At 70.2% G+C, this 57,129-nt stretch carries 52 protein-coding genes and 5 pseudogenes (2 of these 57 only partly in view); 26 read left to right on the top strand and 31 right to left on the bottom strand.

Going from position 1 to position 57,129, the window contains the following annotated elements; genetic code table 11:
- From AB0383_RS18305 to AB0383_RS18275, 7 genes are all read right to left on the bottom strand, one after another.
- Positions 1–1,980, bottom strand: the 5' portion of a protein-coding gene (locus AB0383_RS18305; RefSeq protein ID WP_366187954.1) for an alpha-galactosidase. The gene continues 180 nt to the left of window position 1, outside the view; 1,980 of the gene's 2,160 nt are visible here — the first part of the coding sequence; its start codon is at positions 1,978–1,980; the stop codon falls past the left edge of the window.
- Positions 1,981–2,007: 27 nt separating this feature from the next.
- Positions 2,008–3,369 carry a sugar ABC transporter substrate-binding protein gene (locus tag AB0383_RS18300; protein ID WP_366187953.1) on the bottom strand — a complete coding sequence of 454 codons (1,362 nt, stop codon included), beginning with the start codon at positions 3,367–3,369 and terminating at the stop codon, positions 2,008–2,010.
- A gap of 110 nt (positions 3,370–3,479) precedes the next feature.
- Entirely contained in the window at positions 3,480–4,451 is a 972-nt protein-coding gene (locus tag AB0383_RS18295) for an alpha/beta fold hydrolase (RefSeq protein WP_364180672.1), read from the bottom strand.
- The gene (locus AB0383_RS18290) at positions 4,451–6,820 is read right to left on the bottom strand and encodes a glycoside hydrolase family 95 protein (protein WP_366187952.1); all 2,370 of its coding nucleotides are present in this window, start codon (positions 6,818–6,820) and stop codon (positions 4,451–4,453) included. The genes AB0383_RS18295 and AB0383_RS18290 overlap by 1 nt, the downstream gene beginning before the upstream one ends.
- A gap of 10 nt (positions 6,821–6,830) precedes the next feature.
- Complete coding sequence (locus tag AB0383_RS18285; protein ID WP_366187951.1) at positions 6,831–7,745, bottom strand: carbohydrate ABC transporter permease; 915 nt, start codon at positions 7,743–7,745, stop codon at positions 6,831–6,833.
- Positions 7,746–7,754: 9 nt separating this feature from the next.
- The gene (locus AB0383_RS18280) at positions 7,755–8,723 is read right to left on the bottom strand and encodes a sugar ABC transporter permease (RefSeq protein WP_364180668.1); all 969 of its coding nucleotides are present in this window, start codon (positions 8,721–8,723) and stop codon (positions 7,755–7,757) included.
- A 56-nt stretch (positions 8,724–8,779) separates the two neighbouring features.
- Positions 8,780–10,783 (bottom strand): fibronectin type III domain-containing protein, encoded by a 2,004-nt coding sequence (locus AB0383_RS18275; RefSeq protein WP_366187950.1) that lies wholly within the window; start codon positions 10,781–10,783, stop codon positions 8,780–8,782.
- 573 nt (positions 10,784–11,356) lie between these two features.
- On the opposite strand from AB0383_RS18275, the gene AB0383_RS18270 reads away from it, so the two are divergent.
- From AB0383_RS18270 to AB0383_RS18250, 5 genes are all read left to right on the top strand, one after another.
- On the top strand, positions 11,357–12,487 hold the full coding sequence (locus AB0383_RS18270; RefSeq protein WP_364180664.1) for an AAA family ATPase: 1,131 nt from the start codon (positions 11,357–11,359) through the stop codon (positions 12,485–12,487).
- 275 nt (positions 12,488–12,762) lie between these two features.
- On the top strand, positions 12,763–13,368 hold the full coding sequence (locus AB0383_RS18265; protein WP_364180882.1) for a LysE family transporter: 606 nt from the start codon (positions 12,763–12,765) through the stop codon (positions 13,366–13,368).
- A 63-nt stretch (positions 13,369–13,431) separates the two neighbouring features.
- Positions 13,432–15,183 (top strand): sugar-binding domain-containing protein, encoded by a 1,752-nt coding sequence (locus tag AB0383_RS18260; RefSeq protein ID WP_366187949.1) that lies wholly within the window; start codon positions 13,432–13,434, stop codon positions 15,181–15,183.
- Between the two features lie 86 nt (positions 15,184–15,269).
- Positions 15,270–15,668: a carboxymuconolactone decarboxylase family protein gene (locus AB0383_RS18255; protein ID WP_364180661.1), complete on the top strand. Its 399-nt coding sequence runs from the start codon at positions 15,270–15,272 to the stop codon at positions 15,666–15,668.
- The gene (locus tag AB0383_RS18250) at positions 15,665–16,357 is read left to right on the top strand and encodes an epimerase (RefSeq protein WP_366187948.1); all 693 of its coding nucleotides are present in this window, start codon (positions 15,665–15,667) and stop codon (positions 16,355–16,357) included. Before AB0383_RS18255 ends, AB0383_RS18250 begins: the two co-directional genes overlap by 4 nt.
- Here AB0383_RS18250 and AB0383_RS18245 read toward each other — a convergent pair.
- The 4 genes and pseudogenes from AB0383_RS18245 to AB0383_RS18230 form a co-directional block, all read right to left on the bottom strand.
- A complete protein-coding gene (locus AB0383_RS18245) occupies positions 16,305–16,976 on the bottom strand; it encodes a TetR family transcriptional regulator (RefSeq protein WP_364180657.1) in 672 nt (223 codons plus the stop codon). The two genes, AB0383_RS18250 and AB0383_RS18245, sit on opposite strands and share 53 nt — an antisense overlap.
- A gap of 533 nt (positions 16,977–17,509) precedes the next feature.
- A pseudogene (locus AB0383_RS18240) lies at positions 17,510–17,902 on the bottom strand (PGPGW domain-containing protein); the annotation flags it as partial.
- 138 nt (positions 17,903–18,040) lie between these two features.
- A complete protein-coding gene (locus tag AB0383_RS18235) occupies positions 18,041–18,466 on the bottom strand; it encodes an SRPBCC domain-containing protein (RefSeq protein WP_364180655.1) in 426 nt (141 codons plus the stop codon).
- Entirely contained in the window at positions 18,463–18,801 is a 339-nt protein-coding gene (locus AB0383_RS18230) for a metalloregulator ArsR/SmtB family transcription factor (protein WP_364180653.1), read from the bottom strand. The genes AB0383_RS18235 and AB0383_RS18230 overlap by 4 nt, the downstream gene beginning before the upstream one ends.
- Positions 18,802–18,966: 165 nt before the next feature.
- Between AB0383_RS18230 and AB0383_RS18225 the strand changes: the two genes are divergently transcribed.
- Together AB0383_RS18225 and AB0383_RS18220 are read left to right on the top strand one after the other, a co-directional pair.
- Positions 18,967–19,323 (top strand): YciI family protein, encoded by a 357-nt coding sequence (locus AB0383_RS18225; RefSeq protein ID WP_364180651.1) that lies wholly within the window; start codon positions 18,967–18,969, stop codon positions 19,321–19,323.
- Entirely contained in the window at positions 19,320–20,552 is a 1,233-nt protein-coding gene (locus AB0383_RS18220) for an RNA polymerase sigma factor (protein ID WP_366188075.1), read from the top strand. The genes AB0383_RS18225 and AB0383_RS18220 overlap by 4 nt, the downstream gene beginning before the upstream one ends.
- A 47-nt stretch (positions 20,553–20,599) precedes the next feature.
- On the opposite strand, the gene AB0383_RS18215 is transcribed toward AB0383_RS18220, so the two are convergent.
- On the bottom strand, positions 20,600–21,208 hold the full coding sequence (locus AB0383_RS18215; RefSeq protein WP_364180649.1) for an FMN reductase: 609 nt from the start codon (positions 21,206–21,208) through the stop codon (positions 20,600–20,602).
- Between the two features lie 28 nt (positions 21,209–21,236).
- Complete coding sequence (locus AB0383_RS18210) at positions 21,237–22,352, bottom strand: LLM class flavin-dependent oxidoreductase (protein WP_364180647.1); 1,116 nt, start codon at positions 22,350–22,352, stop codon at positions 21,237–21,239.
- A 304-nt stretch (positions 22,353–22,656) separates the two neighbouring features.
- On the opposite strand from AB0383_RS18210, the gene AB0383_RS18205 reads away from it, so the two are divergent.
- The 9 genes and pseudogenes from AB0383_RS18205 to AB0383_RS18165 all read left to right on the top strand — a co-directional run bounded on the left by AB0383_RS18205 (position 22,657) and on the right by AB0383_RS18165 (position 31,140).
- A complete protein-coding gene (locus tag AB0383_RS18205) occupies positions 22,657–24,708 on the top strand; it encodes a DNA topoisomerase IV subunit B (protein WP_366187947.1) in 2,052 nt (683 codons plus the stop codon).
- Positions 24,709–24,737: 29 nt separating this feature from the next.
- Positions 24,738–25,145: pseudogene (locus tag AB0383_RS18200) on the top strand (DNA gyrase subunit A); the annotation flags it as partial.
- Between the two features lie 12 nt (positions 25,146–25,157).
- A pseudogene (locus AB0383_RS18195) lies at positions 25,158–25,796 on the top strand (LAGLIDADG family homing endonuclease); the annotation flags it as partial.
- 348 nt (positions 25,797–26,144) lie between these two features.
- A pseudogene (locus AB0383_RS18190) lies at positions 26,145–28,223 on the top strand (DNA gyrase subunit A); the annotation flags it as partial.
- Between the two features lie 102 nt (positions 28,224–28,325).
- Positions 28,326–28,670, top strand: coding sequence for a helix-turn-helix transcriptional regulator (locus AB0383_RS18185; RefSeq protein ID WP_364180645.1), 345 nt, complete (start codon positions 28,326–28,328; stop codon positions 28,668–28,670).
- 45 nt (positions 28,671–28,715) lie between these two features.
- On the top strand, positions 28,716–29,120 hold the full coding sequence (locus tag AB0383_RS18180; RefSeq protein ID WP_366187946.1) for a hypothetical protein: 405 nt from the start codon (positions 28,716–28,718) through the stop codon (positions 29,118–29,120).
- On the top strand, positions 29,078–29,581 hold the full coding sequence (locus AB0383_RS18175; RefSeq protein ID WP_366187945.1) for a hypothetical protein: 504 nt from the start codon (positions 29,078–29,080) through the stop codon (positions 29,579–29,581). The genes AB0383_RS18180 and AB0383_RS18175 overlap by 43 nt, the downstream gene beginning before the upstream one ends.
- Before the next feature lie 52 nt (positions 29,582–29,633).
- Positions 29,634–30,656: a PepSY-associated TM helix domain-containing protein gene (locus tag AB0383_RS18170; protein ID WP_366188074.1), complete on the top strand. Its 1,023-nt coding sequence runs from the start codon at positions 29,634–29,636 to the stop codon at positions 30,654–30,656.
- 124 nt (positions 30,657–30,780) lie between these two features.
- Positions 30,781–31,140 (top strand): hypothetical protein, encoded by a 360-nt coding sequence (locus AB0383_RS18165; RefSeq protein WP_366187944.1) that lies wholly within the window; start codon positions 30,781–30,783, stop codon positions 31,138–31,140.
- A gap of 88 nt (positions 31,141–31,228) precedes the next feature.
- Here the strand turns inward: AB0383_RS18165 and AB0383_RS18160 are convergent, their stop codons facing one another.
- On the bottom strand, positions 31,229–32,533 hold the full coding sequence (locus tag AB0383_RS18160) for an RICIN domain-containing protein (RefSeq protein WP_366187943.1): 1,305 nt from the start codon (positions 32,531–32,533) through the stop codon (positions 31,229–31,231).
- A gap of 64 nt (positions 32,534–32,597) precedes the next feature.
- Entirely contained in the window at positions 32,598–34,442 is a 1,845-nt protein-coding gene (locus tag AB0383_RS18155; RefSeq protein ID WP_366187942.1) for a glycoside hydrolase family 3 N-terminal domain-containing protein, read from the bottom strand.
- A 167-nt stretch (positions 34,443–34,609) separates the two neighbouring features.
- On the opposite strand from AB0383_RS18155, the gene AB0383_RS18150 reads away from it, so the two are divergent.
- Entirely contained in the window at positions 34,610–35,389 is a 780-nt protein-coding gene (locus tag AB0383_RS18150) for a hypothetical protein (protein WP_366187941.1), read from the top strand.
- On the opposite strand, the gene AB0383_RS18145 is transcribed toward AB0383_RS18150, so the two are convergent.
- The 7 genes and pseudogenes from AB0383_RS18145 to AB0383_RS18115 all read right to left on the bottom strand — a co-directional run bounded on the left by AB0383_RS18145 (position 35,386) and on the right by AB0383_RS18115 (position 38,909).
- On the bottom strand, positions 35,386–35,874 hold the full coding sequence (locus tag AB0383_RS18145) for a YbaB/EbfC family nucleoid-associated protein (RefSeq protein ID WP_364180637.1): 489 nt from the start codon (positions 35,872–35,874) through the stop codon (positions 35,386–35,388). The genes AB0383_RS18150 and AB0383_RS18145 overlap by 4 nt on opposite strands.
- The gene (locus AB0383_RS18140) at positions 35,858–36,055 is read right to left on the bottom strand and encodes a hypothetical protein (protein WP_366187940.1); all 198 of its coding nucleotides are present in this window, start codon (positions 36,053–36,055) and stop codon (positions 35,858–35,860) included. Before AB0383_RS18140 ends, AB0383_RS18145 begins: the two co-directional genes overlap by 17 nt.
- A pseudogene (locus tag AB0383_RS18135) lies at positions 35,961–36,347 on the bottom strand (NlpC/P60 family protein); the annotation flags it as partial. The gene AB0383_RS18140 and the pseudogene AB0383_RS18135, both read right to left, overlap by 95 nt.
- 18 nt (positions 36,348–36,365) lie before the next feature.
- Positions 36,366–37,163, bottom strand: coding sequence for an NlpC/P60 family protein (locus tag AB0383_RS18130; RefSeq protein WP_366187939.1), 798 nt, complete (start codon positions 37,161–37,163; stop codon positions 36,366–36,368).
- Positions 37,160–37,513: a hypothetical protein gene (locus tag AB0383_RS18125; RefSeq protein WP_366187938.1), complete on the bottom strand. Its 354-nt coding sequence runs from the start codon at positions 37,511–37,513 to the stop codon at positions 37,160–37,162. The genes AB0383_RS18130 and AB0383_RS18125 overlap by 4 nt, the downstream gene beginning before the upstream one ends.
- Positions 37,514–37,557: 44 nt before the next feature.
- The gene (locus AB0383_RS18120; protein WP_354866922.1) at positions 37,558–38,358 is read right to left on the bottom strand and encodes a thioredoxin domain-containing protein; all 801 of its coding nucleotides are present in this window, start codon (positions 38,356–38,358) and stop codon (positions 37,558–37,560) included.
- Positions 38,359–38,363: 5 nt separating this feature from the next.
- The gene (locus AB0383_RS18115) at positions 38,364–38,909 is read right to left on the bottom strand and encodes a MauE/DoxX family redox-associated membrane protein (protein ID WP_366188073.1); all 546 of its coding nucleotides are present in this window, start codon (positions 38,907–38,909) and stop codon (positions 38,364–38,366) included.
- 100 nt (positions 38,910–39,009) lie between these two features.
- On the opposite strand from AB0383_RS18115, the gene AB0383_RS18110 reads away from it, so the two are divergent.
- The 4 genes from AB0383_RS18110 (at position 39,010) to AB0383_RS18095 (ending at position 44,067) form a co-directional block, all read left to right on the top strand.
- On the top strand, positions 39,010–39,840 hold the full coding sequence (locus tag AB0383_RS18110; protein WP_366187937.1) for a glutamate ABC transporter substrate-binding protein: 831 nt from the start codon (positions 39,010–39,012) through the stop codon (positions 39,838–39,840).
- Positions 39,837–42,260: an ATP-dependent helicase HrpB gene (hrpB, locus tag AB0383_RS18105; protein ID WP_366187936.1), complete on the top strand. Its 2,424-nt coding sequence runs from the start codon at positions 39,837–39,839 to the stop codon at positions 42,258–42,260. The genes AB0383_RS18110 and hrpB overlap by 4 nt, the downstream gene beginning before the upstream one ends.
- A gap of 104 nt (positions 42,261–42,364) precedes the next feature.
- A complete protein-coding gene (locus AB0383_RS18100) occupies positions 42,365–43,279 on the top strand; it encodes an ATP-binding cassette domain-containing protein (protein ID WP_366187935.1) in 915 nt (304 codons plus the stop codon).
- Complete coding sequence (locus tag AB0383_RS18095) at positions 43,276–44,067, top strand: ABC transporter permease (RefSeq protein WP_366187934.1); 792 nt, start codon at positions 43,276–43,278, stop codon at positions 44,065–44,067. The genes AB0383_RS18100 and AB0383_RS18095 overlap by 4 nt, the downstream gene beginning before the upstream one ends.
- 38 nt (positions 44,068–44,105) lie before the next feature.
- Here the strand turns inward: AB0383_RS18095 and AB0383_RS18090 are convergent, their stop codons facing one another.
- The gene (locus AB0383_RS18090) at positions 44,106–44,603 is read right to left on the bottom strand and encodes a TetR/AcrR family transcriptional regulator (protein WP_364180871.1); all 498 of its coding nucleotides are present in this window, start codon (positions 44,601–44,603) and stop codon (positions 44,106–44,108) included.
- 108 nt (positions 44,604–44,711) lie between these two features.
- Here AB0383_RS18090 and AB0383_RS18085 point away from each other — a divergent pair, with 108 nt between their 5' ends.
- Positions 44,712–45,839 carry an FAD-dependent monooxygenase gene (locus AB0383_RS18085; RefSeq protein ID WP_364180624.1) on the top strand — a complete coding sequence of 376 codons (1,128 nt, stop codon included), beginning with the start codon at positions 44,712–44,714 and terminating at the stop codon, positions 45,837–45,839.
- A 6-nt stretch (positions 45,840–45,845) separates the two neighbouring features.
- Here the strand turns inward: AB0383_RS18085 and AB0383_RS18080 are convergent, their stop codons facing one another.
- Together AB0383_RS18080 and AB0383_RS18075 are read right to left on the bottom strand one after the other, a co-directional pair.
- Entirely contained in the window at positions 45,846–46,508 is a 663-nt protein-coding gene (locus AB0383_RS18080; protein WP_364180623.1) for a response regulator transcription factor, read from the bottom strand.
- Positions 46,505–48,067, bottom strand: a complete 1,563-nt coding sequence (locus AB0383_RS18075; protein WP_364180621.1) for a histidine kinase — start codon at positions 48,065–48,067, stop codon at positions 46,505–46,507. Before AB0383_RS18075 ends, AB0383_RS18080 begins: the two co-directional genes overlap by 4 nt.
- Before the next feature lie 75 nt (positions 48,068–48,142).
- Here AB0383_RS18075 and AB0383_RS18070 point away from each other — a divergent pair, with 75 nt between their 5' ends.
- Together AB0383_RS18070 and AB0383_RS18065 are read left to right on the top strand one after the other, a co-directional pair.
- Positions 48,143–48,352 carry a hypothetical protein gene (locus AB0383_RS18070; RefSeq protein ID WP_366187933.1) on the top strand — a complete coding sequence of 70 codons (210 nt, stop codon included), beginning with the start codon at positions 48,143–48,145 and terminating at the stop codon, positions 48,350–48,352.
- The gene (locus tag AB0383_RS18065; protein WP_366187932.1) at positions 48,349–49,077 is read left to right on the top strand and encodes a hypothetical protein; all 729 of its coding nucleotides are present in this window, start codon (positions 48,349–48,351) and stop codon (positions 49,075–49,077) included. Before AB0383_RS18070 ends, AB0383_RS18065 begins: the two co-directional genes overlap by 4 nt.
- Here AB0383_RS18065 and AB0383_RS18060 read toward each other — a convergent pair.
- Positions 49,059–49,280, bottom strand: coding sequence for a hypothetical protein (locus AB0383_RS18060; protein ID WP_366187931.1), 222 nt, complete (start codon positions 49,278–49,280; stop codon positions 49,059–49,061). The genes AB0383_RS18065 and AB0383_RS18060 overlap by 19 nt on opposite strands.
- A gap of 10 nt (positions 49,281–49,290) precedes the next feature.
- Positions 49,291–50,421 carry an inorganic phosphate transporter gene (locus AB0383_RS18055; protein WP_366187930.1) on the bottom strand — a complete coding sequence of 377 codons (1,131 nt, stop codon included), beginning with the start codon at positions 50,419–50,421 and terminating at the stop codon, positions 49,291–49,293.
- A 322-nt stretch (positions 50,422–50,743) separates the two neighbouring features.
- Between AB0383_RS18055 and AB0383_RS18050 the strand changes: the two genes are divergently transcribed.
- Together AB0383_RS18050 and AB0383_RS18045 are read left to right on the top strand one after the other, a co-directional pair.
- A complete protein-coding gene (locus tag AB0383_RS18050; protein ID WP_364180613.1) occupies positions 50,744–52,192 on the top strand; it encodes a nitrilase-related carbon-nitrogen hydrolase in 1,449 nt (482 codons plus the stop codon).
- A 168-nt stretch (positions 52,193–52,360) separates the two neighbouring features.
- Positions 52,361–53,230, top strand: a complete 870-nt coding sequence (locus AB0383_RS18045) for an alpha/beta hydrolase (RefSeq protein WP_366187929.1) — start codon at positions 52,361–52,363, stop codon at positions 53,228–53,230.
- Positions 53,231–53,243: 13 nt separating this feature from the next.
- Here AB0383_RS18045 and hutI read toward each other — a convergent pair whose 3' ends face one another.
- The 4 genes in view from hutI to hutU are tightly spaced (at most 31 nt apart) and all read right to left on the bottom strand, a layout consistent with a single transcriptional unit that may run on beyond the window.
- Complete coding sequence (gene hutI / locus AB0383_RS18040; RefSeq protein ID WP_366187928.1) at positions 53,244–54,389, bottom strand: imidazolonepropionase; 1,146 nt, start codon at positions 54,387–54,389, stop codon at positions 53,244–53,246.
- Positions 54,377–55,681: a formimidoylglutamate deiminase gene (locus AB0383_RS18035; protein WP_366187927.1), complete on the bottom strand. Its 1,305-nt coding sequence runs from the start codon at positions 55,679–55,681 to the stop codon at positions 54,377–54,379. The genes hutI and AB0383_RS18035 overlap by 13 nt, the downstream gene beginning before the upstream one ends.
- Entirely contained in the window at positions 55,678–56,877 is a 1,200-nt protein-coding gene (locus AB0383_RS18030) for an allantoate amidohydrolase (protein ID WP_364180606.1), read from the bottom strand. Before AB0383_RS18030 ends, AB0383_RS18035 begins: the two co-directional genes overlap by 4 nt.
- A 31-nt stretch (positions 56,878–56,908) precedes the next feature.
- Positions 56,909–57,129: the 3' portion of a urocanate hydratase gene (hutU, locus tag AB0383_RS18025; RefSeq protein WP_366187926.1), read on the bottom strand. 1,432 nt of this gene lie beyond the right edge of the window; only the last 221 of its 1,653 coding nucleotides appear in the window; its start codon lies off the right edge, out of view; its stop codon occupies positions 56,909–56,911.

Genomic DNA, 57,129 nt, shown 5'->3' with positions numbered 1-57,129 from the left:
CACGCGGACGCGATACAACCGCGACGGGTCCAGCCCTGGCAGCCGCACGCGTCCGGGCTGTCCCGCCGGGCCCGTCGCCAAGCGGGCCCAGCAGAACAGCGCACGGGTCTGCGAAACCACGCCGTGCAGGTACGCGTCGGCGTCCGGCAGGTCGGCCCGGACCACGCGCCCGCCGTGCAGCAGCGGCCGGAACTCCTTGTACAGCTGCGCCCACGCCGTGAACGCCGCCAGCTCCTCCGGCGTGCTGCGCGTGAGGTCGGCCTCGATCCCCGCGTGGCCGAACAACGCCGTGACCAGCCGGAACGACAGGTCCGTCATGCGCGCGGTGGTGTGGCTGCGCTCGGCGCCGACGTGCGAGCCGATCACCTCCGGCGGGATCAGCTGCGCGGTCCAGCGCTGGATCGCCTGCCGTTCGAGCGGGTCGATGCAGTCCGACGCCCACACGCGGTCGGTGCGGCCCAGGATCCCCAGGTCGACGCGGCCGCCGCCGCTCGCGCAGCTCTCGATCTCCAACGTCGGATGGCGGAGACGCAGCTCGTCGAGCAGCCGGTACAGCGCGAGCGTCTGAGCGCGCGAGCCGGCGCGGCCCGTGACTCGGTCGTACGCCTCGTGCAGCTCGCGGTTGTGGTCCCACTTGAGGTAGTCGACGCCGTACTCGCCCACCAGTGCGTCGAGCGAGTCCAATAAGTACTGGTAGGCCTCGGGGTGCGCGATGTTCAGGGAGTACTGGTTGCGCGAGGACGCGCCCAGGTCAGCAGGCCCGAGAAGCCACGAAGGGTGCTCCCGGGCCGTGTCGGAGTCGAGGTTCACCATCTCCGGCTCGACCCACAGCCCGAACTGCATCCCCAGCGCGTGCACGCGTTCCACCAGCGGCGTGAGGCCCTGCGGCCACACGGCGCGATCGACGGTCCAGTCGCCGAGGCCCGCGGTGTCGTCGCGCCGGCCGCGGAACCAGCCGTCGTCGAGCACGAGCCGCTCCACGCCGACCTTCGCGGCCAGCTCCGTGAGCTCCAGCAGGCGGTCGAGATCGTGCTCGAAGTACACGGCTTCCCACGTGTTCAACGTCAGCGGCCGCGGTTTGCCCGTGTGCGTGGCCCGTGCGCGGTGATACGCGTGGAACCGCGTGGCAAGCCCGTCGAGACCTTCGTCCGACCAGGCGAAACACACCACGGGGGCCACGTACGACTCCCCCGCCGCGAGCCGGACCTCACCGGGCCGCAGCAGCTCTCCGCCGCCGAGCACGCTCGCGTGCACGCCGGCGCCTTCGGGCAGCTGCTCGGCGAACCACTTCTGGTCGCCGCTCCACGCCACGTGCATACCCCAGACTTCCCCTGAGGCGAAGGAAAACCCGGGCTCGCCGACCGTCAACAGGTACGGCGAGTCCGCGCCCGGCTTGCCGCGGCGCACCTCGCGCACGTGGCCCCCGTACGCCAGCGGCAGCCGTTGCGGGCTGCGTTCCCGGCACCATTTGCCCGTGAAGTCGAGCACCTCCGCGGCCCGCCGGGGCAGCGGCAGCACGGCCACCACCCCGGCGAGGTCGTACGGTTCGGCGCCCGCGTCCGCGTGGCGGGTCACCTTGGTCGCGACCTCCAGTACCCCCGAAGGGGTCAGCCGGTAGATCAGCTCCACGTCCAGCCCGGACGACGCGTCGGTGAGCTCCAGCGTCAACGCACCGTCGTCCTGGGAGAAGCCCCGCAGCACCGGCCGCGGCACCGCGCCGCGGCCGGCGGTGTGGCCCGACACCGCGGGGGTGCCGGACCACGTTTCCGCTTCCGTGGGCCACACGGAAAACGCCCGCGGCACGTCGGGCGCGTTGTTGAGCACCGCGCCGCCGGCGGTCAGCCGCAGCGCCGTGGTGTCGACTTCGGACAGCTCGCCGAGGTCGGCGCCCCAGTGCAGCACGCGCGGCACCGGCCGGCCGAGTTCCACTGCGAAACTCGTACCGGCGGCCCGCAGGCCGACCACCGTAGGGCTGGACATGTCCTCACTCCTGACTCCCGGGCGTTCCTACTTCTTGGCGAGCAGCGAAACGCTCTGCTTCTCCATGTCGGGGAACACGTCGTCGTTGCGGTTGTGCGAGTAGAACGACTCGAGCAGCGGCTCCTCCGCGGCCTGCACGGCGGCGCCGTTGGCGTAGACCTCGGCCGGGTAGAGCGAGCCGTTCTTCAGCATCGCGGTGAACACCGACAGGTCCACACCCTGCGGCTTCATGGCCGCGGTGGTCGCGTCCATCGAGGCCGGGATCGACGGGAAGAACGTGCCCGTCTTCGACGCCGCGGTCTGGCAGTCCTGCGAACCCATGTAGGAGACCCACTTCCAGGTCAGGTCGGGGTTCTTCGTGCCGGCCCAGATCGTGTTCCCGTTGGAGTTCGACGTCAGCGCGCGGGTCTTGCCGTCGGGCCCGGTGGGCGGCGCCGCGATCCCGATCTTCACACCGGGCAGCTTCGCGAAGCTCGGCGCGGACCAGGAACCCGAGAGCTCCATGGCGACCTTGCCAGAGCCGATGAGGTCGGCGTCGCTGACGGTGGACTGGCCGCCTCCGGTGGTGAACGTGCCGATCTTCGGCGCGAGGCCGCGGTCGGTGAGCGTGCGGATGTAGTTCACGGTCTTGACGAACCGCGGGTCGCTGTAATTGAACTTCGTCGGCCATTCCGGCTTGTCACCGAGGCGCCAGCCCAGCGTCGAGGCGAACGCGCTGAAGGTCACCTGGCCGATGAAGTCCTTCGCCGCGAGCTGGCCCATGCCGTAGGTGGCGACGTTGTTCTTGTCGAAGCCCGGCTGGTCACCGCGCACGCCCTTCTTGTCGACAGTCAGGTGCGCCACCATCTTGTCGAACGTGCCGCCGTCGTCGGGGTTCCAGCTGAGGTTCTGCACGTCGGCGGCGGTGTAGCCGGCCTTGGTGAGCGAATCGGTGTTGTAGTAGAGACCGGCCGACGCCCAGTCGAGCGGCAGGCCGTACTGCTTGCCGTCGGTGAACTTCCACGAGTTGACGCCCACGGAGAACTTCTTGAGGTCGAAGTTGTCCTTCTTGATGTAGTCGTCGAGCGGCAGCAGCTGGTGCTGGCTCGCGTAGGCCTGCAGGTACTGCACGCTGTCCTGGAACGCGTCGGGCGCGGTGCCCGCGACGAACCCGGCGGTGAGCTTGGTGAAGTAGTCGGCCACGGTGTACTGGGAGATCTTCACCGTGGTGCCGGGGTTGGCCTTCTGGAAGGCGTCGGCGCACACCTGGTAGGCGGCGGCCTGGTGGTCGTCCCAAGTCCACCAGTTCACGGTGTTGCCGCCGGCGTCGGCCGAGCCACCGCCGCAGCCGGCCAGCACTGCTCCGAGCACCGCCGCCAGCCCGGTGGCGGCCCAAGTGCGGATCTTCATGGGATTCCTCGCTTCCGCGCCACTCGGACGCTTCTCCACTCCACGGTGGATTCGAAAACTAGGGATTTGAAACTGTGAATTTCAAAAATGCGGATTTGAAAAGGTGAGTTTCAGGTGCCCGGGTTGAGCAGCGGCGCGAACGTGGCGAGCACGTTCTCGAGGTCCTGTCCCCCGCCGGCTTCGTGCCCGTTGTACTCCCACACGTCGAGGTGTTTCCGGCCGCGATAAGCGTTGTAGGCGCCGAAAACCGTCGACGGAGGAACGATGTCGTCCATCAGCCCGATCGAGAAGTGTGCCGGGGCGATGGCACGGCTCGCGAAGCCGACACCGTCGAAATAGGACAGCACCTCGAACGTCCGCTCGACCTCGTGCCGTTGTGCGGCCAGGTAACCGGCAAGCTCGGTGTATGGCGGCTTGCCCGCGATCAGCGAGGCGCGCCGGAGGTCACACAGGAACGGCGCCTGCGCGTAGAGCGCCGCGACGTCGGGCACGAGTGCCGCCGCGGCCAGCGCGATCCCGCCACCCTGGCTGTTGCCCGCGACCGCGACCCGGTCCGGGTCGACGACGTCGAGCGCCCGCGCGGCCTCCACCGCGCGGGCCGCGTCGGTGAACACGCGGCGGTAGTAGTACGTTTCACGGCTTTCGATTCCGCGGGTCAGGAACCCGGGGAACGACGGGCCGCTGCCCACCGGGTCGCCGGTCGTGCCACCCGCGTGAGCGCCGCCTTGGCCGCGGACGTCGACCTGCAGCTGCGCATAACCCGCCGAAGCCCAGACCAGCTCTTCGAGCGCGCTGCCGCGGCCGCTGCCGTAACCGTGGAACTGCACGACGGCGGGCAACGGACCGGACTGGTTCCGAGGCACACGCAGCCAGGCGTTGATGGGGTGGCCGTCGAAGCCGGCGTAGGTCACCTCGAACACGTCGAGCGTCCGCAGCGCGGTCTCGACCGGTGTCACGGTCACGTCGAGCTCGAACTTCGCCGCTTCCGCGAGGGTTTCCCGCCAGAAGTCGTCGAAGTCTTCCGGAGCTTGGTACTCGCTGGTGTAGGTACGCAGCTGCGCCAGCGGCAGGTCGGTCAACATCAGAACTCACCGTCCAATTCGGACACCTCGCCGACGGCGATCTTGAGCGTCGTGCCGCCACCGGGCCACCGGACCACGACCTCGTCGCCGGCCTCGCCGGACAGCCGCGTCACACTCGCCGACACGACCTTCCCGGCCTGCCAGCTGACGTCGACCGCGAGCCCGCCCCGAGCCCGTAGCCCGTGCGCCGTACCGTCCGGCCAGGCCGAGGGCAACGCGGGCAGCAGGTCGATCGCGCCGGCGTGGCTCTGCACCACGAGCTCCGCCAGGCCGGCCGGGAAGCCGTAGTTGCCGTCGATCTGGAACGGCGGGTGCGTGCTGAACAGGTTGGGCAGCAGCCCGCCCCACTCGGAGCCGTCCACGGGCGCGTCGCGGTGGCGGTCGCCGGTGAACGGCTGGGTCGCCTCGGAAAGGAGCGAACGCGCGGTGTCGCCGTCGCCGAGGCGGGCGCGCAGCGCGATCTTCCACGCCCACGACCAGCCCATCGCGCCCGGTCCGCGGCGGTCCATCAACGCGGTCGCGGCCGCGCCGAGCTTCGTGCCGGCGGTGATCTGGCCGAGCGGGTAGACGGCGATCATCTGCGACATGTGCCGGTGCTGGGGGTCCTGCTCGTCCAAGTCCTCGGCCCACTCCGCGAGCCAGCCGCCGTCTGTCACGCGCAGCGGACGCAGGCGCGGCAGGGCGGCAGTGATCTCGGGCGTCACCGGGTGCTCGATGCCGAGCGCTTCGGCCGCCGCGAGCGTGCGGGAGAAGACCGCGCGGATCAGTGCCGTGTCCATCGCGACGGACCAGGTCAGCGACTCGGGCTCGCCGGCCTCGGAAACGAACAAGTTCTCGGGCGACGTCGACGGGATCGTGTCGAGGAAGCCGTCCGGGCCTTCGGTGAGCCAGTCGAGGCAGAACTCGGCGCAGCCCTTGAGCAGCGGCCACGCCGTGTCGCGCAGGAACGCGGTGTCGCGAGTGAAGTCGTAGTGGTCCCAGGCGTGCTGGACGAGCCAGGCGCCGCCCATCTGCCAGATCGCCCACGACGGGTTGCCGTGTCCCATGCCCACCGGCAGCGCCCAGCCCCACGGGTCGGTGTTGTGGTGGGTGACCCAGCCGCGGGTGCCGTAGAGCTCACGCGCGACGTCGGCGCCGGTCACGGCGAGCTTGCCCAGCAGGTCGAACAGCGGCGTGTGGCATTCGCCGAGCCCGGTCGTCTCTGCGGCCCAGTAGTTCATCTCGGTGTTGATGTTCACCGTGTAGTTCGACGACCACGCCGGGCGCAGCTCTTCGTTCCAGATGCCCTGCAGGTTCGCAGGTGGCGCGCCTGGCCGGGACGACGTGGCCAGCAGGTAGCGGCCGTAGGCGAACATCACCGTGGCGGTGAGCTGTTCGTCCTTTCCGGACAAGATGTCGGCGGCCACGTCGTAGGTGCCGGCACGGTGGTGCCCGAGCTGAAGTGTCGCCGCGGCGAGCAACGGCCGGAGGTCGGCTTCGTGCGCGCGCAGCAGCTCGTCGGCGCCTTCGGCCAACGCGGTCGCGGCGGTTCCGGCGGCGACGGCCTGGTGACGTTCGCGCGAACGCGGCGCCGCGCCCGTCCAGACGTCGGCGGCGTTGGTGGAGCTGGACACGGTGAGCAGCACCCGGGTGGCACCGGCGATCGCCAGCCGTCCGTCCACCGCGGACACGGAGCCGTCGGTGTCGAGCCGCAGAGCGAGCGCTCCGAATGGGTCATAGCCCGGCCGCGCCCGGTCGGCGTAACGCAGCGGTTCGGCGACCTCCGGTTCATGCTTGGGCGCGCCGTCCACCGGCAGCTCGATCCCGAGCGTGATCCCGCTGTCCTCGACGAGCCGCGTCACCCCACGCAGCGGCGTGCTCAGCTCGACAAGAAGGTCGATCGGCGCCGACGCCGTCAGCGACACCACCAGCGCACCGGCAGGCCGGCTCGCCCATACGGCACGGTCCACAGTGGCCTCGCCGAGCGACAACCGTTCAGTGACCACGCCGTTGGCCAGATTGAGCTGACGGCCGTGGCTCTCGCCGTCCGGCAGCGTCACCCAGACGTCTCCCCACGGCAGGAACTCCTGGCTGTACGGCCCTTCGAACGACATCAGCAACGCTTCGGCCCGCCGGTAGTCCCGCGCACGCACCGCCTCGCGGATTTCCGCCAGCCGCTGTGGTCCGGCGCCGGCGGCGACGACGTCCGCCAGCGCGTCGACCGGGCCCGCTGGCGTGCCGGACCAGACCGTCGCGTCGTTGAGCTGCACGCGGCTGCGGCCGCCGCCACCGAACACCATCGCACCGAGCCGGCCGTTGCCCACGGGGCTCGCCTCGGTCCACTCGAGGGCGGGCGCAGCCCAGCCGAGGCACAGATCTTCGTTCGTCACGGCAGTTCTCTCACTTGAGCCCGGTGAACCCGATGGAGTTCACGATCCGCCTGCCGAACACCATGAACACGAGCAGCATCGGCAGCGCGGCGATGATGGTCGCGGCCATCAGGCCCGACCAGTCGAGCGCCTCCTGCGGCGACGACTGCTTGAACACCGCCAGCGCCAGCGTCAGCGGGCTCGTGGACGTGTCGGAGGAAACGAGCAGCGGCCAGAAGTAGTCGTTCCAGGTGTTGATGAAGGTCAGCAATGCGAGCGTCGCGATCGGTGCCGAGCACATCGGGAGCACGATCCGGAAGCACACGCGCAAGGGTCCGGCGCCGTCGATGATCGCGGCTTCCTCGATCTCCGTGGAGAGCCCGAGCATGAACTGGCGCAGGAAGAAGATGTTGAACGCCGAGAAGAACGCGTTGGGCAGCACCAGGCCGGCGAACGTGTTGAGCAGGCCGAGGTCCTTCACCAGCACGAAGTTCGGCAGCAGCGTGAGCACCTGCGGCACCATCAGCGCCGTGAGCAGGATGGAGAACACGGTGTTGCGCCCGCGCCAGTGCAGCCGCGCGAACGCGTAGGCCGCGATGGCGGAGAAGAACACCGTGCACACGGTGAGCAAGGCCGCGTAGATGATCGAGTTGCGCAGCGCCAGCGTCAGGCCGAGCGACGCGCCGGAACCGCCCTGCGCCGCGGCTTCGGCCGGCGACGCGAGCCCGAGGGCACGCTTGAACGCGCCGAAGGTGAAGTCGACCGGGAAGAACGACGACGGGTCGGTGGAGAGTGAGTAGTTGTTGGACAGCGCGGTGCGCAGCATCCAGTAGAACGGGAAGATCGTGATCAGCAGGATCACCACGACGTAGGCCCAGGCGAGGATCCGGCCTGCGAACACGGGCTTGCGTGTGCGGGCGGGTGCCGGTCGAGTCAGCGTAACCATGTCCCTGCCCTAGTTCGTGTCGGATTCGTTGGCGCGCGCCATGCGCAGCTGCGTGAACGTGATGGCTATCAGGAGGACGAACAACGCCAGCGACATCGTGGCCGCGTAGCCGAAGTCGAACTGGCGGAACGCCTTGTTGTAGATGTACATCTGCAGCACGTTGGACGCGTTCTCCGGCCCGCCCTGCGTGGTCACGGCCACGATGTCGAAGATCTGGAACGAGCTGATCACCGTGAGGATCACGACCATCACGAGGATCGGGCGCAGCAGCGGGATCGTGAGGCGGCGGAACATCTGCACCTCGCTCGCGCCGTCGATGCGGCCGGCCTCGTAGATCGTGGCCGGGATCGTCTGCAAGCCCGCGAAGATCAGCACCGCGTTGTAGCCCATGGACTTCCACACGTTGATCGCCGCCAGCGTCGGCACGGCCCAGCCGCCGGAGCCGAGGAACAGCACGGGCTGGCCGAAGATCTTGGTGAGCAGCACGTTGAGGATGCCGAGGCTCGGGTCGAGCATCAGCGACCAGGTGAGCGCCGTGACCACGCCGGAGATCAGGAACGGCAGGATCATCAGGCCGCGCACGGTCGTGGACGCCGCGAGCCGGTGCAGGATCACGGCGGTCAGCAGCGACACGAGCATGCCCAGGACCACCGACAGCACCACGAAGTAGATCGTGACGAGCAGCGACTTCCAGAACACACCGTCGGCGATGAGCTCGGTGAAGTTGTCGAGCCCGATCCACTTCGGCGCGGACAGCACGTGGAACTCGGTGAAGCTCAGGTAGATGCCGCGGATGGTCGGGTAGGCGAAGAACACGCCGAACCCGAGGATGGCCGGCAGCACGAGCAGCCACGCGATCTTGGCGTCGTGCCGGTGCGCGGCCGCACCGGCGGGCCGTCGTTTGCGGGGTCTGTCCACACGGGACGCCGCAGTGGCGCCTCGCACGGGAAGGCTGTTGTTGTGCGTGGTCACCACCACGGCATCTCCTCACTCGTGTCCGTGAGTGGCGGCTCTCGCCGCCACTCACGGGGTTGTCAGACGGTCAGTTGGTCCACGTCGAACACGCTGTCGCTCGGGTTGCCGAAGATGACCTGGTTGTTGCCGGCCATCAGGTAGATCGGCACCGTGATCGTGCGCGCGGTGTTCCAGTCGTTGTCGTTCGTGCCCGGCGCAGGCAGCCGGAACGAGCTGCCGTTGACCGTGACCACGGCCGAGCGGCTGGTGTCACCGTCGACGTAACCGAGCTTCACCAGGTACGTGCCTTCGGCGGCGACCTTGATGTTGTTCATGGTCAGCAGACCGCTGCCGCCGATGTAGCCGACCTTCTTGCCACCGGAGCAGGCGCAGTCGTACACCGTCGCGCCGCCGCCGGGGCTGCCGTTCTCCGCCTCGTAGACGACCGGGCCGGAAGCCGCGGGCGTCACGTAGGACACCGCGGTGCTCGCGGCGGAGCTGCGGCCGAGGCGATCGTGGGCCACCACTGTGAAGGTGTACGACGTCGAGGGCTTGAGGCCGTTGACGGTCGTGCTGGTGCCGGTGGCGGAAGCGACCTTGTGGCCGCCGGCGAACACGTCGTAGCCGGTCACCGGGGCGAGCTTGCCCGCCGATGCGTCCCAGGCCAGCGAGACGCTGGTCGGGGTCGAGGCGGTGCCGTGGACCACGGCGGGGGCGGAGACCTGCACCGGGTTGACCGGGGTCAGGCGCAGCAGCTTCGAGCCGTGGACGGGCAGGGTCGCGGTGAAGGAACCGTTGGACAGACCCAGTTCCTGGTGGCTCCAGAGGTCACGGGCCTTGGCCGCGCCGGTGAGGCCGAAGTCGCCGAAGTTCGCGGTGACCGACGTCGGGGCGGAGCCGAGGTTGAACAGCGCGACCGTGTAGCTGCCGTCGGCGTTGCGGGCGTACCAGACCTGCTGGTCGCTCTGCTGGCTCACGGGCTTGGCCGGCACACCGGCCTGGTCCACGGCGATGACCTCGTCGTTGGTGAGCAGCTTGGTGCCGTAGTCGTCGAGCTGCGTGAGGTCGTCACCGAGGTAGAGCGGCGCGGCTTCGATGGCCCACAGCGTCATGTAGCTCTGGCGCTCGGCCTCGGTGATGCCGTCCATCTTGCCGCTGCCGACGTCGAGGGAGTCGAGGTTGTTCCAGTGGCCCGGGCCGGCGTCGGGGATGTACTGCACGACGTCGTTCCAGCGGCCCTTCACCGAGTTGTTCCAGGTGACGAGGGTGTCGCAGTAGCACTCGACGTCGGTGTCGATGCGCCAGCCGTTGGAGTTGGCCTTCCAGGTGTCGATCTGGTTGTGCGACAACGACCACGACAACACGAACTGCATGGGCCGGCCGGTCTTCTTCAGCGCGGCGGACCAGGCCTTCACGTCCGGGGTGTTGTCGTGCGCCGCGTCGCCCTTGAACGAACCCGGGCCGACGCCGTCGAGCTTGAGGAAGTCGACGCCCCAGCCGGCGAGCACGTCGGCCTCCGACTGGATGTAGGCCTGGGCGCAGGGGCTGGCGAAGTTGATCTGGTACGACTGGTTGTCCCAGCCGCTCGTCTGGCGCAGGTCGGGGTAGACGAGGTCGCGCGTGTGGCAGTCGGTGGTGCCGAAGATCGGCGAGTTGCCGTCGTTGTAGGCCTTGAGGTCCAGGCCGACCGCGAGGTAGGAGCCGAGCTTGAGGCCCTTCTTGTGCACGTAGTCGGCGACGTAGGCCATGCCGTCGGGGAACTTCTTCGCGTCGACGACCGGGCGGCCGTACTGGTCGAAGGAGCCCACCCAGCCGGCGTCGATGTTCACGTACTCGTAGCCGTGCTGCTTGAACTTCGCCGCCAGGATGTCGGCTTGCTGCAGCACGTGCGCTTCGTTGAGCCAGCTGCCGCCGCCGGTCGGGTTCACGCCGGGGTAGTTCGTGGACTCGAGACTCCAGCTGCTCCAGCCCATGTACGGCTTCTGGGCGATCTGGGTGCTGGTGCTGCTCTGGGCCGGGCTGTTCTGGGTGGGAGCCGCCGGTGCGGCCGTGGCGGGGATCTGGATCGCCGAAAGCGTCAGCATCGAGGCGGCGATCCCGGTGAGTACGGCGAACTTCCGTCTCCCGGTTCTGCCCGATGTTGGCCTGACAACCATGACCACTCCTTTGAGGTCGGACCTTGGCACCGGACGGCCCGCGCGCCGCCCGGCGTTCCTGCTGACTTCAGCCACTTCGGGGGTGGGCTTCAGTCGCTGTGCGCGCCCAGACATCGGAGGTCCTGGCGCGGAAAGTCACTCGTTGACGGCGTTCTTCGCGAAGCACTCCCGGGTGTGCGACGGTGACAGATCGCCGTCCCGTGTCCCGGGACCACGACCTTTCGCCCCGCTGCCACCACCGACACCTCTTTCGGACCGAAGATCCTATAGGATATGTGAAACGAGATTCTCACCTCGCGCTTCGGCGGTGTCAACGAGGTCGCGGACAAAGATCTGACGAATAGGGCTCGGAGTCCAGTGGCCGCGAACACGGACAGAATTAATTTGACAACTGACGGTGAGAGCTGCAGGTGAGAGCACCCGGGGTCGGGAGCTTCGTAGTCACGATCGTTATCTGTCGGTGCGGCCGGATAGCGTCGGCCGCGTGCTGAAACCCTTGCCGTGGAGAACTACCGGTCGTTGCGTGATCTGGTGCTGCCCCTGTCGGAGCTGACCGTGGTGACCGGCGCCAACGGGAGCGGGAAGTCGAGCCTCTACCGCGCCCTGCGCCTGCTGGCCGACGCCGCGCACAACGGCGCCGTCGCCGCGCTGGCCCGCGAAGGCGGCCTGCCCTCCACGCTGTGGGCGGGCCCGGAGGCGATCGGGCGCGCGGTCCGTTCCGGGCGCTCTCCCGTGCAGGGCACGCGCCGCACCCAGCCGGTCGGCCTGCGGCTGGGGTTCTCGGGTGACGAGTTCGGCTACGCGCTGGACCTGGGCCTGCCGATCCCGGGTACCTCGATGTTCTCCCTCGACCCGGAGTTCAAGCGCGAGTGCGTGTGGTCCGGCCCCGTTTTTTCTCCGCGTACCCTGCTCGCCGACCGCGCGGGCCCCACCCTGCGCGTCCGCGACACGAGCGGCGCCTGGCCTTCCGAACCGCAGTCCATCGGGCTGACGGACAGCATGCTGAGCTCCTTCCCCGCCCCGGAGCTCCTCCTGCTGCGCGAACGCATCCGCGCGTGGCGCTTCTACGACCACTTCCGCACCGACGCCACCGCCCCGGCCCGCGAATCCCGCATCGGCACCCGCACCCCCGTCCTCGACCACGACGGCGCCGACCTCGCAGCGGCGTTGCGGACGATCCAGGAATCGGGTGATGCCGACGCGTTGGCGTCCGCCGTTCAGGACGCCTTTCCGCGGGCCACGGTCGAGATCACGTCGGCCGATGGCCGGTTCGAGCTGCGGTTTCAGCAGCACGGGCTGCTTCGGCCGCTCACCGCGGCCGAGCTTTCGGATGGGACGTTGCGGTATCTGCTCTGGGTCGCCGCGTTGTTGAGCCCGCGGCCGCCGGAGTTGCTGGTGCTGAACGAACCCGAGACGAGCCTGCACCCGGAGCTGCTGCCGGCGTTGGCGGCGTTGATCACCCGGGCGGCCCGCCGGACGCAGCTGGTGGTGGTATCGCACTCGCAACCGCTGGTCCGGGCATTGGAATCGACGGGCGCGGCTTTGCTGGAATTGGAAAAGGACTTCGGGGCGACTGTCCTTTCCGGACAGGGGAGGCTGGATCGGCCTTCGTGGCACTGGCCGAAACGGTGAGCTCGCCGGCCACCCAGCCGCGAAAACCCACCCGGGCAACGATCTCCGACCGGCGCAGGACCCAGCGCCACTCTCGGTGCCGCGTCCTTTGCGGACTCGGCAGGCGCCGGTGCTGTCGTGGCCCTGCGCGGTGAAAATCGGTTGCCCACCGACCCGTCCGCGGTCAGGCTTCCGGACATGACCACGACCACCACACCGCACCGCACGCCGATCGCCCCTGCCCGGGTGCGGCGTGGGCAGCAGTGCGAGCCACGGGGGCGTGGTCGGGCGCGGTCGTGACGGCGGCGGTGGTCGCCGGGGCGCTCGCGGGGTACGGGATCGCCGTGCCGGTGGGAGCGGTCGGGGCGGTGCTGGTGGGGCTGGCGGCGCGGACGTCGCCGCGGGTCGCCGCGGCGGCGGCGCTCGGAGTGGCCAGTGCGGATGGTGTCTACGCCGTCGTCGCGGTGAGCGGTGGGGCGGCGCTCGCGCCGGTACTGGCGCCGGTCGCGGGGCCGTTGCGGTGGGCGTCCGTGGTGGTGCTCGTGGCGCTCGCGACGCACACCGCGGTGGGCGGGTGGCGGAGGTACCGCGCCGGCGCAACGCCCGAAGCCGAGGCCGCGCCGCCGGGACCAGCGCGCGCGTACGTGAGTTTCCTCGGCCTCACTTTGCTGAATCCGGCAACGATCGTGTACTTCACGGCCCTCGTGGTCGGCGGTACAGCGACGGGCACGGTGTTCGCGCTGGCCGCGTTCGTCGCGTCGGCGAGTTGGCAGCTGCTGCTCGCGGGCGGCGGGGTGTTGCTGGGCCGCGTACTCGCCGGGCGTCGCGGGCGGTTGGGGACCGCGCTGGCATCGAGCGTCGTGATCGTCGTGCTGGCCATCCGGCTGGTCGTGCCGTACTGAGCGATTTACATCCGCGCCGGCAGCCGGTAGAGATGATCATCAAGTGAACCGGAGGTTCCGACGATGGTGCGTCCTGCCGTAGTGCTCGCGGTGCTGCTGTTCGGACTTTCCGGCGTGACCCCGGTCGCGCAGCCGCAGTGGCACCGGCAGACGCCACCGTTGAGTACACCGTGGACGGACGCCGTCTCCCCCACCAACGCGTTGCCGGAGTACCCGCGCCCGCAGCTGACGCGCGACGAATGGCAGAACCTCAACGGAGTCTGGGAGTTCGAGACCGGGACCCCCGGACCACCCTTCGGACGGCAGCTGCCGGAACGGATCCTCGTCCCCTACCCCGTCGAATCGGCGCTGTCCGGCATCATGCGCCACGAGACTCGCATGTGGTACCGCCGCACCTTCGACGTCCCGGAATCCTGGCGCTCCCAACGAATCCTGCTGCACTTCCAGGCCGTCGACCACGACACCGCCGTCTACGTCAACGGCCGCGAAGTCACCCACCACACCGGCGGCTACGACTCCTTCACCGCCGACATCACTGACACCCTGACCACCGGCCCCCAGGAACTCGTCGTCGGCGTCACGGACGCGACCGGCAATGGGCAGCCGCTCGGCAAACAACGCGCGCCAGGCGCCGGAGTCTTCTACACCGCGTCGTCCGGAATCTGGCAGACGGTCTGGCTGGAACCGGTGGCGCCCGTGCACATCACGCGCGTGGACACCACTTCGAACACCACAACCGGCGAGGCCACCCTCACCGTCCAAGGCGCCGACGGCACCCCCTTCCGAGCCACCGCCTCCGACCACGGCCACGTCGTCGCCCGAGCCGAGGGCACCGCCGGCCACCCCACCACGATCACCCTCCCCCACCCCCACCTGTGGTCGCCCGGCGACCCGTTCCTCTACGACCTCCGCGTCACATTGTCCACAGGAGACACCGTCGGCTCCTACTTCGGCCTGCGCTCCATCACGGTCGAAAACCACCGCATCCTCTTCAACGGCAAGCGGTTCGTCCAGCTCGGTCCGCTCGACCAGGGCTTCTGGCCCGACGGCCTCTACACCGCCCCCACCGACGCCGCCCTGGAATTCGATCTACAACAGGAAAAGGCCCTCGGCTTCACCATGGTCCGCAAGCACCTCAAGGTCGAACCCGACCGCTGGTACTACCACGCCGACCGCCTCGGCCTCCTCGTCTGGCAGGACATGCCGGCGATGACGGAGAACGTCACCCCGACACCTCAGGCCCGCGCGAACTTCGAGGCCGAGCTGCACCGCGTGATCGACCAGCACCGCTCGTTCCCCTCCATCGTCACGTGGGTCCCCTTCAACGAGGGCTGGGGCGACTTCGACGTCGCCCGCGTCGCCGACGAGGTCGCCGCCTGGGACACCACGCGCCTGGTCGACGCCGAATCCGGCGTCAACTGCTGCCGCTCCCAGCCAGACACCGGCCACGGCGACCTCCTCGACGACCACACCTACCCCGGCCCCGGCACCCCACCGCCGGACCCGCTCCGCGCCACCGTCGACGGCGAATACGGCGGCCTGGGCCTCAAAGTCCACGGCCACGAGTTCGACCCGTCAGGCAGCTTCGCCTACGAGCTGGAACCCGACAGCGCAACTCTGACCAGGCGTTACGTCGAGCTCCAGCACCAGCTCGCCACCGAGGTCCGCCGCGGCCTCTCCGCCGCCGTCTACACGCAGCTCACCGACGTCGAGAAGGAAGTCAACGGCTTCCTCACCTACGACCGCCGCGTCCGCAAGCTCGACTTCGCGGTGGCCCGTCGGGCGAACCTCGCCGTGCGATCCGCCGCGACTTGACCCCCGATCGGCCCGCACACCAGCGATCCGGTGCGGGGAAGGCCGTTCGGCGGCCTTCCCCGCACCGGATCCCATACGGTCGGAGCATGACCGAAGAAGAGCGTTACGCACTCGGCCTCGAGACCATGAACGCCGTGAACGAAGGCAGCGCCCAGAAGGTGCTGGACGGGCTGGGCGACATCGCGCCCGACCTGGCGCGGCAGATCGTGTCGTGGGGGTTCGGGGAGATCTACTCGCGGCCGGCGCTCGGGCCGCGCGACCGGCAGCTGCTGACGATCGGCATGCTGACCGCGATGGGCGGGTGCGAGCCGCAGCTGGAGCTGCACATCGGGACGGCGCTGAACGTCGGCCTGACGCCCGCGGAGATCGTCGAGGCGCTGCTGCAGTCGGCGGGGTACTGCGGGTTCCCCAAGGCGCTCAACGCGACCGCCGTGGCGAAGAAGGTCTTCGGCGAGCGCGGACTGCTGCCGGTGGGTGAAGCGTGAAGGTCGTCCTGTTCGGGGCGACCGGGATGGTCGGCCAGGGCGCGCTGCGGGAGTGCCTGCTGGACGGTCGCGTGGAGCGAGTGCTGACCGTCGGACGGACAGCGACCGGCGACCGGCACTCGAAGCTGACCGAGCTGGTGCCCGACGATCTCGGCGACCTGAGCCCGCACGCCGAGCAGCTCGCGGAATATGACGCGTGCTTCTTCTGCCTCGGGGTCTCGTCGGCCGGGATGCCGGCGCAGGAGTACGAGCGGATCACCTACGCTCTCACCCTTTCCGTCGCCCGCACCTACGCGCAAGCGCGGCCGAACGCGACCTTCCTCTACGTCTCGGGCGCCGGCACCGACAGCACGGAACGCGGCCGCGTGCGGTGGGCGCGGGTGAAGGGCGCCACGGAGAACGCCCTGGCCCGGCTGCCGCTCGACGCGTACGCGTTCCGGCCCGGCTTCATCCAGCCACAGCACGGCATCACGTCGAAAACGCCGCTGTATCGCGGGATCTACCGCGTCACGACGCCGCTTTTCCCGTTGCTCCAACGGTTTCCGGCGGTGTTCATCACGACCGAGGTGCTCGGGCGCGCGATGATCTCGGTCGCGGCCGACGGCTACCCCCGGCGGATCCTGGAGTCACGCGACCTCAACGACGTCGGGCGACGAGACCGGCCAGGAGGTTCGCCAGGCCCTCGGTGAGGTTCTCCGCGAACAGGTCGGCGCCGGGGGCCACGCCCATTTCCGCGCTGGCCGTGGCGACCGCCTCGGTCGGGTTGGCGTAGGGCCACAGGCCGGCGACGATCACGAACACCGCGCCCGCGAAGTGCGCGGCGCCGGTGTGTGAGAGTTCCGGGACTTCGTCGCGCACCAACCCGGCCAGCCGGTCGATGTTGGCGGCCGCGCGGTGTTTGAAGCTGCGCGCGGTGTCCACGGAGATGTTGCGTTCCAGCACCGACGCCATGGAGCTGACCAGCTCGCACAGCAGCCGGTCTTCCTGCAGCGTGCGGGCGATCGTCGCGGCCACGCGTTCCTCGCGCACGAAGCCGGGGCCATCGACCGACACGACGGTGAGCGCCCGCGCGGCGACGTCCAGCCACCGCCGCCACACCTCGTCGAGCACCTCGAGGAAGATCGCTTCGCGGCTGTCGAAGTAGCGCAGCACGTTGGACTTCGCGAGGCCGACGCGATCGCTCAGCTCACGCAGGCTGATGTCGGCGACCGGCCGTTCGCGCAGCATCGCCGTGGCCGTCGCGAGGATCGTGGCGCGCCGGGCCTCGACCTGCTCGGGGCGGCGGGCGCGCTGGAAACCGGTGCTCACGGGCCCGAGGTTAGCAGCCCAGCAGTCTGTTAACCCGCCGAGATGGCCCGCGGGCAGACGCTGAAGAACCACCGGCCTCTTGAGCCGAACGCTGTGGACCATGTCCCACGGACCCGCGGACGTCCGGCTTCCCGAACGCCCGCGAGCCCGGGTCAGGAGATGACGAGGCTGGCGATCTTGCCGTCGCGCAGGTCGATCGTCATCGTGCCGGTGCCGTTGAAGCGGTTGCTCTTCACGCCGAGCGTAAGGACGTAGTTGTCCTCGCCCTTGCCAGGCTTGATGCCCTTCACGGTGAAGTTCGCCCCGACCCCGATGTTGTCGGTTTCGTTCCAGCTCAGCACGCCTTCATGGCCGTGGAACTTGCGTCCCCAGTCCTCGAGGAACGCGTCGGAGGTGAAGGCGTCGACGAAGCTCTTGGCGTCGGCCTTGTTGGTGGCGTCCACGAACTGCTGGATCGCGGCCGGCACCTGCGGGGAGTCCGAAGTGGTCATACCCGGATTCTGCCCGGCGGGCAACGCGAGCGCCTCCCCCTCACGGGACTTGACCCGTCGGTAGCTCCAGATGAGCAGGGCGAACAGGATGACGCCGGAGAGGATGATGCTCGACCCGGTGCTCCAGCCGCTGAACGGCAGCCAGTCGAGGGTGCCCCATACGATGCCGGCGGCGAAGAGCGCCAGGCCGGCGAGCACGGAACCCGCGATCCGCAGCGGCGAGGCCACGCTGTCCTCGGCGGCCTTCATCGCCCGCGTGCGCACCGGGTCGACGAACCGTTCCAGCGCCGGGAACTGCGAGGTCAGCACCACCAGTCCCGCGAGCACCAGCAGCAATCCGGGTCCCGGCAGCACCAGCAACGCGATCCCGACGAGGACCAGCACGCCGCCCACCACCGCGGCGATCGCCTGCTTCACCGGTTTGCCGAGTTCCACGCGGCCCCCTCCTGTCCGTTTCAGCCAGTGTGCCTGGCTCACGGACCGGGCGCCCGGAGAAACTCCGGATCACCCCGGGATCGGCGCACACGTCCGAAGTGGACCGACCGCAAAACCGGCTGCGGTCCCGAACCGGTATCAGGCCTGCGCGCCGAGGTGCGCGCCGAGTTTGTCGAGCCAGTCACCCGTGCCCTGCTCGCGCCACGCCGGCTCCTCGTGTCCGTCGAGGAACGTGCCCTGTTCGGTGAGCACCAACCGCGTGCCGGCGCCGTCCGGGACCAGCTCCACTGTGGTGACCGACACCGTGGCGAGGCCGGCCGGACCGCTGAGCGCCCCGGCGTAGACGATCCGCTCGCCGTCGACGATGTCGTGGTACTCGGCCGTGAACGAGAGGTCTCCGGCACTGTTGGTCTCGCGGCCGCCGACCCGGAAGTCCAGCGAGTGCTCACCGGCACCGAACCAGCTCGCCTTCGCGGCCGGATCCGCCCATGCGGCGAACACGCGCGCGGGCGGCGCGGGGTAACGGCGTTCGAGAGTGAACGTGGAATGTTTGACGTCGGTCATGACGTGTTCCCTTCCTGTCGGTCGGTGGTCAGAAAGCCACCGAGACGGTCGAGCCGGTGTTCCCAGCCGGTGCGCTGCTCGCCCAGCCACTGCTCGGCCAGGCGCAGGCCCGCCGGCTCCAGCCGGTACGTGCGCACACGACCGGCCTTCTCCGAGGCCACCAGCCCGCACGACTCGAGCACCCGCAGGTGCTGCATCACGGCAGGCAGCGACATCGCAAACGGTTGCGCCAGCTCCTTCACCGCGGCGGGTCCGGTGACCAGCCGCGCCACGAGCTCGCGCCGGGTCCCGTCGGCGAGTGCCTGGAACACCCGGTCGAGCTGATGGTCAACCATGTGCTTAATCATGCGCTCGCTGCGCCCAATAGTCAAGTAGATGCTTAACTAAAAACTTCGGCCGGTCGTGTCGGTCCGCGCCGGCTCCGGTGGTCGCAGTGACGAACCGCCTCGACCGAACGCCCTCGGCGCGGTAGGAAATCACCCGAGAGAAGGGGCCAACCGATGCGCTACATGATGTTGATCTGCGGACGGAGCCACGACGAATCCCGGCCGCTGCCCGACGACCCCATGGACCCCGCCACCGAAGCGTGGGTGAAGGAGATGGACGAACGTGGCGTCCGGGTGACCGGCAACCGGTTGCGGCCGGTGAGCATGGCGACCACCGTGCGCGTCGAAAACGGCGAGGTGCTGCTGTCCGACGGGCCGTTCGCCGAGACGAAGGAGCAGATCCTCGGCTTCGACCTGCTGGAATGCGAAGATCTCGACGAAGCCGTCGAGGTCGCGTCGAAGCACCCGGCCGCGCGGTTCGGGCCGATCGAGGTCCGGCCGCTCTGGCTCTGGCCCGGAGAAACGCCCTGAGCGCCGAAGCCGCCGTCACGGCTGCCTTCCGCGAGGAGGGCGGCCGGGTGGTGGCCACGCTCATCCGGCTCACGGGCGACTGGGACCTGGCCGAGGAGTGCGTGCAGGAGGCGATGGCGCGGGCGCTGGAACGTTGGCCGCGCGACGGCGTGCCGGCCAAGCCGGCGGCGTGGCTCACCACCACCGCGCGCAACCACGCCCTGACCCGCCTCAAGCGCAGCGCGACCGAAGCCGCGAAGCTACGTGAAGTCGCCGCGCTGGCGCCGACCGAGGAACCCGAAGCCGACCCCAGCGGCGTGCGGGACGACCGGCTGCGGCTGATGTTCACCTGCTGCCACCCGGCGTTGCCGCTCGACGGCCGCGTCGCGCTCACGCTGCGGACGCTCGCCGGCCTGACGACGGCGGAGATCGCGCGCGCGTTCCTCGTGAGCGAGCAGGCGATGTCGCAACGGCTCGTGCGTACGAAACGCAAGATCCGCGAAGCCGGCATCCCCTACCGCGTGCCGCCCGCGCACCTGCTGCCGGAACGCACGGCGGCCGTACTCGGAGTGCTGTACCTGCTGTTCAACGAGGGTTACGCCGCGACCGCCGGCGACGCGCCCGCACGCCACGACCTCTGCGTCGAGGCCATCCGGCTCACCCGGACGCTGCTGACGCTCATGCCCGACGAGCCCGAGATCGAAGGCTTGCTGGCGTTGCTGCTGCTCCAGCACTCCCGCCGCGGCGCGCGGCTCGACGACGACGGCGAACTCGTGACGCTGGAAGAGCAAGACCGCGCTCGGTGGGACGCGGCGGCGATCGACGAAGGCCTCGCCCTCGTGGACACGGCGCTGCACCGCGGCTCGCCCGGCCCGTACCAGCTCCAGGCGGCAATCGCGGCCTGCCACGCGGCCGCGCCCGCCGCTTCGGACACGGACTGGCCGCAGATCGCCGCGCTGTACGGGGAACTCGCGAAGCGCGTGCCGTCGCCGGTCGTGCAGCTCAACCGCGCGGTGGCAGTCGCGATGGCCGATGGCCCGGCCGCCGGCCTGGCGCTCGTCGACGCGATGGCGGGCGACCTCGACGACTACCACCTGCTGCCCGCCACGCGCGCCGACCTGCTACGCCGCCTCGGCCGTCGCGAGGAAGCCGCGGACGCGTACCGCGCGGCGCTCGCGTTGGCCGGCAACGAAGCCGACCGCCGCTTCCTGCGCCGCCGCCTGAGCGAAATCTCCCCCGAAACGCCGTGAAGGGCACCTTGGGGGAGTCCTCCAAGGTGCCCTTCACGGACCGTCGGCTAAAAGCCCTCGCCGGCCAGCAGCTGCTCGAACGGCAACGACGTCAGCTCGTCCGAAGCCTTCGCCTCGGGAGCGGCCGAGACCGCCGCCGCCAGCTCGCCCGCCGCACGCTCGACGCGCCGCTGCAGCGAGCCGGTCGCGCTCGCGCTGCCCCAGTCCGACGAAGCCGCATACACGCCTGTCGCGACGGGAATCGCGCGCAGGTAAGCGAAGAGCGGCCGCAACGCGAAGTCCAGCACGAGCGAATGCCGTTCCGTACCACCGGTCGCGGCGATCAGCACCGGCTTGCCTTCGAGCGCTTCCTTGTCCAGGACGTCGAAGAAGGACTTGAACATCCCGCTGTACGAAGCGGTGAAGACCGGCGTCACGGCGATGAGACCGTCGGCGTGCGTCACCGTGTCGATGACTTCCTTCAGCTTCGGGCTGGGGAAACCGGTGAGCAGGTTGTTGGTGACGTCCACGGCGGTGTCACGAAGCTCGATCACCTCGACCACGGTGTCGGGGCCCAGTGCGGTGCGCGTCGCGTCCGCCAGCCGGTCGGCCAGCAGCCGCGTGGACGACGGCTGGCTCAGCCCGGCGGTGACCACGGCGATGGTGCGTGCGGTCATTTCTGCCTTCTTCTTTCCGAAACGAGGTTCAGACGCGGGTTTCTGCAGCAGGCTCTTCGGCGGTTTCTTCAGCGTCGCGCGCGGCCTTGAGCGACTCGTGGGTCGGCGCGTCGGGCACGTGCGCCGGGCGCATCGACTCGAGCTCCTTGCGCAGCACCGGCACCACCTGCTCGCCGAGCAGGTCGAGCTGCTCCAGCACGGTCTTCAGCGGCAGCCCGGCGTGGTCCATGAGGAACAGCTGGCGCTGGTAGTCGCCGAAGCTCTCGCGGAAGGTCAGCGTCTTGTCGATGACCTCCTGCGGGCTGCCGACGGTCAGCGGCGTCTGCGACGTGAAGTCCTCCATCGAGGGGCCGTGCCCGTACACCGGCGCGTTGTCGAAGTACGGCCGGAACTCGTTCCACGCGTCCTGCGACTTCGGCCGGATGAAGGCCTGCCCGCCGAGTCCGACGATGGCCTGGTCGGCCTTGCCGTGGCCGTAGTGCTCGTAACGCTGGCGGTAGAAGCCGATCAGCTGCTGGTAGTGCGAGGTCGGCCAGAAGATGTGGTTGGCGAAGAAGCCGTCTCCGTAGTACGCGGCCAGCTCGGCGATCTCCGGGCTGCGAATGGACCCGTGCCACACGAACGGGGGCACGTCGTCCAGCGGGCGCGGGGTGGAGGTGAAGCCCTGCAGCGGGGTGCGGAACTTGCCTTCCCAGTCCACGACCTCTTCGCGCCACAGGCGGCGCAGCAGGGCGTAGTTCTCGATCGTGAGCGGGATGCCCTGGCGGATGTCCTGCCCGAACCACGGGTACACGGGGCCGGTGTTGCCGCGGCCCAGCATGAGGTCCACGCGACCGTCGGCCAGGTGCTGCAGCATCGCGAAGTCCTCGGCGATCTTCACCGGGTCGCTGGTGGTGATCAGCGTCGTGGACGTCGACAGCGTGATCGTCTTCGTCTGCGCGGCGATGTAGCCCAGCATCGTCGTGGGCGACGAGGGGACGAACGGTGGGTTGTGGTGCTCACCGGTCGCGAACACGTCGAGGCCGACCTCTTCGGCCTTGAGGGCGATCCGGACCATCGCCTTGATGCGCTCGTGCTCCGAGGGCGTGGTGCCGTTGGTGGGGTCGGTCGTGACGTCGCCCACCGAGAAGATTCCGAACTGCATGACCGCTCCTCAGCCGGGTAGTTCGTGGTGCTGCTTCCTTGCCTGCACAACTGCTCGCGCGAAAGAAGTATTCCACAGTGACAATGCGGGTGACCCGGCGCACTCCCCCGCCGGTACCCCTGGCCCACGGGACTCTCGCCACACCGGGGCCCGAGCGCGCGGAAGCTGTCGGGGTGTGCGGATATCCTGCAGTACGGTGTCGGCTCGGGGCCTGCCCGGGACGCCACCGTCCGCAGGCACCCAGCCTGCCTCAACCAGCCTGAACAACGCCGTACAGCGAGCCAAGATCCGGGAGAGCGACCTCGTGACTGCTGAGACTCTGTACGGGGCCGACGACCTCACGCACCTCGAGGGCCTCGAAGCCGTCCGCAAGCGCCCCGGGATGTACATCGGCTCCACCGACAGCCGTGGCATCAACCACTTGTTCTCGGAGATCATCGACAACTCCACCGACGAGGGTGTGGCGGGCCACGCCACCCGCGTCGTCGTCACCCTCCACGCCGACGGCAGCGTGCAGGTCGACGACGACGGGCGCGGCATCCCCACCGGCGTCCACGCCAAATCGGGCCTTTCCGGCGTCGAGCTCGTGCTCACGCGGCTGCACGCCGGCGGCAAGTTCGGCGGTTCGGGGTACAAGACGTCGGGCGGTCTCCACGGCGTGGGCGCCTCGGCGGTCAACGCGTTGTCGCACCGCTTCGACGTCACGGTGAAGCAGGACGGCAAGGTGCACCAGATGTCGTTCGCGCACGGGGTGCCCGGCACGTTCGACGCGCCCGGCCCGAAAGCGAAGTTCACGCGGCATTCCGGCCTGAACCTCGTCGGCAAGATGAAGCGCGGCGAGCGCAGCGGCACGTCGATCCGGTACTGGTACGACACGCGCTACTTCGAGACGGGCGCGTCGCTCGACGTCGAGGGCGTGCGCGCGAAGCTGCGCAACACGGCGTTCCTGGTGCCCGGCGTCACGTACGTGCTGCGCACCGCCATCGAGGACACCATCACCGAGGAGACCTTCCACTACCCCCACGGGCTGGTGGACATGGTCGACTTCCTCACCCCGTCGGGCGAAAAGCCGGTGTGCGGCACCCTCGTGATCACCGGCGAGGGCACCTACAAGGAGAACGCCGCCGACGCCAACGGCGTGATGCAGTCCAATGTGGAGCGCCACGCCGAGGTGGAGGTCGCGCTGCGCTGGGGCACCGGCTACGAGCGCACGGTGGAGTGCTTCACCAACACGATCCGCAACGTGCACGGCGGCACGCACCGGCGTGGTTTCGACCGCGCCGTCACGCGCGCGCTGCAGGACGCGATCGGCAAGACCCGCGGGCTGCTCAAGCCCAAGGAGGACCCGCCGACGCTCGAAGACGTGCTCGAAGGCATGACCGCCGTGATCCACGTGCGCCTGCCGGAGCCGCAGTTCACCTCGCAGACCAAGGACGAGCTGTCCACGGCCGGCATCACGCGCGTGATCCAGGGCATCGTCGACAAGCACGTGAAGGCGTGGGTCGACGACCGCAGGACCAAGTCCGAGGCGAAGGTCGTGCTGCAGAAGGTGGTCGACGCCGCGCGCGTGCGGCTCACTCAGAAGCAGCAGAAAGACGCCGCGCGACGCAAGACCGCGCTCGAAGGCGCGGCGATGCCGCCGAAGCTCGTCGATTGCCGCACCACCGGTGTCGCGCGCAGCGAACTGTTCCTCGTCGAGGGCGACAGCGCTTTGGGTTCGGCCCGCATGGCGCGCGTGTCGGAGTACCAGGCGCTGCTGCCGCTGCGGGGCAAGATCCTGAACGTGCAGAAGGCCTCGCTGGGCGACACGCTGAAGAACGCCGAGATCGCGTCGATCGTGCAGGTGCTCGGCGCGGGCACCGGCCGCACGTTCGACCTCACGACGATGCGCTACGGCCGCGTGATCCTGATGGCCGACGCCGACGTCGACGGCTCGCACATCCGCACACTGCTGATCACGCTGTTCGCGAAGTACATGCGCCCCGTGATCGAAGACGGCCGGCTGTACGCGGCGATGCCGCCGTTGCACAAGCTCGTGACGAAGGGCCGCAACCCGGAGACGCACTTCACCTTCACGCAGCGCGAGATGGAGACGAAGTTCGCGGAGCTGGAGAAGGCGGGCAAGATCATCGTCACGCCGGTGCCGCGGTTCAAGGGCCTCGGCGAGATGGACGCCGACGAGCTGTGGGAAACCACCATGAACCCCTCCACGCGCTCCGTCCGCCGCATCACCATGGACGACGCCGAAGCCGCCGAAAGCGCGCTCGAACTGCTGATGGGCGAAAAGGTCGAGCCCCGGCGCAACTGGCTCGTCGCCTCCTCCGACCGCGTCGACCGCGACGCCATCGACGTCTGAGTTTTCCTTAGCTACCAAGGAGTTCTACCGTGGCACGCCGCAAGGGCACCACCACCAAGGTCGATCCCAGCGCGTTCGACTCCGCCGGGGCCAACGTCTTCGACAACTCGCTCAAGACGGAGATCGAAGACTCGTACCTGGAGTACGCGTACTCGGTCATCCACTCGCGCGCGCTGCCTGATGCGCGGGACGGGTTGAAGCCGGTGCACCGGCGGATCTTGTTCTCGATGAACGAGAACGGCTACCGCCCGACTCATGCTTACGTGAAGTCGTCGCGCGTGGTCGGCGACGTCATGGGCAAGTACCATCCACACGGTGACGTGGCGATTTACGACGCCATGGTGCGGCTGGCACAGGACTTCTCGCTCAACGTGCCGCTGATCGACGGGCATGGCAACTTCGGTTCACCGGACGACGGCCCGGCCGCAAGCCGCTACTGTCTCACCGGCGACACTCGGGTCCGGCTGGCCGATGGGTCCAGCCCGCGTATCGGCGACCTGGTGAACCTGCCCGCCGACTCCGAGGCCGACGCCGACTTCGAGGTACTCGACAAGGACGGCAAGGCGGTCCGGGTCGACAAGGTCTTCAACTCCGGAGAGCACCCCACCGTCCGGATCACGACAAAGTCTGGGTTCTCGCTGCAGGGCAGCGAAAACCACCCCGTGCTGTGCCTCGAAGCACCCATGGGCGTTCCGATGTTCCAGTGGCGCCAGCTCGACGAGGTCAAGCGCGGCACGGTCGTGTGTCTGGCTCGCAACGCGTGGACGCAGGTCGTTCCGACCGCCGATGAGCACATCACCGCCGAGTTAGCCTCCGCTGATGCCGAGTTCGTGCCCGAGTCGGTCTGGGCCGGCGGTCCCGGCGTCAAACGAGCATTCCTGATGGCCCTGTTCGAGCGCGGTGGGGAATGCCGACAGGCCGGTGGCGCGTACACGGTCGAATACCCGACCCGCAGCGAGCAGCTCGCATCGGAGATTCAGGAACTGCTGGCCGAGTTCGGTGTCATCGCCACGCACGAACGCGGCAACGTCGGTTCGGTCGAGCACCGGCTGGTCGTGTCCGGTCCGCGCGAGATCCAGGCGTTCGCCGAACGAATCGGCTTCCCGAAGACCAAGCACGCCGACCTGCAGGGCCTACTGGAGCAGTTCGGTCGGCACGCGCACCAGCTCAGTGACGACCGGGTGCCGTTCGTCGCGGACTACGTCGGTGGCGATGTCGACTTCGATCGCATGGAGCGCTGGGAGACCGAGCGGCTCCGGATCATCGACCGGATCAAGGACACAGAGGTCCTCTCCACGATCCTGCCGATCATGGACTCGGGTTACCGCTTCGAGGAGATCACCGAAGTCGAGGCCTGTGATCCGGCCGAGGTCTACTCGGTTCGAGTGGTCACGGAGGATCACTCGTTCCTCGCCGGTGGCTTCGTCAACCACAACACCGAAGCACGCATGTCGCCCGAGGCGATGCAGCTCGTCGGCGAACTCGGTGAAGACACCGTCGACTTCCGGCCCAACTACGACGGTTCCCTCGAAGAGCCGTCGGTGCTGCCCGCGGCGTTCCCGAACCTGCTGGTCAACGGCACGTCCGGCATCGCGGTCGGCATGGCGACCAACATGATCCCGCACAACCTCGGCGAGGTCATCGCGGCGGCGCGGTGGCTGATCACGCACCCGACGGCGACGCTCGACAAGCTGATGGAGTTCGTGCCCGGCCCCGACCTGCCGACGGGCGGCAAGCTGCTCGGCCTGGACGAGGTGCGCCGCGCGTACGAGACGGGTCGCGGCGTGGTGCGGATGCGCGCGAACGTCGAGACCGGGCCGCTGGAAGGCAGCCGCGGGCGGCAGGCGATCACGGTCGTCGAGCTGCCCTACGGGGTGGGCCCGGAGAAGGTGATCGAGAAGATCACCGACGAGGTCAACAAGTCCAAGCGGCTCATCGGCATCGCCGACGTCAAGGACCTCACCGACCGCGAGAACGGCACGCGGCTGGTGATCGAGTGCAAGGTCGGCGTGAACCCGCAGGCACTGTTGGCGGACCTGTACCGGCTGACGCCGCTGGAGCAGTCGTTCGGCATCAACAACCTGGTGCTCGTCGACGGTCAGCCGCAGACGCTCGGGCTCAAGGAGCTGCTGGAGGTCTTCCTCCGCCACCGCTACGACGTGGTCACGCGGCGCACCAAGTTCCGCCGCCGCAAGCGCGAAGAGCGGCTGCACCTCGTCGACGGCCTGCTGATCGCGCTGCTGAACATCGACAAGGTCATCAAGCTCATCCGCGAGAGCGAGAACGCGCAGGCGGCCAAGGACGGCCTGATGACGCGCTTCAAGCTCTCGGAGATCCAGGCCACCTACATCCTGGACACACCGCTGCGCCGCCTGACCAAGTACGACCGGCTGGAGCTGGAGTCGGAGCAGGAGCGGCTGCGCGAGGAGATCGCCGAGCTGACGACGATCCTCGACGACGAGTCGGTGCTGAAGAAGCTCGTGTCGACGGAGCTGGCGAAGATCGCGAAGGACTTCCCGACGGAGCGGCGCACCGCGCTGATCGACGGTGACCTCAAGGAGGTGCTGGCGGCGTCGAAGCCGTCCGGGCCGCTGGAGGTCACCGACGACCCGTGCCAGGTCATCCTGTCGGCCACCGGCCTTGTCGCCCGCACGGCGGCGGAGTCGGAGGAGTCCTCCGAGGTCAGGCGACGCAACGGCCGAGTGAAGCACGACGCCGTGTCCGCCATCGTGCACACGACCGCGCGCGGGCAGGTGCTGCTGGTGACCAGCCGCGGGCGCGCGTTCAAGACGGACGTGCTGCCGTTGCCGGTGCTCCCCGAGCAGGCCGGCACGGTCTCCCTGCGCGGCGGCATGGCGGCGCGCGAGCTGGTGCCGTTGGAGAAGGGCGAGACGGTGGTCGGTGTCGCCCCGCTGGGCGAGCAGGCGACGGGTTCGCCGGGCCTGGCGATCGGCACGCGCGCCGGCGTGGTGAAGGTGGTCGCGCCGGAGTGGCCGGTGCGGTCCGACGAGTTCGAGATCATCACGCTCAAGGCAGGCGACGAGATCGTCGGCGCCACCTGGCTCACCGATGGTGAGGAAACGCTGGCGTTCATGTCGTCCGAAGCGTCGCTGCTGCGCTTCGCCGCGTCCCTGGTGCGGCCGCAGGGCCTGAAGGGCGGCGGCATGGCCGGCATCAACTTGGGCGCCGGCGCTTCGGTGGTCTTCTTCGGCGCCGTCCGCACCGATGACGACGACCACGGCGAGCCCATGGTCGTCACGGCCACGGGCCAGTCGGTGAAGGTCACGCCGTTCAGCGAGTACCCCGCGAAGGGCCGCGCCACGGGCGGCGTGCGTGCCCACCGCTTCCTCAAGGGCGAGGATTCGGTGGCCGTCGCCTGGATCGGTCCGCGCCCCGCTGCCGCGGCCCGCAACGGCGACCCCGTGGAGCTGCCCGAGGTCGACCTCCGCCGCGACGGCTCCGGCCACGCCCACCCCGGCCCGGACGTCGTGGGCCACACCATCGAGCGAGACTGAGTTCTCTTCCGGCGGGGCACTTGCCAGGTGGCGGGTGCCCCGCTTTTTCGTGTCTCTCGATCGTGCGATGCGTTATATATCGCCCTACGATACATTGGAGTCATGGCCACTCCGCGCAGCATGTCCGAACAGGCGTTTTTCATCCTCACCGCACTCGTCGACGCCCCTCTCCACGGGTACGGCATCGTCGGCGAGGTGAAGACTCTGTCTTCCGACCGCCTCACCCTGCGCGTGGGCACCCTGTACGGCGCCCTCGACCGGCTGACCACCGAGGGCCTCGTGGAACCCGACCACGACGAGGTCATCAACGGCCGACTGCGGCGGTACTACCGGCTGACTCCCGACGGGCGGACCACTCTGGCCCTGGAGGCCGAACGACAGGCGGCGAACGCCCGGGTGGCGCACCGACGGTTGGGGCTGGGTCTCGCCGGGGAGGGGTCCTCGTGAACGGCGCCGAACCGGAACCGAGGAACACAGCAAGGAGGTGACGACGTGAAGCCCCTGGAACTCAAGTATCGCCGGCTCACGCGGGTGTTGCCGGCGCACTACCGGCGGGCATGGGAGGACGACATGGTCTCCACGTTCCTCGAAACCACGACCACACACTCCGAGGATTCTGAATTCGAGCTGGACTACGGACGGCCGGACGCCAGGGAGACAGCGAGCGTCCTCGCGCTGGCGGTGCGGCTGCGGTTGAGCGACGAGGGGCCGACCCGCTATGCGCTCGCCGGAGAAGTCGTCCGGCGGCTGGCCTTGGCGGGCGTGGCGTTCCAAGCCGCGTCGGCGCTGATCACCGGGGTTCTCCGGCTCACGTGGCCGCCGCCGCTGGTGCGGGAGGCCCGACGGTGGCCCTTGTGGCGGAGCTGTTGTGGTTGCCCGCGTTGGCCGCGCTGCTGACTGGACGGAGGAAACTCGCCGCGGCGCTCACCCTGGCGGCGACCATCGGCACATTTCTGACCCTTCCCGGCCATTGGGGCCAGCTCGTGCTGCAAGTCGCGACACTGGCGGCGATCGCCGGATATCCCAAGCCCGTGACCGTCCACACACGACAGTGGCTGGCTGCCACCGGGATCACCGCCGTCGTGGCGTTTGCCGTGCAGTGGCTGGGAATCGTGGACGAAGTCGCGGTGGCCGGGGTTCTGACGATCGCCGTCGGGCTCGTGCTGCTGACCATCGCACGGCCGGCAGCACGCGAGACCTGGCTGGCCGCGGCGACCATCGTCATGATCGCCGTGCTTGCTACCGTGCCAAGCCTCGTCGGACACCTCGTCCCGATCGCATGGGGAGTGATCGGAGCCCTCGCCATCACCGCCGCCGCACTGGCCATCCGAACAAGGCGGACCCACAAAACCACCTGAGCATCACACCCCGAACTCACCTCGACCCTTTACGTGAGAGTTAAGCAAGGCGATCCTGCTGTACCGCGGCGAGTACTTCCGCGCGACGCACAGCGACTTCTACCACCAGACGCCCACCGAGCACCCGATCAGCCTCCAGCAGGCGCGCGACCTCGTAACTACCGCACACCCGAAGTTCTCCCCCGCGTGGGTGAGCAACGACGGCGGCGTGATCGCGGTCGGTGACCCGGACTTCGCCGAGGCGTACGCCGTCGACCCCGGGACCGGGCACATCAACGGGAGCACCCGGCTCGAGAGCGGGGTGATGGGGTTCCTCGCGAACCTCCACGACTGCGGCCTGACGTGCGACGGCTATCCGGGCTACGTGTCGTGGCTCGCGAAACCCGTGCCGACCATCGGGTTCGCCTGGCCGCCCGGCACGAACTGGGGGCTGCTGCTCGTGGTCGTGCTCTGGCTGTTGATGGTGCTGCTCGCGATCACCGGCATCGTCGTGTGGTGGCCCGACTTCCGGCGCTTCTCACACGGCTTCCGCGTGCGCACGGGCAAAGGCCGCTTCGCGCGTGACTACGACCTGCACACCGTGATCGGCATCGTCGCGGTGCCGTTCGTGCTGATGTGGGGCGTCACCGGCGCCGCCTTCTACCTGCCGCCGGTCAAGGACGCGTGGCTGGCGGTCACCGGCGGGACGGCCGCCGACCCGCAGAAGTACTCGTTCACCGCCAACGCAGCCGCGCCCGGCACCCGGGAGATCGGCATCGACCGGGCGGCCGCGGCGGCGCTGGCCGAAACCCCCGGCGAAATCAGGTACCTCACCACGCCGCAGGACGGCTACTACAGCGTCTCCATAGCCAGTGAGGGCTACCAGCCCTACGGCGCTCGCGCGTTCTTCGGTGGCGACCACACGGTGTACGTCGACAGCCACGACGCCACCCACGTGTCCGATGTGGACGCCAAACCCGAGGCGGGCGCGAACTCGTTCTACGACAAGGTCTTCGAGCCCGCCCACTTCGCTGGCTCGTCGGCGGCTGGTGGCGGACCGTCTGGTTCGTCCTCGGCCTCGCGCCGTTGGCGTTGATGCTCACGGGGATCTCGACCTGGCTGTTCCGCTCCGGCTCCAAACGACGCCGTCGCAAAGCCCGGGCACAACGGGAAACACCGCACGAAACACCGGCGAACACAGAACCACGCCAGGCGACGGCGTGATCGAAACACTGGCCTTCGCCACCACGGTGGTCTGCGTGGCCGGCGGGCTCGCCGTGCTCGGCGCCGGGCTCGCCGGCCGCGACCGCCCTGAAAGGGCACTGCCGGCACTCGCCGTCGTGGAGCTGGCCCTCGTCGTCCAGGCCATCGCCGACGTCACCGGCCTCCTCGCCGGAGACCGCCCCGCCGAACCGGGCACGCACCTCGCCTATCTCGCGACGTCCCTCCTCCTGCTCCCCGTCGCCACGGCGTGGGCCGCCAACGAACAAGGCCGCTGGGCCGCCCTCGTCATCGCCGTCGCGCTCCTCGCGCTCGCCGTCGTCGTGATCCGCGCGCAAACCACTTGGCGACCGGCATGAAAAGGCCGCCCCGGGGCAGGAAACCCCGAGGCGGCCCCGGAGCCGGGCCAGCCGCCGCGTCAAGGCGGACCCGGCACGTACCGAAAACTCAAGCGATCTTGAACGACTGTGCCGCCCCGCCGTTGCAAGTGGCCTGCACGAGCCGCACGGAGTCGGCCGTCGAGCCGCCCGGCACCGTCAGGCACTTGCCGCTGTGCCGCGCGGTCAGGTGGTAGTAGCCGCCGCCCTCGGACACCGGCAGCCACTGCTGGTTGGCGCCATTGCTGTAGGACCACAGCTGAATGCCGGCGTTGTCCGCGGTGGACACATCCTGGACGTCGAGCACTTCCGCCGCGTTGCCGCGGTTGTTCACGCGCACGTACCCGTCGCTGGTCGGCTGGAACTGGTACTGCTGCGCGTTGGTGGCGTTGCAGGTGTACTGCTGCACCACGGTTCCGTTGGTCGTGCCCGCCGCGGCCGCGTCGACGCACTTGCCGGTGGCCTTGTTCACCACCGGGTACCACGCGCTGGACGAGATCCCACCGGCGGGCGGCGTGGTGCCGCCGTCACCGGTCGCGCCGCCGAGCCAGCGCAGGCCGTCGAGCACGAAGCGGTTCTGGTCGGGGCTGGCGAACGTCGACGACAGCGCGGTATTCGTGTCGTAGTTCATCTTGTTGTGGCCGAAGTTCGCGTAGATCATCTTGTAGCTCTTGTTCGTCCACATGATCGGGTAGTAGCCGCTGTACCACGTCTGCGACGGGTCGTCGCCGACCGGGAACGTGCCCGGGTCGAGCGAGGCCAGGATCGAGATGTTCGGGTTCTGGCGCAGATCCTTCTGCCAGGAGTACCACTCGCTGACCGACGACTGGATCGTCGCCGGCAGGTTCACCGTGGACGGGTGCGTGCGGTTCTCGATCTTCAGCGTCTCACCGGTCGGGCCCCACGAGTTGGAGACGAAGCGGCCGGTGCCGAGGAAGTCGTTGTGGAACCAGTTCGAATACGACGGCGACGAGCTGTCGTTGTACGCCGTCACGTGGAAGCCGAAGAACCCGCCGCCGGAGTCCATGTAGCGCTTGAACCCGTCGAACTGCGCCTGCGACTGCGGCTGGTCGTCGAGGAACATCACCACGGCGGCCTGCGAAGTGGTCAGCGAGGTGAGCTGGTTCCAGTTGTTGGTGGCCGTGAACGTGTAGCCGTTGGCCGCCGCCTGCTGCTGGAACCACGGGCGCGCTTCGTTTTCGAAGCTGATGTGCGCCGCGTCGTAGGTGCCGCTGTAGAACGCGAGCACTTTGAACGGCGTGGCCGCGGCAGCCTGTGGCGTGAGCGCGGGCGAACCGTACGCGAGGCCGAGGCACGCGGCGAAGAACACCAGCGCTTTCCCGGCCAGCCCGAACGGGCGTCGTTTGGCGAACATGGATGGTCCTTCCGGTGGGGAGGGGGCAGGGGGAGGGGAAGGAGAGGAGGAAGGGTTTACTTCTTCACCACGGGAAACGCTGGTGGTAGCGCAGCCCGTAGCCATAGGGGAACAGCGCGGGCTTCCCGTCGCCGACGTTGATCGGCTGCTGGTCGGCGCTGCGCATCCAGGTGACCGGCAGCTTGGCGGTCGGGTTGTAGTCGCCGAAGAGCACGTCGGCCACGCCCTGGCCTTCGCTGCCCGGCAGCCACGATTCGATCAGGCCGTCCCAGTCCGGCAGCTGCTTGGCGATGTCCAGCGGACGGCCCGACACGAGCACGACCACCGTCGGCACGCCCGAGTCGTGCAGCTTCTGCAGCGTCGCGAGGTCGGTGGCGTCGAGGCCCATGTCCCCCGGCCGGTCGCCCTTCGTCTCCGCGTACGGCGTCTCCCCCACCACGGCGACGGCGACGTCGTAGGACTTGTCGATCCCGCTGCCGTCCTTGCTGAAGGTGACGGTGGACGATTTCTTCACGGTCTTCTCGATGCCCTGCAGGATCGTCGTGCCCGGGATGACCGGTCCCGACGTGCCCTGCCAGCCGACGGTCCAGCCGCCGGCCTGGTTGCCGATGTCGTCGGCGCTCTTGCCCGCCACGAAGACCTTGTTGTGGCTCTTGTCGAGCGGCAACACGTTGTGTTCGTTCTTCAACAGCACCTGTGACTCCCGCACCGCCTGGCGCGCGAGGTTACGGTGTTCCTGACTTCCGATGGTGCCGAGGTAACGCCGGTCGGTGAGCGGATGTTCGAAAAGCCCCAGCTGGAACTTCTTCGTGAGGATGCGGCGGTTGGCGTCGTCGATGCGGGACATCGGCACCTTGCCGTCCTGCACGAGGGAGCGCAGGGTGTCGATGAACTTCTGCCAGTCGTAGGGCACCATCACCATGTCGATGCCGGCGTTGATCGACGCCTCGACCTCGTCGGGCGTGAAGCCGGTCTGGCCGTCGATCTTGTCGACGCCGTTGTAGTCCGAGACGACGATGCCGTCGAACCCGAGCTCCTTCTTGAGGACGTCGGTGACGAGGTATTTGTTGGCGTGCAGCTTCACGTCGTTCCAGCTCGAGTAGCTCACCATCACCGAGCCGACTCCGCGCTTCACCGCCTCCTTGAACGGCGGCAGGTGGATCGCACGCAGCTCCTGCTCGCTGAGCTGCGTGTTGCCCTCGTTGACGCCGCCGGTGGTGCCGCCGTCGCCCACGTAGTGCTTGGCCGTCGCCAGCACAGACGCCGGCCCGCCGAGCGAATGCCCTTGCAGCCCGGTGATGATCGACGTCATCTCCGTGGCGAGCTGCGGCACCTCGCCGAAGGATTCGTACGTGCGGCCCCAGCGATCGTTGCGGGCGACGCACAGGCACGGCGCGAAGTCCCAGTCGATGCCCGTGCCGGACACCTCTTCCGCCGTGGCGCGGCCGATCTTCTCCACCAGCTTCGGATCGCGCGACGCGCCGAGCCCGATGTTGTGCGGGAACACGGTCGCGCCGTACACGCCGTTGTGGCCGTGCACCGCGTCGACGCCGTAGATCAGCGGGATGCCCAGCGGCGTTGCCAGCGCGGCCTTCTGGAAGCCGTCGTACATGTCGGCCCACGTGACCGGCGTGTTCGGCGTGGGCTGCGAACTCCCGCCCGACAGCAGCGAGCCCAGCCGCGCCGTGGTCACGTCGGCGGGTGACTTCACGCCGAGCCGCTCGGCCTGCATCATCTGGCCGAGCTTGTCGTCGAGAGTCATGCGCTTCATCAAGTCGGCCACGCGCACCGAAACCGGCCGCCGCGCATCCTTGTAGCCGGGCTGGTTCCCGGCCAGCGCTGGCGCGTGCGCGCTCACCGTCAACGCCGCGGCCAGCACCCCCAGCGTGATCGAACGACCGACGCGCATCCGGCTACTCCTCGTCGAGAGACCAAACTTCACGTCTTGAATTAATACACAGCTTTCCCGAGTGGTCCAGACCTTGCGGACAAACCGGTTGCCGGTGACCGGGACCGCCGAAAGGGCGAACAATGCAGCGGTAGCGAGTAATCTGGCTCTCGGCCTGGGGAGGGACCATGACCCGGAAGTTCGTCGCGCCCGCACTCATCGTGCTCACCGTGCTGGTGATCGGTGCGCTCGTTTACACCTTCACGCGCGCGACGCCGAAAACCTCACCAGCCGCGGCACCGGACTGGATCACCACGGCGGCACCGGTCGACGGCGTCCGCCCGGGCGCGGACCCGGCCTCGGTCGTGATCCACGTGTCGCTGCCGGCCGGTGGCGCGGGCTGCTCGCGGTCACCGCGGGTGGAACCGCTCTCGGAAACACCGGACGAGCTGGCCACCGCCGTGAACGTCAACGTGGTCTTCGATTCGGCGAACCAGGCCTACGGCGGCTGCCCCACCAAGCAGCCGGCCGAAGTGCCGTTCACGCTCGCGGCCCCGCTCGGCGACCGCGCCCTCGTGCTGAACACCGAGGCCTGGCACCGCACCGGTACCACGTTCGCCCGCTGCGACAAGTTCCTCGGCTGCACCCCGCCCCCCGATCACTGCGCCGGACAGTGGGTGGACCGCGCGGTATTCGACCTCGACGTGCCGGTGAAGCACCTCAACGGCGTGCGCACGGTGCTCGCGTGCGACGGCAGCTGGCTGGTGCTCGACCTCGACCGCCACGTCGGCGACTGCCCGGCCGAAGGCACGAGCTGCGTCCCCGGTGCCGGGCCGATCCAGCGCATCGTCTATTCGTGGGACCCACGCGGCTGGAAGCTGGAAACCGGCACGAAAACCGGGACTTGCGACGAAATCCGGGCCGCACTGCCGAAGTTCCCCGCCGCGTTGTGCGCGAAGCTGCCCTAGTCCGACCAGGGTGACGCCTGGTCGAAGTAGGCGTCGTCTTCGGCGTTCGACGGTGGCCGGGTCGAGGTGCGCCGCGCCGGCGGGGCGAGGCGTTCCGCGCGCAGCCGCTGGAATTGTTCCACCGTCATGCCCGGGTCGTCGTCCGGGGAGCGCGCCGGGGCCGGTTGGCCGGACAGCTGCTCGATCAGCCAGGTGACGTCTTCACCCAGCTGGAGCGCGACTTTGTCGTAGCAGTCCTGTGTGGCCTCGACAATGGCCGGCCGCGTCACCTCGAGGATCAAGGCAGCGAGCCGCGCAGGGTCCGCGTCAATCACCGACGGCGCGAGCCACAGGCGGCGCAACGCGCCCAGTGCGTCGACGGTGGCCTCGACCGTGCCGTCGAGGGCGTGGGCCGAGCCGCGGGCGTCCGCCATCAAAGCAGCGACCTGGGACAGCGCGGCCTCGCGGGCGCGGGCCTGGTCGATCAGGTCACGAGTACTGGGCATCGGGATCATCCTCGCTGAGCCGTTCGTACCCCAGCGACGCCAGCTGGTCCTCCTCCAGCACCGGCGAAAGGACCTCGTTCATCCGGTCACCGGCACGTCGGGTGGCTCGACCGGACAACTCCATGATCAACGAAGCCAGCGCGTCCGAGCCGGAACGCAAGGCGGTGCGCGAAATCGTCAAGCCCACCAGCAAACCGCCAGGCGCCACCGACACGGCAACCCCGTGCGATTCCGCCTTGCCCACCACCGGGCCCGAACGCGTGAACCGCGCCCGAAGCCTCCACACCAGCGCGCGCGGAAGCGTCCGCGATGCGCGCGGCTTCCAGACCGACATCGAACTCAGCCACGAACCTCACCCACTGGTCGATCGACGGCACCTCCGCGCCCACAGTCTGCTGCCGGGCCGTGCGCGGCAGCTGCAAACCCGCGGCCTGGTACGACGTCATGGTCAACCCACTGCAGTCCAGCCCCTGCCCGCGCGCGGTGCCGCCTCACACGTACGGCACGCCGACCTGCGACAACGCGGCGCGCACGGCTTTCGCGGCCGTCTCGTTGGGCGCCTTGACCGTCCACCCGCCGGGCAGGTTGATGTCGACGCCCGTGCCCGGCTGCGGCGGGATCGCCACCGGCAGCCGGGGCTTCCCGGCGAACCCGCCAAACCCACCACCGCCACCGCCGGCGTGCGAGCCGTTGCTGTTGAACGACTGCGGCACGTGAGACGCCGAGCTGGTCGTGGTCGCGTCGGACCCACCCAGCTGCCGGCCCAACGAGGTCAGCTGGTCGATCGTCTGTTCCGAGAACGTTGCCGCCTGCCCGGTAAGCTGCCCGATCTTCGTCTGCAGCCGCAGCAGGATCTGCCGGGCCGCGGCCGCGCGGCTCTCCGGCGGCTGGATTCCGTTCACAGCCTGCAGTGCCTTCATCGACGCCGCGATTTCCCGCACGATCTGGTCGCGCACCTGGTCGTTGCGGATCTCGCCGACGTGCAGCGTCTGGGCCGCCGCGGCCGCGGCCTTGTCGATCTCGGCGCTCTCGTCGAGCAGGTCCTGGATCTCCTTCTCCAGGCCCTGCGACGTCGCGGTCGCGCGATCGGCGGTGCAGCCGGACGCGGAGTCGGCGAGCTGAGAGCGCTGCGAACCGGCTTGATCACTGACCTGGCCGACGGACGTCCGCAGCGCCAGGTGCCCGTCACGCGCGCCGTTGACGGCACCGGGGTCGTGCTTGAGCTTGGCCGCGAACTGGTTCGTGGTGTCCAGCCCGCCGCGCATGACCCGCTCGACCTCGGCGGTCACCGAAGCCTGCGGAGCGCGTCGCCGTGCTCCTCCTCCACCGCGGCGAAGTTGCCCTGCGTGCGCCGCGCGGCCTCGCCGACCTGGTGCCACCCACCGCCGAGGGCGTGCAGCCGCTGCTGCAGCGAACGCATGCGCGCGCCGTACGCGCCGGAGAAGCCGGACTCGTGGCCCATGTCGGAGAAATCGACCGTCACGTGCGGGGCGACGTGCCGCGAGTCCGCCTGCCGGACGTCGTCACCGAGTGGATCGACCTGGCGCGCGTACGTCTCGTAACCGCCGTCGTCGGCGTGAAACCAGAATGAAAACCCGACACAACCCGCCCCTCCCCTGAGCCGCGAGGGCCAGGTCAACGGACGGGTTGTGCCCGGACAGGCGAAATGACCGGATCAGGTGGTCAGCTGCCGGTGCCGTTCAGCACGCCGGTGAGCCAGTCGCCCTGGGTCGAGATGGCCTTGCCGTTGACCGCGACGGTCGGCGTGCCGAAGCCGTGCGCGCCGTTCGGGAAGTCCTGGGCCAGGTTCGGGTCGTTCTCCGTCTGCTGGAAAGCGGCCTGGATCTGCTGGTCGTAGGTCCCGGCGTTCACCGTCTGGTCGAACTTCGGGTCGGTGATGCCCAGGTCGTGGCCGAGCTTGATCAGCTGCGCCTTGTCGTAGCCACGGCCGCCCTCTTCCGGCTGGCTCTTGAACAGCGCGTCGTGGAACGCGGTGAACTTCTGCGACGAGACCGCGGCCAGCGCCGCGTTGGCCGAGTCGAGCGAGTAACCCGGTGGGTCCGAGTTCTCGTTCAACAGCGTCACCATGTGGTACCGCACGGTCAGCTGGCCGCTGTTGACCGCCTGCTCCATCTTCGGACCGTAGGTGTCCTGCAGCTGCTTGCAGTACGGGCACAGGAAGTCGGCGTACAGGTCGATGGTCTTGGGCGCGCCGGGCTTGCCGACGGAGACGACCACGCCGTCGAGCTTCTCGACCACGCCGGGGCCGAGCGTCGTGGACGTGGTCGGCGCGATGGCCGTGCCCTCGGTGGAGTTCTTGCTCGAGTTGATCCACACGACGCCGCCGATCACCACCGCGGCGACGACCACGACCGCCACGACGACGGCGATGATCTTGTTCCGGTCGCTCGAGGCACCCCTCGCCTGCGCGACCGACTTCGCGGCCTGCGCCTGGCGTTGGCGCTTCCGCGCTGCTTCACCCACGGTTCCTATTTCCCTTCAGCGATGCTCGGGGAGTACTCGTCCCCCAGCGCCGCGGAGCTCCCTGTCTCCGCGGAATCCTCCACAGCGGAATCCTCCACAGCCGCGCGCCGCCGTCCCCAGCCGAGCCAGCCGTCGACCGAGAAGAACGAACGCGGACGCACCATCAGCCACACGGCCAGCACCGCGAACCCGGTGTCGCGCAAGATCTCCTGCGGGTACTCGGTCTGGCCGGCGGCCACGTGCCCGCCGCCGCCGAAGCAGCCGCAGTCGATGCTCAGCCCGCGCGCCCACGACTGCGCGATGCCCGCCACGAGCACGGCCAGCATGACCAGCGCCACGGTGGCGACCCAGCGCGTGGCCAGCCCGAACAGCAGCAGCAGGCCCAGCACCAGCTCGACCAGCGGCAACGCGGTCGCGACCGGCCGGACCAGCGCGCTCGGCAGCACGTCGTAGGCCTGCACGGCGATGAACGTCTGCCCCGGCGAGGCCAGTTTTATGGCACCTGAAACGAGCCACACGGCCGCGAGCCCGAGACGGGCGAGGGTGCCGATGGTGTCGAGCGCGGGTTGGGACAGTCGTCGCACACGCTTAGGCTAGCCGCCGGACCTGAGAACTTCGTGAGTTGTCAACACCCACCGAGGGGAGGCGGGCATGCGAGTTCGCGCGGTGGTCGCCGCCCTGTTGTTGCTGGCCACGTGCGTGGCCTGCGGTCCAGGAACGGTTTCGCCCGGCGATTCGCTCGTCAAACGCGCGCGTGACGGTGACCACCTCACGATCGGGATCCGCTTCGACCAACCCGGCCTCTCCCAGCGCACGGTCGACGGCCGGTTCGTGGGCTTCGACGTGGACGTCGCCAAGTTCGTCGCCGGTGAGCTGGGCGTGGACCCGGCCCACATCGCGTGGCACGAGACCACGCCGGCCACGCGCGAGTCCGACCTCACCTCCGGCAGCGTCGACCTCGTGGTGGCCACGTACTCGATCACCGACAAGCGCAAGCAGCTCGTGTCGTTCGCCGGGCCGTACTTCGTGACCGGCCAGGACCTGCTGGTGCGGCGCACGTCGTCGGACATCACGGGCCCGGAGAGCCTCAACGGCCGACGGCTGTGCTCGGTCACCGGCTCGACGCCGGCGCAGCAGGTGCGGGACAAGTTCGCGCAGGCCGTGCAGCTCGTCGAGTACCCGCGGTACCCCGACTGCGTCACGGCCCTGCTCGCCGGTCAGGTCGACGCCGTGACCACCGACGCGGTGATCCTCGCCGGCTATGTCGCGCAGGACCCCGAGCTGCTGCGCGTGGTCGGGCACCCGTTCTCGACCGAGCGCTACGGCGTGGGCCTGCGCAAGGGCGACACCGAGGGCCAGCACGCCGTGGACGACGCCATCCGCAAGATGGTCTCGGACGGCGACTGGCTACGGTCGCTGGAGGCCAACATCGGCCCGTCGAACTACCCGTTGCCGAAGCCGCCGGAGATCACCGAGCAGTGAGCCGCCTGGAAAACCTGCCCGACCTGCCGGTGCGCGCGGTGCTGCCCGACGTGCTGGCGGCGCTCGCGGACCACGGCACCGCCGTGCTGGTCGCGCCGCCCGGCACCGGCAAGACCACCCTCGTGCCGCTCGCGCTGGAGGACGGCGGGGGCCGTGTCGTGGTCGCCGAACCGCGCCGCCTGGCCGCCCGAGCCGCGGCTTCGCGGATGGCCGCACTGCTGGGTGAACCCGTGGGCGAGACGGTCGGGTACTCCGTGCGCGGCGACCGGAAGGTGTCTGCGCGCACCCGGATCGAGGTCGTGACGTCCGGTCTGCTCGTGCGGCGCGTGCAGAACGACCCCGAGTTGGCCGGTGTGTCGACGGTGCTGCTCGACGAGTGCCACGAACGCCACCTCGACGCCGACCTGCTGCTCGCCCTCCTGCTCGACGTCCGCGCCGGCCTGCGCGACGACCTGCGGCTGCTCGCGACGTCGGCGACCGTCGCCGCCGGACGGCTCGCCGAGCTGCTCGGCGACGCACCCGTGGTGACCGCGCACGCCCGCACCTACCCCGTCGAGCTCACCTACCGCGCGCCCGTCCGCGGCGCGCGGATCGAGGCCACCGTGGCGTCGACGATCCGGCTGGCACTGTCCGAAGGGGACGGTGACGTGCTCGCGTTTCTGCCCGGCGCCGGGGAGATCGCGCGTACGGCCGCGCAGCTGGGCTCACTCGACGCCGACGTGCTGCCGCTGCACGGCCGCCTCACCGCCGCCCGGCAGGACGACGCGCTGCGGCCCCGCGACCGCCGGCGCGTGGTGCTGGCCACGGCCGTCGCGGAGTCGAGCCTCACCGTGCCCGGCGTGCGGTCCGTTGTGGACTCCGGGCTCGCCCGCGTGCCGCGAGTGGATCACCGGCGCGGCCTCGCCGGGCTGGCGACCGTGCGCGTGTCCGCGGCCGTCGCCGAGCAACGAGCCGGGCGCGCGGGCCGCGAAGCACCCGGCCGCGCGTACCGCTGCTGGCCGGAGCACGAGCAGGCGACGCTGCCCGCGTACCCCGAGCCGGAGATCCGCACGGCCGAGCTCGCGCGGTTCGCGCTGGAGCTCGCGTGCTGGTCGACCCCGGACGGCAGCGGCCTGGCCTGGTGGGACCCGCCGGGCGAGGGCGCGCTGGCCGCCGCCCGGACGTTGCTGGTCACGCTGGGCGCGACGACCGCCGACGGCACCATCACCCCGCGCGGACGCCGGATGGCCGACCTCGGCCTGCACCCGCGGCTCGCCCGCGCGCTGCTCGACGGATCCGCTGCCGTGGGTACGCGAGTGGCCGCCGAAGTCGTGGCGCTCCTCGACGCGGGAGCGCAGCTGACCGACGTCGAGGCCGAGCTGCGGCGCCTGCGCAGCGGCACGGACGACGCGGCGCGGCGGTGGAAAACGGAGGTCCGGCGGCTTTCGGGCTTGGTGAAATCCCCTGCCAGTACGGGCAAACCCGACGCCGCGTTGGTCGTCGCCCTGGCTCACCCCGAACGGCTCGCGAGGCGTCGCACGGGAGGCGCGCCCGTGTACCTCATGGCCGGCGGTACCGCGGCCGAGCTCCCCGCGGGCAGCGGTCTCGGCGACGCCGAATGGCTGGCCGTCGGCGAAGCCACGCGCGACCCCGGCCGCGTGCAGGGCACGATCCGGCTCGCCGCCGTCGCCGACGAAACCCTCGCCGTGCGGGCCGCCCCCGCCCTGGTGTCCGAAGTGGACGAAGTCGCGTGGGACGGCGACGTGGTGGCCCGGCACGTCCGCCGCCTCGGCGCCATCGTGCTGGCCGAACGCCCGCTGCGTTCACCGCAACCCGGGCTCGTGCACGAAGCCCTGGTCACCGGCCTGCGCACCGAAGGCCTGGGCCTGCTGCGCTGGAACGAAGACGGCCGGCGCCTGCGTGAGCGGATGGCGTTCCTGCACCGCGTGCTCGGCGCCCCGTGGCCGGCCGTCGACGACGACACCCTGTTGTCCGAAGTGGACAGCTGGCTCGACCTCTCCCGCGCCCGCCGCCGCACGGACCTCGCCACGGTCGACGCCGGCAGTGCCCTGCGCGGCCTGCTGCCGTGGCCCGAAGCCGCGCGCCTCGACGAGCTGGCGCCCGACCGCCTCGAAGTCCCGTCCGGCTCGCGTATACGCGTGGACTACACCGCCGACCAGCCCGTGCTCGCGGTGAAGCTGCAGGAGACCTTCGGGTGGACGGCCACCCCGACCGTCACCGACGGCCGCGTCCCGGTGCTGCTGCACCTGCTCTCCCCCGCCGGCCGGCCGGCCGCCGTGACGGCCGACCTGGAGTCGTTCTGGCGCACCGGGTACGCGGCCGTGCGCGCCGACCTGCGCGGCCGTTACCCGAAACACCCCTGGCCCGAGGACCCCGCGACGGCCACGCCGACGCGCCGCACCACCCGCAGGTCGCGCTGACCCCTGTCGAAGGTCGGGGGTAGCGCGAGCCGGAAGTCCGATGTCCGCGGCGCCCCTCGAATCGCAGACTTCCTACCCAAGGGATCGAACCCATGGGAGGGCACATGATCACGCTTCGCGGACTGACGAAGCGCTACGGGGAGAAGACTGTCGTCGACGGGCTCACGTGCGCCGTCGCACCCGGCAGCGTCACGGGGTTCCTCGGGCCGAACGGTTCGGGCAAGTCGACGACGATGCGCATGACGGTGGGCCTCGACCGGCCCACGGCGGGCAGTGTGCTGGTGAACGGCAAGCCCTACGCCGAGCTCAAGCACCCGCTGCGGGAGGTCGGCGCACTGCTCGAAGCCAAAGCGCTGCACCCGGGCCGCAGCGCCGGGCGGCACCTGCTCGCGATGGCGCGCAGCAACGGCATTCCCGCGTCGCGCGTCGAAGAGGTGCTCGCGACCGTCGGGCTCACCGACGTCGCCGGCAAGCGGGCGGGCCAGTTCTCGCTCGGCATGGGGCAGCGGCTGGGGATCGCGGGCGCGCTGCTCGGCGACCCCGGCGTGCTGATGTTCGACGAGCCGGTGAACGGCCTCGACCCCGACGGTGTGCGCTGGGTGCGTCAGCTCATGCGCTCGCTCGCCGAGGAGGGCCGCACGGTGTTCGTATCGAGCCACCTGATGAGCGAGATGCAGCTGACCGCCGACCACCTCGTGGTGATCGGCAAGGGAAAGCTGCTCGCCGACGCACCCGTCGACGAGTTCATCGCCGGCAACTCGCTCAGCTCGGTTTCGGTGCGCGTGCCGACGCCCGTCGAGCGCGACACGCTCGCGCGGCACCTGCTCACGCGCGGCGCGGCGGTTGAGCCAGGCGAGGCCGACGAGTTGGTGGTGACCGGCGCTGGCGTCGGCGAAGTCGGCGATCTCGCGCACGAGCTGGGCGTGCGGCTGCACGGTCTGGGTGAGCGGACGGCCTCGCTGGAGCAGGCGTACATGGAACTGACCGCTTCGTCGGTGGAATACGGGGTGACGGCATGACGACCACGCAGGTACGCGCGGGCGGCGGGCTTTCGGGGGCCGTCGCTTCGGAGTGGACGAAGTTCTGGTCGGTGCGCAGCACGTGGTGGAGCCTCGCCGGCGGGGTGCTGCTGATGCTGCTCTACAGCGGCGTGTCCGGGCTGTCGCAACGGCTGGGCGACACCGAACCACCGCAGGGCCCGCACGACATCGTGGTGAACGGCTCGATCTACCTCACCGAGTTCTGCGTGATCGCGGTGGCCACGCTGTTCGTCACCAGCGAATACGCCAGCGGCAGTATCCGCTCGACGCTGCAGTGGGTGCCGGTGCGCTCGACCTTGGCGCTCGCGAAGGCGGCCGTGCTGGTGCCGGTGCTCTTCGCCTACGGCGTGGTGGTGGCGCTGCTGGGCATGGCGACCTCGGCGGTGCTGATGCCGGGAGCGGCCGTGACGACGACGTTCGGCGACGGGTTCGCGGCGGCCGCGGGCATGGGGGCGTTCTTCGCGCTGCTGGGGGTGCTGTGCGCGGGCATCGGGTTCGCGCTGCGCAGCGCGGCGGGGACGATCGTGGTGACGATGGTGCTGCTGCTGCCGTTGCCGATGCTGCTTTCCGCTTATGTGACACCGGAAATCATGAACTACTTTCCGGCGTTCGCGGGGCTCAACGGAATGGTTCCCGCAGGGGAGACGAACCCGTTGCTGGGTGGGGTTTCGCCGTACTCGCCCTGGGTGGGAGTGCTGATCTGCCTGGTGTGGGCGGCGGCGGGCCTATTCCTCGGCACTTCGGTGCTGAAGCGGCGTGACGCCTGATTTCTTTGCCGGAGGGGCCCCGAGCGCGAGGGGCCCCGTCACCGGGTGAGGGGCAGGCCGAGTCCGGTGAGGACCGCGCGGGCGCCGTCGGCGAGTTCCTGCTTGCCAGGAGGATTTGTCGACCCGGTGCCGGCGAGCGCGTCGAAGATCGCGCCGTCGAGCCAGTTGAGCAGCACGCGGGTGTGCTGCTCAGCCCGCGGCGAACCGGCCGCCGCGAGCAGTTGGACGCAGCGGTCCCGGATTTCACGGCCGCCTTCGGCGTAGGCGGCGCGCAGCTCCGGGCGGCGCGTGGCTTCGAGCGCGAACTCGTAGCGGGCGAGCATGCGGGTGCGACCGGCGGTGATGGCGGCGTGGACCGTCGCGGCCAGCACGTCGGCGAGATCGCGCGCGTCGGGATCGATCACGGCCTGGTCGAGCTCCACCATTCGCGCCATGGCGAGCTCCAGCAGCGCGAGGCGGGTGCGCGCGTAGTACGACGTCGAGCCGGCCGGCAGACCCGCCGCCCGATCGACTGCGCGGTGGGTGAGCCCGCGCATGCCGTCGGCCGCGATCACCTCGATGGCCGCGTCGCCGATCGCCGAAATCCTGTCCACGATCACCACTCTACAGGTGTAGAGTCCTCTACAGACGTAGAGGAGGCGGTCATGCGACACGCGGTCGTGATCGGCGGCGGCATCGGGGGACTGTGCGCGGCGATCGGCCTGCACCGCACGGGCTGGCGAGTCACGGTGTACGAGCGCGCGCCGGAGCTCACCGGCATCGGCGCCGGGATTTCGATCTGGCCCAACGCGCAGCGGGCGCTCACGGAGCTGGGTGTCGAGGCGCCGCTGAGCCCGCAGCGCGACGGCGTCCTGCTCGACCCTCGCGGCCGGCGGCTCGCGGGCTGGGACATGAGCGCGTACGTCCGGCGCTACGGCCTGCCGCTCGCCGCGATCCACCGGGCGGACCTGATCGAGGCCCTGTGCTCGGTGCTGCCGGAGTCGAGCCTGCACACCGGCGTCGAGGTGCTCTCCGCCACGCCCGACGGCGTCGTCCACCATCCGAGCGGCTCGATCCGCGCCGACCTGGTCGTGGCCGCCGACGGCATCCACAGCCCCGTGCGGCAATCCCTGCACCCGCACGCTCGCCTCGCCTACAGCCGTGGCACGGCGTTCCGTGGCATCGCCGAGGTGCCGTCACGCTTGAGCACCGCTTGGGGCCGCGGCACGGAAGTGGGGATCCTGCCCCTGCTCGACGGGCGCGTGTACTGGTGGATCGCCGAGGCCCGCCCGGAAGGCCTCCGGCACGAGGACGTTCGCGCCTACCTGCTGGACACCTACGGCGACTGGCACGCCCCCGTGCGCTCCCTGATCACCGCGACGCCGGAGATCCTCCACCACGACCTCTACCACCTGGCCACCCCGCTGCCGACCTACGTCGCGGGTCGCCTCGCCCTCCTCGGCGACGCCGCCCACGCCATGCCGCCGTACCTCGGCCAAGGCGGCTGCCAGGGCATCGAGGACGCGGTCGTGCTGGCGGCTGCTTTGGCTTCGACCTCCGATGTGGCCGCGGGCCTGCGCGAGTACGACGCGATGCGCCGGGCGCGGAGCCAGCGCGTCTGGCGGACATCGATCCGGGCGGGCTCGCTGGGGCCGCTGCTGCGCAACCCGGTCGGGGCCGCCGTGCGCACCGCGGTGCTGCGACTGGCTCCGCCGTCGGCGATGGCTCGGGCGGAGAGCTGGATCAACGACTGGACCCCGCCGCGGCTGCCCCGCCCGGCTGACCTGTCGTAGGCGCCGTTACTCCGCTTCTCCCCCGACCAACCCCGCTTCGAAGGCCGTGATCGCCGCCTGGACGCGGTTGCGCGCGCCCAGGCGGGTGAGGATGGTGCTGACGTGGGCTTTGACCGTGCCTTCGACGACGAACATCCGCGAGGCGATGTCGGCGTTGGACAGGCCCGTCGCCAGGAGGGTCAGGACTTCGCGTTCGCGGGCCGTCAGAGCGGCGATGCGGTCGCGCGCCGCGGCGCCGCGGGTGAGGGCGCCGCCGGAGAGGCGGGCGATGACGCGGGACGCGACTTTCGGGGAGAGGAACGCGGCGCCGTCCGCGACGGCGTGGATGCCGGAGAGCAGTTCGCGCGGGTCGCCGGCCTTCAACAGGAACCCGCTGGCGCCGAAGCCCAGGGCGCGTTCGATGTAAGCGTCTTCGCCGAACGTCGTCAGGATGATCACGCCGACGTCCGGCAGCACGCGGCGGATCTCGGCGCCCGCGGCGAGGCCGTCGAGCACCGGCATGCGGATGTCGAGCAGCACCACGTCGGGGCGGGTGGCCAGCGCCTGGGCCACGGCTTCGCGGCCGTCGCAGGCCTCCGCGACGACCTCGATGTCCGCGTCGGCCGCCAGGATCGCAGCGACACCAGCGCGGATCATGGCCTCGTCGTCGGCCAGCAGCACCCGGATCACGGTTCGTCCTCACTGTAGAGATCCTTCGTCACGAGCCGGTCGCCCTCGAAGCAGAGCCGGATCGCGGCGTAGCGAACGTTCCACCAGCTGCGCGAAGTGCCGTAGTACTCGCACGTGCTCCCCGCGGGCTTCGGCGGCTCCCCGTACTGCGGTTTCGACAGCCTTTGCTGCGCAGGCAGCAGCGGCGCGATCGACGCCCGCGTCGCCCCGAGCCGGATCTGCTGGTAGACCCCCATTGACACCTGCGAGCCGTACCACTGCACGAGGAACGCCACCCCGCTTCCGCCGATCACCACGCCGAACAACGCCAGCGGGATCACGATCGCCTGCACCAGGCTGCGCCGCACGTCGCGCCGCGCCAGCTCCCACTCGCGCGCCGACTCGGACTGCTCGACGTCGGCGCCGTCCTCCGGAGCCGGCCCCGGAGCGGAGTCGTGCGGCAGCGTGGCCACGACCTCGAAGCCGCCGTCCGCGTTGGGTCCCGCCCGCAGCGCACCCCCGACCAGCCGCACGCGTTCGCGCAGCCCGATCAGCCCGCGTTTACCCGACGCCCCCGGCAACGGACCCGCGGGCGGCCGCGCGTTCCCCACCCGGATCTCGGTGCTCGCCGGCGAGCTGAGCACCCGCACGGTCACGGCCGCGCCCGGCGCGTGCTTGGCGACGTTCGTCACCGCCTCCTGAATCACGCGGTAGGCCGCCCGCGCGACCATCGGCGGCGTCGCCTCGAGACTGTCCACTTGCGACTCGATCAGCAGCCCCGACGCGCGGGCCCGCTCCAGCAGCTCCCCCAGGTCACCCTGTACGGGCTCGATGGGCGCCGCGTCCTCCCGCAGCACACCGATGATCTGGCGCAGCCGCTCGGTCGCCGTCGCGGCGTTGGCGCGCAGGTCACCGGCCGCGGCGCGCTGCGTATCGTCGAGACCACCCGCCACTTCGAGAGCGGCGGCGCGCACGGCGATGAGGCTCAGCTCGTGGCCCAGGGAATCGTGCATGTCGCTGGCGATCCGCGCGCGTTCACGCAGCCGGGCCTGGTCGGCGACGAGCTGCTGGCGGCTCTCCATCTCCTCCGCCCGCCGCCACCCCGCGCGCGCCAGCTCACGCCGCAGCCGCACGTGGCGCCCCAGCAGCCACGGCGCGACCCCCGCGAACGCGAGCACCCCCAGCATCGCGCCCCACGCGCCGAACCCCGCCGAGGGCAGCACCAGCGCCACGGGCAGTCCGGCCAGCGCGATCCCCGAACACGTCAGCACGGCCACGCGCACCTGCGTCATCCGCAGGCCGGCGAGGTACCCCACGGTGACCATGAGGAAGACCTCCCACACGGCCACGCGCCCGCCCCAGCCGAACGCCACCACCACGGCCGTGGCCATCGTGACGATCAGCGACACCGCCGGCAGCCGGCGCCACGCCGCGACCGACACGGTGGTGGCGGCCAGCCCGAAGATCAGCTCCCACGGGTTTGGGTTGTTCGAGGCGTCGATCGCGACGACGCCGGACAGGAAGACCCAGAGCAGGACGTCGAGCACCACCCGCCACCTGCGCCTGGTCACCTCCCTCATGGGCGCTGACGCTACAAGGCCCACGGCGGCGGTCACCACTGTCGAAAGTCAACCGCTGAGGCATGATGGCTCACCATGGCTGAGCGCACACTCGCCGAGCAGCTCGGCGGCCCCCTGCCCGCGGGCATCGAAGCCCTGCCCGAGGACGCGCGGCAGGACCTCGCCGCCGCGTTGCGCGACGCGCGGCACCGGCAGTCCAAAGCCCTCGCCCAGGCGGGTGAGGACGGGCTGAAGTACGTGCCGGCGCTCCTGCGCGGCGCCGTACGCAAGGCGGTCGGTCTGTGAACCCGGAGATCCTCAAGCTCGCGCGCGTGCTCGACGTCGAGCCCGAACGGCTGGCCTACCTCGCCGACGTGGACGTCGCCGACCTGCAGCTGTTCCGCGAACAGGTGACGACCACGCTGTTCGACGCGAACCTCGTGGTGCTCGAACGGATGGCGCTGGCCAGCCGGCTGCTGCCCGCGCCCGTGGCCGCGAAGATCGCCGAGAAGGTGTTCGGACCACTGCTGTGCGCGCGGATCGCCGGGCTGGTGGACGTGTCGCGCGGCGTGGACGTCGCGAAGCGGCTGCCGCCGAAGTTCCTCGCGTCGGTGGCCGCGGAGCTGGACCCGCGGCGCGCGACGTCGATCATCACGCGCATCCCGTTCGACACCGTGGTCGCGGTGGCCGCGGAGCTAACGCGTCGGGAGGACTGGATCACGCTCGGCCGGTTCGTCGGGCACCTGCCGGACCCGACCGTGCGGCGCAGCCTCGCCGTGCTCGAGGACGCCGCGCTGCTGCGCACCGCGTACGTCCTGGACGACAAAACGCGCATCGACCACGTGATGGGCCTACTGCCCGAGGGCCGGCTCCCGCGGCTGATCCGCGCGGCCGGCGCCGACGAATCGCTGTGGGAGCCGGCGCTCGACGTATTGGCCAACATGGGGAAAGCTCGCCGGGAAGCGGTGTTCCCGCTTCTCGACGAGCTTCCGGACGAACTACGCGGCCGCGCTCAGGCGGCGATCAAATAAATCCCGTACGCGACCACCGCGGCGCACACGGCGAAGCACACGATCGAACCCGTGAACGCCGCGACGCCGGAGCCGCCTTGTTCACGCGCGGTTTCGCCCGCCGAAAGCCCGCGGATGCCGTAGGCGAACAGCACCGTGAGCACCACCGCCGCGGCCAGCGCGACGACGAAGACGGTGCCGAGGGCACCCCAGTCGATGTCCATGTCCGCTCCCTCAGGCCGCGACCGGAGCGGCCTTGGCGGCGTCCGGCTCGTCGTTGACGGTGTTGGCGCTCACCGGGTTGCGGCGCGACGCGAGCCAGATGCCCAGCGCCACGAGCACCCCGACGGCGCCGATGAGGATCGTGCCCCAGCTGCCGCGGGTCGAGACCGCCGCCGCAATGGCGCCGACGATGGCGGCCGCCGGCAGCGTGAGCACCCAGGCGATGACCATCTTGCGCGCGACGCCCCAGCGGACCTCCGCGAGCTTGCGGCCGAGGCCCGAGCCGATGATGCCGCCCGAGGTGACGTGGGTCGTCGACAGCGCGAAGCCGAGGTGCGACGACGCAAGGATCACGGCCGCGGAGCTCGTCTCCGCGGCGAAGCCCTGCGGCGTCTGGATCTCGGTGAGCTTCTTGCCCATGGTCTGGATGATGCGCCAGCCGCCGAGGTAGGTACCGGCCGCGATCGCGAGGCCGCACGCCCCGATGACCCACAGCGGCGGGTTCGAACCCGGCGCGAGCGTGCCGCCGGCGATGAGCGTCAGCGTGATGACACCCATGGTCTTCTGCGCGTCGTTGGTACCGTGCGCGAGCGAGACGAGGCTGGCCGAGAGGACCTGGCCGGTCTTGAAACCCTTGCCCACCACGCGTTCCTTGGCCTTCTCGGTGATGCGGTAGGTCAGGAACGTGCCGATGAGCGCCACGACCCCGGCCACGATCGGCGACGCGACCGCGGGGATCAGCACCTTCTCGACGACCTTGCCGAAGTGCACGGCGTCCGCGCCCGACGCGATCCACGTCGCGCCGATCAGACCGCCGAACAGCGCGTGCGAGGAGCTCGAGGGCAGTCCGACGAGCCACGTGACGAGGTTCCAGATGATGGCGCCGACGAGCCCCGCGAAAATCACCACCGGGGTGACCTTCGTGTCGTCGACGATGCCGCCGGAAATCGTTTTCGCGACCTCGATCGACAGGAACGCTCCGACCAGGTTCAGCACGGCCGAAATGGCCACGGCGATTCTGGGCTTGAGGGCTCCCGTGGCGATGGAAGTGGCCATGGCGTTGGCCGTGTCGTGGAACCCGTTGGTGAAGTCGAAGGCAAGTGCCGCGACGATCACCACCAGGACAATGAGGGAAAAGTCCATGGGCGTTTCTCCAGCTCGGTGGTCGTGCTGTTGAGAAGCTACCCATCAACCGAGCGACGCCTAATCTCGTACGAGTGGCCGCTGGTTGAACTCTGCGTAAACGAGTGCGCGCGCGGGCAGGTCCATTTCCCGCATTCACCTGGTGATCAACCGATCGACTAGCCAGGTTGGGTGAATCCGTGTTTGCACTGTTAATTCCCTATGTCGGAATCATGCGCTTTGGGGTGGTGCCAGCCCTACCCCGAATACTCCGGTGCAGCCCAGTGCTTCGGCGGCCGCCGGCTGCGACGGTGGTAGTCCCACGGCGAGAGGGGTCGCCCGGATGACCGCCACAGCAAGCGTTTCCACGTCCACTGCCACTGATGTGCACCGCCACCTCGGCTGGGCGCTCGCCGCCACCGTCGCGTCCGGCGTGCTGATCCACTTCGGGCTGGGGTTCGAACCAGTCGCCGTGCTGGCGTGGCTGGCGCCGCTGCCCGTACTTCTGCTGGCATCTCGCACGGGGGCGTGGGTGGCGAGCGCGGCGGCGTTCCTCGCCTACCTGGGCGGGAGCGCCGGCAGCTGGCACTACTTCCTGAACTCGCAGGCGGTGCCGGTGCCGGGCGCGCTCGCGATCCTGCTGGGGTCGCCGGTGCTGTTCGCGGCGACGGTGGCGCTCTTCCGCCGGCTCGTACGGGTGGGACGGCCGGTGCTCGCGACCGTCGCGGCGCCCGCGGTCTGGACCGCGGTTCTGTACGGCGTCTCGGTGGCCAACCCGTTCGGCGTGATGGGGACGTTCATGACCAGCCAGGGCGACCAGCCCGACGTGCTGCGCCTCGCGTCGGTGCTCGGCGGGTGGGGTGTGGAGTACCTCGTGCTGCTGGCGCCGGCGGCGCTCGCCGCGGTGCTCGCGCCCGGTGTCCGAGTTTCGGCGCGGGTCGGCATCACCGTGGTGACAGCCGCGGCGATAGGCGGCGCGTTGGTTTTCGGCGCGACGCCGGCTGCGGTTTCCGTGGGCCAGGTGCGCGTCGCGGTGGTGGCGCGCAGTGAGCCGGCGTGGGCAGCGGATCCGGATTCTCCTGCCGGCCAGCGCGTTCTTCAGTCCTATGTAGACGCTCTCATCGCGTTGCCGGCCGACGTCCGCATCGCCGTGCTCCCGGAAGCCGCGTTCGGCACCGACCGCGCCCGGCTGGCCGGCCTCATCGGGCCGTTGGCCGACGTCGCCCGGGCCAAGAACCTCCACGTTGTGACCGGCGCGATCGTGAAGGACCCCGGTCACCAGGCCTACAACACCGCCCTCGACGTGCCCCCGGCCGGCCCGACCGTCGAATACCGCAAGTGGCGCAACGGGTTCTCGCCCGTCACATCCGGCCACGACCTCGCCCGCCTCGCCGGGCAGCCCATCGGCCTCGAGGTCTGCATGGACGTCAACGGCCCGTCCCCCACCCGCGACTACGCCCGCACCGGCACCGGACTGGTGCTGATCCCCGCCTCCGACGAGGACGTCGACGGCTGGCAGCACAGCCGCACCGCCCTGCTTCGCGGCGTCGAGCACGGCGTGTCCGTGGCCTGGAGCGCCGCCCGAGGCAACTCGATCCTGAGCGACCCCCGCGGCCACGTCCTCGCCCAGACGCGCACCGGTCCGACCCCGATGGCCGTCGCAGTCGCCGACGTCCCCCTCGGCACGGGCGACACGCTCTACAGCCGCTTCGGCGACTGGTTCGCCTCGCTCTGCTGCCTCGCCGCCGTGGCCGGGCTCGTCTTCACCCGCGGACGCGCCACTCGCCCTTGAGGCGCCGCTCGCCTTTGATGGCAGCGCTCGCCCTCGAGGGCAGCGACCGTGCCCCAGCTCGCACTGGCGTTCCATGATCATCACGGCCTACGGTGAGAGCGTGAACTACCAGGGCACCCGCGTCACCCGCAGTACGCACCCCCGCTCCGCGACCGTGCGAGCGCACCGGTGAGCCAACTGCGCGGGGTGACCCTGCGGGCCGGCGACCACCAGCACACGGCACTCGCCGCGGGACCGGAGGACGGCGAGCCCGTCCTGCTGCTCCACGGCTGGCCCGAGTTCGCCGACTCGTGGACCGCCGAACTCCACACCCTCGGCGGCGCCGGCTACCACGCCCTCGCCGTCGACCAGCGCGGCTACGCCCGCGAGGCCCGCCCGACGGGCGTCGAGCGCTACTCCATCGACACCCTCGTCGCCGACACACTGTCCTTTGCGGACACGCTCACCACCGGCTCCGCGGCCCCGAAGCGCTTCCACCTCGTGGCCCACGACTGGGGTGGCATGGTCGCCTGGGTGTTCGCCACGCGGTACCCCGAGCGGCTCAAGTCGCTCACCGTGCTGTCCACGCCGCACCCCGGCGCGCTGAAGCAGGCGGCGAAGGACGAGGAGCAGCAGAACCACGACCTCGACTACGTCCGTTTCTTCCGCGCGCCCGGCGGTGTCGCCGAGGCGTCGATGCTGGCGGACGGCGCCGCTCGCCTGCGGGCGGCCTACGCGGGCCGCATCGCGGAGCACCAGGTCGAGCGCAACGTCGCGCGGCTCACCGAGCCGGGCGCCCTCACCGCGACGCTCAACTGGTATCGCGGCGCCACCGACGACGAGTTCACCGTCCCCGCCGGCCGCATCACGGTGCCGACGCTCTACGTGTGGGGCGCCCAGGACACCAAGCTCGGCCGCACGGCCGCCACGAACACCGCGGAGTTCGTGGACGCCGCCTACCGGTTCGAGGTCTTCGAGGACGCCGGCCACTGGCTGCCGGAGGAAGCGGCCGACCGCGTCAACCCGCTCCTGCTCGCGCACCTGTCAGCCCACAGCTGAGACGGTTGAGGCTTCATCCCATCCGTTCACCCCGCCGCCACACCGCGTGGGTGAGCGGCACGCCCGGCCGGTACGCCAGGTGTGTCACCGAAGGCGCGTCTAGCACGTGCACGTCGGCCCGCGCGCCCGGGCGCAGGTAGCCGACATCGTCGCGCCGCAGCGCCCGCGCGCCCCCGGCTGTCGCCGACCACACGGCTTCCCCCACCGTCATCCGCATTTGCAGCACGGCCGTGGTCACGCAGAACGCCATCGACGTGGTGTACGAGCTGCCCGGGTTCGCGTTGCTGGCCAGGGCGACGGTCGCGCCCGCGTCGAGCAGCCGCCGCGCCGGCGCCAGCGATTGCCTTGTCGACAAATCGCACGCCGGCAGCAGCGTCGCCACCGTGTCCGACGCCGCCAGCGCCTCGACGTCCTCGTCACTCAGGTACGTGCAGTGGTCCACGCTCGCCGCGCCCAGCTCCACTGCGAGACGCACCCCAGGGCCTTCGCCGAGCTGGTTGCCGTGCACCCGTAACCCCAGCCCACGTTCGGCCGCTGCCTTGAGCACCCGCGCCGACTGGGCCTCGTCGAACGCCCCCGTCTCGCAGAACACGTCGGCCCACCGCACGTGCGGCGCCACCGCGTCGAGCATCTCGCCGCACACGAGGTCTACATAGGACTCCGCGTCGGCGCCCGGCGGCACGAGGTGCGCGCCCAGGTAGGTGACCTCGTCGGCCACCGTCGCCGCGATCCGCGCCGAGCGGGCCTCGTCGGCCACGGTCAGCCCGTACCCGGTTTTCGTCTCCAGACAGGTGGTGCCCTGGCCGGCCGCTTCCTCGACGTGCCGGCGCAGGTTCGCCGCCAGCTGCTCGTCCGATGCCTCCCGCGTCGCCCCGACCGTGACGGCGATTCCGCCCGCCGTGTAAGGCTTTCCGGCCATCCGCGCCTCGAACTCGGCCGTGCGGTCGCCGGCGAACACTAGGTGCGTGTGGCTGTCGACCCAGCCGGGCAGCACCGCGCGCCCCTCGACGTCCACGCGCTCGTCGGCTGCCGGCGCCTGCGCGGCCGGTCCGGCCCACGCGACGGCACCGCCGTCGAGCACCAGCGCCGCGTCGCGCAGCCGGCCCAGCTCGGGGTCGTTGGTGGTGAGCTCGCCGATTCCCGTGATCAGAATTGCCACAGCGCCTCGATCTCCTCGGCCAGTACGGTTTCCGGTCGCTCCAGGAGCACGTGCGCACCCTCGCGCACCACGTCACGACCCGCCACCACGACGTGCCGCACGTCCGCGGCCCCCGCCGCGAACACCACCCCGGACGGCTCGATCCCCGCCGTCCGCACGGAATCCAGCGCGACCGTGACCAGGTCCGCCCCGGCGCCGACGGCCAGCCGGCCCACCTCCGGCCACCCGACGGAAGCGTGGTCGGTGCCCGCCGCCAGCAGCTCGTCGGCGGTGAACCGGCCGCGTTCCTCGCTGGCCAGGCGGTCGTCCAGCTCCAGCGCGCGGGTCTCCTCGAACGCGTCGACCACCGCGTTGCTGTCGCTGCCGACGCCCAGCCGGACGCCCGCGTCGAGCAGCTGCCGCGCCGGGCCGATGCCGTCGCCGAGGTCGCGCTCGGTCGTCGGGCAGAAGCACGCGGCGGACCGTGCCTCACCCAGCCACTTCACGTCTTGGTCCGTCAGGTGCGTCGCGTGCACGGCGACGAGCCGCTCACCCAGCACCCCGTGCTCCTTCAGCAACCCGGTCGGCGTCCAGCCGTACGCCGCTTCGCACTGCTCGTTCTCCGCGCGCTGCTCGGACAAGTGAACGTGCAACGGCCGCTCGCCGGACACACCCTGGTTCACGGTCGACAAATCGTCCGCCGGCACTGCGCGTACGGAGTGAATGGCCCCGCCGACGCGGAACAGTTCGTCCTCCGCCAGCGACGCCATGCGCGAAGCCCACTTCTCGGCCGAGCCGTCGGAGAAGCGCTGCTGCACCTCGTCCGGCGCCACGCCGATCCCGCCCGCGAGGTAACAGGTGTCCAGCAGCGTCAGCCGGATCCCCGCGTCCCGCGCGGCCTGGCGCAGCGCGTCGCCCATCGCGTTCGGCGACGCGTACGGGTGCCCGCCCGGCGCGTGGTGCAGGTAGTGGAACTCGCCGACGCTCGTGTACCCGCCGAGCACCATTTCCGCGTAGACGCCGCGTGCGAGCCGGTAGTACCGGTCCGGGTCGAGGCGCGCGGCCAGCGAGTACATCCGCTCGCGCCAGGTCCAGAAGGTGCCGCGCTCGTGGTGCGTCCGGCCCCGCAGCGCGCGGTGGAACGCGTGCGAGTGCCCGTTGGCGAACCCCGGCAGCGTGAGCCCGGCCAGGACGGTCCCGGACTTCGGCGCGCCCGACGTGACCGACGTGATCCGCCCGTCGCGCACCACGAGCAACACGGCTTCGGCGATCCCGTCGGGCAACCAGGCCCGTTCGCACCAGTACGTGGTCATCCCGCCAGCCGCTCCAGCACCCCGGCCAGCGCCCGCGCGCCGGCCTCCATGTCGTCGGCCTCGGCGAATTCCTCCGGCGAGTGGCTGATGCCAGTGGGGTTGCGTACGTAGAGCATCCCGGCAGGCACGAACCCGGCCAGGATCGCCGCGTCGTGGCCCGCTCCGGTCGGCAGCTCGGGCACCTCGCCGAGCCACTCCCCCAGGTCACGCCGCAGCTTCTCGTCGAACACGACGTCGTCGGAGTACGACTCGCGTGTGACGGTCAGCGAGCAGCCCTCCGCTTCCGCCGCGGCCCGCGCCGCGTGCGAAATGTCTTCGACGAGCTCCGGTGTCACCGTGCCGGGCACGCGCGCGTCGAGCCAGAGGTCCACAGTGGACGCGATGACGTTGGTGCCACCCGGCGTCGGCACGAGCCGGCCGACGGTCGCCCGCGCGTCCGCCCGCGTCTTCGCCAGCCGCCGCACGGCCACCACGGTCTCGGCCGCGGGCAGCATCGGGTCCACGCGGTCGGCGATCAGCGTCGCACCGGCGTGGTTTCCCTGGCCGGCGAACGAGAACCGCCACCGCCCGTGGGCGATCACCGTACTGCCGACCGCCACTGCCGACCCGAGGTCGATCAGGCCGCGGCCCTGTTCCACGTGCAGCTCCAGAAACCGGCCGATGAGCCCCAGCCGCTCGGGCTCCGCCCCGATCCGGTCCACGTCGAGACCGGACTTCGCGGCCGCCTCCCACAACGTGACGCCGTCCGGGTCCCGCAGCGCTCGCGCTTTGTCGGCGTCGATCGTGCCGGTCATCAGCCGCGAACCGAGGCAAGGCACACCGAACCGGCCGCCTTCCTCCTCGGCGAACACGACCACGGCGAACGGCTTGGCCGGCCGGACCCCCTTGGCCTGCAGCGTTTCCACGGCCGCCAGCGCGCTCGTCACGCCGAGCGGCCCGTCGAACGCACCGCCGCCCGGAACCGAGTCGAGGTGGCTGCCGGTCACCACGGCGTCCGGCCCCGGCGCGCCCCACCAGGCCCAGAGGTTGCCGTTGCGGTCGGTCTCGACCTCCAGGCCCAGCCGCTGCGCGCGTTCGACGAACCACGTGCGCAGGTCGTGCTCCGGCGCGTCGAACGCGTGCCGCGAGTAGCCGCCACGCTTCGCGTCGCGCCCAACGTCGGCGATCTCGCCGAGCAACTCGGATGCTGTATTCATACCGCCTCCGCGGGAAGAAGTACGTCGGCGGTCACGAGTTGTCCCGCATCGGAATTCGCACGCCACGCTCGTCGGCGACCTCGGCGGCGTGGTCGTAACCGGCGTCGACGTGGCGGATCACGCCCATTCCCGGGTCGTTCGTGAGCACGCGCTCGAGCTTCTGCGCGGCCAGCGCCGTGCCGTCGGCGACACTGACCTGGCCCGCGTGGATCGAGCGGCCCATGCCGACGCCACCACCGTGGTGGATCGACA

The organism is Amycolatopsis sp. NPDC051373, from assembly GCF_040689465.1.
GTDB lineage: Bacteria > Actinomycetota > Actinomycetes > Mycobacteriales > Pseudonocardiaceae > Amycolatopsis.
Note: the sequence above shows the minus strand (reverse complement) of the source record. Positions and strands in the feature narration are given on the sequence as shown.

Coding starts and splice junctions, on each gene's coding strand:
- AB0383_RS18300 (WP_366187953.1), bottom strand. CDS start 3,369: ATGAAGATCCGCACTTGGGCCGCCACCGGGCTGGCGGCGGTGCTCGGA.
- AB0383_RS18295 (WP_364180672.1), bottom strand. CDS start 4,451: ATGTTGACCGACCTGCCGCTGGCGCAGCTGCGTACCTACACCAGCGAG.
- AB0383_RS18285 (WP_366187951.1), bottom strand. CDS start 7,745: ATGGTTACGCTGACTCGACCGGCACCCGCCCGCACACGCAAGCCCGTG.
- AB0383_RS18275 (WP_366187950.1), bottom strand. CDS start 10,783: ATGCTGACGCTTTCGGCGATCCAGATCCCCGCCACGGCCGCACCGGCG.
- AB0383_RS18260 (WP_366187949.1), top strand. CDS start 13,432: ATGGTGCGTCCTGCCGTAGTGCTCGCGGTGCTGCTGTTCGGACTTTCC.
- AB0383_RS18255 (WP_364180661.1), top strand. CDS start 15,270: ATGACCGAAGAAGAGCGTTACGCACTCGGCCTCGAGACCATGAACGCC.
- AB0383_RS18235 (WP_364180655.1), bottom strand. CDS start 18,466: ATGACCGACGTCAAACATTCCACGTTCACTCTCGAACGCCGTTACCCC.
- AB0383_RS18230 (WP_364180653.1), bottom strand. CDS start 18,801: ATGGTTGACCATCAGCTCGACCGGGTGTTCCAGGCACTCGCCGACGGG.
- AB0383_RS18225 (WP_364180651.1), top strand. CDS start 18,967: ATGCGCTACATGATGTTGATCTGCGGACGGAGCCACGACGAATCCCGG.
- AB0383_RS18215 (WP_364180649.1), bottom strand. CDS start 21,208: ATGACCGCACGCACCATCGCCGTGGTCACCGCCGGGCTGAGCCAGCCG.
- AB0383_RS18210 (WP_364180647.1), bottom strand. CDS start 22,352: ATGCAGTTCGGAATCTTCTCGGTGGGCGACGTCACGACCGACCCCACC.
- AB0383_RS18185 (WP_364180645.1), top strand. CDS start 28,326: ATGGCCACTCCGCGCAGCATGTCCGAACAGGCGTTTTTCATCCTCACC.
- AB0383_RS18160 (WP_366187943.1), bottom strand. CDS start 32,533: ATGTTCGCCAAACGACGCCCGTTCGGGCTGGCCGGGAAAGCGCTGGTG.
- AB0383_RS18155 (WP_366187942.1), bottom strand. CDS start 34,442: ATGCGCGTCGGTCGTTCGATCACGCTGGGGGTGCTGGCCGCGGCGTTG.
- AB0383_RS18150 (WP_366187941.1), top strand. CDS start 34,610: ATGACCCGGAAGTTCGTCGCGCCCGCACTCATCGTGCTCACCGTGCTG.
- AB0383_RS18145 (WP_364180637.1), bottom strand. CDS start 35,874: ATGCCCAGTACTCGTGACCTGATCGACCAGGCCCGCGCCCGCGAGGCC.
- AB0383_RS18110 (WP_366187937.1), top strand. CDS start 39,010: ATGCGAGTTCGCGCGGTGGTCGCCGCCCTGTTGTTGCTGGCCACGTGC.
- AB0383_RS18100 (WP_366187935.1), top strand. CDS start 42,365: ATGATCACGCTTCGCGGACTGACGAAGCGCTACGGGGAGAAGACTGTC.
- AB0383_RS18095 (WP_366187934.1), top strand. CDS start 43,276: ATGACGACCACGCAGGTACGCGCGGGCGGCGGGCTTTCGGGGGCCGTC.
- AB0383_RS18090 (WP_364180871.1), bottom strand. CDS start 44,603: ATGCGCGGGCTCACCCACCGCGCAGTCGATCGGGCGGCGGGTCTGCCG.
- AB0383_RS18085 (WP_364180624.1), top strand. CDS start 44,712: ATGCGACACGCGGTCGTGATCGGCGGCGGCATCGGGGGACTGTGCGCG.
- AB0383_RS18075 (WP_364180621.1), bottom strand. CDS start 48,067: ATGAGGGAGGTGACCAGGCGCAGGTGGCGGGTGGTGCTCGACGTCCTG.
- AB0383_RS18070 (WP_366187933.1), top strand. CDS start 48,143: ATGGCTGAGCGCACACTCGCCGAGCAGCTCGGCGGCCCCCTGCCCGCG.
- AB0383_RS18060 (WP_366187931.1), bottom strand. CDS start 49,280: ATGGACATCGACTGGGGTGCCCTCGGCACCGTCTTCGTCGTCGCGCTG.
- AB0383_RS18055 (WP_366187930.1), bottom strand. CDS start 50,421: ATGGACTTTTCCCTCATTGTCCTGGTGGTGATCGTCGCGGCACTTGCC.
- AB0383_RS18050 (WP_364180613.1), top strand. CDS start 50,744: ATGACCGCCACAGCAAGCGTTTCCACGTCCACTGCCACTGATGTGCAC.
- AB0383_RS18035 (WP_366187927.1), bottom strand. CDS start 55,681: ATGACCACGTACTGGTGCGAACGGGCCTGGTTGCCCGACGGGATCGCC.
- AB0383_RS18030 (WP_364180606.1), bottom strand. CDS start 56,877: ATGAATACAGCATCCGAGTTGCTCGGCGAGATCGCCGACGTTGGGCGC.